Annotated in this window: 62 protein-coding genes and 2 riboswitches (2 of these 64 running past the window's edge); of the genes, 42 read left to right on the forward strand and 20 right to left on the reverse strand. The window is 38.4% G+C overall.

The genetic code is table 11. The features are described from left to right. The 7 genes from AC6CH1_RS05610 to AC6CH1_RS05640 all read left to right on the forward strand — a co-directional run. A protein-coding gene (locus AC6CH1_RS05610; RefSeq protein ID WP_498316551.1) for a sulfite reductase crosses the window boundary here: on the forward strand, positions 1-51 show its end. The gene continues 687 nt to the left of window position 1, outside the view; only the last 51 of its 738 coding nucleotides appear in the window; its start codon lies off the left edge, out of view; its stop codon occupies positions 49-51. Further along, positions 2-1,198 carry a CbiX/SirB N-terminal domain-containing protein gene (locus AC6CH1_RS05615; RefSeq protein WP_498316552.1) on the forward strand — a complete coding sequence of 399 codons (1,197 nt, stop codon included), beginning with the start codon at positions 2-4 and terminating at the stop codon, positions 1,196-1,198. The genes AC6CH1_RS05610 and AC6CH1_RS05615 overlap by 50 nt, the downstream gene beginning before the upstream one ends. An 81-nt stretch (positions 1,199-1,279) precedes the next feature. Beyond that, positions 1,280-2,236 carry an adenosylcobinamide-phosphate synthase CbiB gene (cbiB, locus tag AC6CH1_RS05620; protein ID WP_498316553.1) on the forward strand — a complete coding sequence of 319 codons (957 nt, stop codon included), beginning with the start codon at positions 1,280-1,282 and terminating at the stop codon, positions 2,234-2,236. Continuing rightward, positions 2,211-3,278 (forward strand): pyridoxal phosphate-dependent aminotransferase, encoded by a 1,068-nt coding sequence (locus AC6CH1_RS05625; protein ID WP_498316554.1) that lies wholly within the window; start codon positions 2,211-2,213, stop codon positions 3,276-3,278. Before cbiB ends, AC6CH1_RS05625 begins: the two co-directional genes overlap by 26 nt. Beyond that, complete coding sequence (locus AC6CH1_RS05630) at positions 3,262-3,819, forward strand: histidine phosphatase family protein (RefSeq protein ID WP_498316555.1); 558 nt, start codon at positions 3,262-3,264, stop codon at positions 3,817-3,819. Before AC6CH1_RS05625 ends, AC6CH1_RS05630 begins: the two co-directional genes overlap by 17 nt. Positions 3,820-4,006: 187 nt before the next feature. After that, entirely contained in the window at positions 4,007-4,507 is a 501-nt protein-coding gene (locus AC6CH1_RS05635) for a sigma-70 family RNA polymerase sigma factor (RefSeq protein WP_427710300.1), read from the forward strand. Beyond that, positions 4,497-5,516 (forward strand): hypothetical protein, encoded by a 1,020-nt coding sequence (locus AC6CH1_RS05640; RefSeq protein WP_498316556.1) that lies wholly within the window; start codon positions 4,497-4,499, stop codon positions 5,514-5,516. Before AC6CH1_RS05635 ends, AC6CH1_RS05640 begins: the two co-directional genes overlap by 11 nt. Positions 5,517-5,577: 61 nt before the next feature. On the opposite strand, the gene nrdF is transcribed toward AC6CH1_RS05640, so the two are convergent. From nrdF to AC6CH1_RS05660, 4 genes are read right to left on the reverse strand one after another with little or no spacing between them, the layout of a single operon-like run. Then, positions 5,578-6,540 carry a class 1b ribonucleoside-diphosphate reductase subunit beta gene (gene nrdF / locus AC6CH1_RS05645; protein ID WP_498316557.1) on the reverse strand — a complete coding sequence of 321 codons (963 nt, stop codon included), beginning with the start codon at positions 6,538-6,540 and terminating at the stop codon, positions 5,578-5,580. Continuing rightward, positions 6,528-8,621: a class 1b ribonucleoside-diphosphate reductase subunit alpha gene (gene nrdE / locus AC6CH1_RS05650; protein ID WP_498316558.1), complete on the reverse strand. Its 2,094-nt coding sequence runs from the start codon at positions 8,619-8,621 to the stop codon at positions 6,528-6,530. Before nrdE ends, nrdF begins: the two co-directional genes overlap by 13 nt. Further along, positions 8,618-8,944 (reverse strand): class Ib ribonucleoside-diphosphate reductase assembly flavoprotein NrdI, encoded by a 327-nt coding sequence (nrdI, locus tag AC6CH1_RS05655; protein ID WP_498316559.1) that lies wholly within the window; start codon positions 8,942-8,944, stop codon positions 8,618-8,620. The genes nrdE and nrdI overlap by 4 nt, the downstream gene beginning before the upstream one ends. Positions 8,945-8,982: 38 nt before the next feature. Further along, positions 8,983-9,210, reverse strand: coding sequence for a glutaredoxin family protein (locus AC6CH1_RS05660; RefSeq protein WP_498316560.1), 228 nt, complete (start codon positions 9,208-9,210; stop codon positions 8,983-8,985). A gap of 144 nt (positions 9,211-9,354) precedes the next feature. Continuing rightward, a riboswitch (cobalamin riboswitch) is annotated at positions 9,355-9,539 on the reverse strand. A gap of 166 nt (positions 9,540-9,705) precedes the next feature. Between AC6CH1_RS05660 and dut the strand changes: the two genes are divergently transcribed. Then, a complete protein-coding gene (gene dut / locus AC6CH1_RS05665) occupies positions 9,706-10,149 on the forward strand; it encodes a dUTP diphosphatase (RefSeq protein ID WP_498316561.1) in 444 nt (147 codons plus the stop codon). A gap of 39 nt (positions 10,150-10,188) precedes the next feature. Here dut and AC6CH1_RS05670 read toward each other — a convergent pair whose 3' ends face one another. Then, on the reverse strand, positions 10,189-10,506 hold the full coding sequence (locus tag AC6CH1_RS05670) for an ATPase (protein ID WP_498316562.1): 318 nt from the start codon (positions 10,504-10,506) through the stop codon (positions 10,189-10,191). A 1-nt stretch (position 10,507) separates the two neighbouring features. After that, positions 10,508-10,930 carry a cobalamin biosynthesis protein CobN gene (locus AC6CH1_RS05675; protein WP_498316563.1) on the reverse strand — a complete coding sequence of 141 codons (423 nt, stop codon included), beginning with the start codon at positions 10,928-10,930 and terminating at the stop codon, positions 10,508-10,510. A gap of 249 nt (positions 10,931-11,179) precedes the next feature. Here AC6CH1_RS05675 and AC6CH1_RS05680 point away from each other — a divergent pair, with 249 nt between their 5' ends. The 7 genes from AC6CH1_RS05680 (at position 11,180) to AC6CH1_RS05710 (ending at position 17,329) form a co-directional block, all read left to right on the forward strand. Continuing rightward, complete coding sequence (locus tag AC6CH1_RS05680) at positions 11,180-12,067, forward strand: alpha/beta hydrolase fold domain-containing protein (protein ID WP_498316564.1); 888 nt, start codon at positions 11,180-11,182, stop codon at positions 12,065-12,067. A gap of 27 nt (positions 12,068-12,094) precedes the next feature. Next, positions 12,095-12,631: a histidine phosphatase family protein gene (locus tag AC6CH1_RS05685; RefSeq protein WP_498316565.1), complete on the forward strand. Its 537-nt coding sequence runs from the start codon at positions 12,095-12,097 to the stop codon at positions 12,629-12,631. Between the two features lie 36 nt (positions 12,632-12,667). Then, positions 12,668-13,402 (forward strand): metallophosphoesterase family protein, encoded by a 735-nt coding sequence (locus AC6CH1_RS05690; RefSeq protein WP_498316566.1) that lies wholly within the window; start codon positions 12,668-12,670, stop codon positions 13,400-13,402. A gap of 179 nt (positions 13,403-13,581) precedes the next feature. Further along, positions 13,582-14,487, forward strand: a complete 906-nt coding sequence (locus tag AC6CH1_RS05695; protein ID WP_498316567.1) for a cation diffusion facilitator family transporter — start codon at positions 13,582-13,584, stop codon at positions 14,485-14,487. Between the two features lie 140 nt (positions 14,488-14,627). After that, complete coding sequence (locus AC6CH1_RS05700; RefSeq protein WP_498316568.1) at positions 14,628-14,969, forward strand: hypothetical protein; 342 nt, start codon at positions 14,628-14,630, stop codon at positions 14,967-14,969. Positions 14,970-15,013: 44 nt separating this feature from the next. Beyond that, positions 15,014-16,954: a GTP-binding protein gene (locus tag AC6CH1_RS05705; RefSeq protein WP_498316569.1), complete on the forward strand. Its 1,941-nt coding sequence runs from the start codon at positions 15,014-15,016 to the stop codon at positions 16,952-16,954. A 66-nt stretch (positions 16,955-17,020) separates the two neighbouring features. After that, positions 17,021-17,329 (forward strand): monooxygenase, encoded by a 309-nt coding sequence (locus AC6CH1_RS05710; RefSeq protein ID WP_498316570.1) that lies wholly within the window; start codon positions 17,021-17,023, stop codon positions 17,327-17,329. 109 nt (positions 17,330-17,438) lie between these two features. Here AC6CH1_RS05710 and AC6CH1_RS05715 read toward each other — a convergent pair whose 3' ends face one another. After that, a complete protein-coding gene (locus AC6CH1_RS05715; RefSeq protein WP_498316571.1) occupies positions 17,439-18,197 on the reverse strand; it encodes a hypothetical protein in 759 nt (252 codons plus the stop codon). Positions 18,198-18,491: 294 nt separating this feature from the next. On the opposite strand from AC6CH1_RS05715, the gene AC6CH1_RS05720 reads away from it, so the two are divergent. From AC6CH1_RS05720 to AC6CH1_RS05735, 4 genes are all read left to right on the forward strand, one after another. Next, positions 18,492-19,112, forward strand: a complete 621-nt coding sequence (locus AC6CH1_RS05720) for a hypothetical protein (protein ID WP_498316572.1) — start codon at positions 18,492-18,494, stop codon at positions 19,110-19,112. A 351-nt stretch (positions 19,113-19,463) separates the two neighbouring features. Next, positions 19,464-19,850: a hypothetical protein gene (locus AC6CH1_RS05725; RefSeq protein ID WP_498316573.1), complete on the forward strand. Its 387-nt coding sequence runs from the start codon at positions 19,464-19,466 to the stop codon at positions 19,848-19,850. Between the two features lie 338 nt (positions 19,851-20,188). Beyond that, complete coding sequence (locus AC6CH1_RS05730) at positions 20,189-20,611, forward strand: hypothetical protein (protein WP_498316574.1); 423 nt, start codon at positions 20,189-20,191, stop codon at positions 20,609-20,611. A 320-nt stretch (positions 20,612-20,931) separates the two neighbouring features. Next, complete coding sequence (locus tag AC6CH1_RS05735; protein WP_498316575.1) at positions 20,932-21,561, forward strand: hypothetical protein; 630 nt, start codon at positions 20,932-20,934, stop codon at positions 21,559-21,561. 337 nt (positions 21,562-21,898) lie between these two features. Here AC6CH1_RS05735 and AC6CH1_RS05740 read toward each other — a convergent pair whose 3' ends face one another. Both AC6CH1_RS05740 and AC6CH1_RS05745 read right to left on the reverse strand, forming a co-directional pair. Then, positions 21,899-22,432, reverse strand: a complete 534-nt coding sequence (locus tag AC6CH1_RS05740) for a GNAT family N-acetyltransferase (protein WP_498316576.1) — start codon at positions 22,430-22,432, stop codon at positions 21,899-21,901. A gap of 138 nt (positions 22,433-22,570) precedes the next feature. Continuing rightward, positions 22,571-23,905, reverse strand: coding sequence for a hydroxysqualene dehydroxylase (locus AC6CH1_RS05745; protein ID WP_498316577.1), 1,335 nt, complete (start codon positions 23,903-23,905; stop codon positions 22,571-22,573). A gap of 224 nt (positions 23,906-24,129) precedes the next feature. Between AC6CH1_RS05745 and AC6CH1_RS05750 the strand changes: the two genes are divergently transcribed. Next, positions 24,130-24,354 (forward strand): transcriptional regulator, encoded by a 225-nt coding sequence (locus AC6CH1_RS05750; protein WP_498316578.1) that lies wholly within the window; start codon positions 24,130-24,132, stop codon positions 24,352-24,354. Positions 24,355-24,713: 359 nt separating this feature from the next. On the opposite strand, the gene AC6CH1_RS05755 is transcribed toward AC6CH1_RS05750, so the two are convergent. Then, positions 24,714-24,878: an aspartyl-phosphate phosphatase Spo0E family protein gene (locus AC6CH1_RS05755; protein WP_079526357.1), complete on the reverse strand. Its 165-nt coding sequence runs from the start codon at positions 24,876-24,878 to the stop codon at positions 24,714-24,716. A gap of 316 nt (positions 24,879-25,194) precedes the next feature. Here AC6CH1_RS05755 and AC6CH1_RS05760 point away from each other — a divergent pair, with 316 nt between their 5' ends. The 6 genes from AC6CH1_RS05760 to AC6CH1_RS05785 all read left to right on the forward strand — a co-directional run bounded on the left by AC6CH1_RS05760 (position 25,195) and on the right by AC6CH1_RS05785 (position 30,753). Continuing rightward, positions 25,195-25,629, forward strand: coding sequence for a BrxA/BrxB family bacilliredoxin (locus AC6CH1_RS05760; RefSeq protein ID WP_251688351.1), 435 nt, complete (start codon positions 25,195-25,197; stop codon positions 25,627-25,629). After that, positions 25,617-26,405 carry a class I SAM-dependent methyltransferase gene (locus tag AC6CH1_RS05765; RefSeq protein WP_498316579.1) on the forward strand — a complete coding sequence of 263 codons (789 nt, stop codon included), beginning with the start codon at positions 25,617-25,619 and terminating at the stop codon, positions 26,403-26,405. The genes AC6CH1_RS05760 and AC6CH1_RS05765 overlap by 13 nt, the downstream gene beginning before the upstream one ends. A gap of 100 nt (positions 26,406-26,505) precedes the next feature. Then, positions 26,506-26,832 carry a metal-sensitive transcriptional regulator gene (locus tag AC6CH1_RS05770; RefSeq protein WP_340732091.1) on the forward strand — a complete coding sequence of 109 codons (327 nt, stop codon included), beginning with the start codon at positions 26,506-26,508 and terminating at the stop codon, positions 26,830-26,832. 13 nt (positions 26,833-26,845) lie between these two features. Further along, positions 26,846-27,052 carry a copper chaperone CopZ gene (copZ, locus tag AC6CH1_RS05775; protein ID WP_251688345.1) on the forward strand — a complete coding sequence of 69 codons (207 nt, stop codon included), beginning with the start codon at positions 26,846-26,848 and terminating at the stop codon, positions 27,050-27,052. A gap of 90 nt (positions 27,053-27,142) precedes the next feature. After that, complete coding sequence (locus AC6CH1_RS05780; protein ID WP_498316580.1) at positions 27,143-29,536, forward strand: heavy metal translocating P-type ATPase; 2,394 nt, start codon at positions 27,143-27,145, stop codon at positions 29,534-29,536. Positions 29,537-29,751: 215 nt separating this feature from the next. Next, on the forward strand, positions 29,752-30,753 hold the full coding sequence (locus AC6CH1_RS05785; protein ID WP_498316581.1) for an NAD(P)/FAD-dependent oxidoreductase: 1,002 nt from the start codon (positions 29,752-29,754) through the stop codon (positions 30,751-30,753). Between the two features lie 158 nt (positions 30,754-30,911). Here AC6CH1_RS05785 and AC6CH1_RS05790 read toward each other — a convergent pair whose 3' ends face one another. From AC6CH1_RS05790 to AC6CH1_RS05805, 4 genes are all read right to left on the reverse strand, one after another. Continuing rightward, positions 30,912-32,294: a sensor histidine kinase gene (locus AC6CH1_RS05790; protein ID WP_498316582.1), complete on the reverse strand. Its 1,383-nt coding sequence runs from the start codon at positions 32,292-32,294 to the stop codon at positions 30,912-30,914. Next, positions 32,291-32,971 (reverse strand): response regulator transcription factor, encoded by a 681-nt coding sequence (locus AC6CH1_RS05795; RefSeq protein WP_251688336.1) that lies wholly within the window; start codon positions 32,969-32,971, stop codon positions 32,291-32,293. Before AC6CH1_RS05795 ends, AC6CH1_RS05790 begins: the two co-directional genes overlap by 4 nt. A 99-nt stretch (positions 32,972-33,070) precedes the next feature. After that, positions 33,071-33,784: an ABC transporter ATP-binding protein gene (locus AC6CH1_RS05800; RefSeq protein ID WP_498316583.1), complete on the reverse strand. Its 714-nt coding sequence runs from the start codon at positions 33,782-33,784 to the stop codon at positions 33,071-33,073. A 1-nt stretch (position 33,785) separates the two neighbouring features. Continuing rightward, on the reverse strand, positions 33,786-34,820 hold the full coding sequence (locus tag AC6CH1_RS05805) for an FtsX-like permease family protein (protein WP_498316584.1): 1,035 nt from the start codon (positions 34,818-34,820) through the stop codon (positions 33,786-33,788). 398 nt (positions 34,821-35,218) lie between these two features. Here AC6CH1_RS05805 and AC6CH1_RS05810 point away from each other — a divergent pair, with 398 nt between their 5' ends. Together AC6CH1_RS05810 and AC6CH1_RS05815 are read left to right on the forward strand one after the other, a co-directional pair. Beyond that, positions 35,219-36,025 carry an aldo/keto reductase gene (locus AC6CH1_RS05810; protein WP_498316585.1) on the forward strand — a complete coding sequence of 269 codons (807 nt, stop codon included), beginning with the start codon at positions 35,219-35,221 and terminating at the stop codon, positions 36,023-36,025. A 451-nt stretch (positions 36,026-36,476) separates the two neighbouring features. After that, positions 36,477-36,872 (forward strand): VOC family protein, encoded by a 396-nt coding sequence (locus AC6CH1_RS05815; protein ID WP_498316586.1) that lies wholly within the window; start codon positions 36,477-36,479, stop codon positions 36,870-36,872. Between the two features lie 99 nt (positions 36,873-36,971). On the opposite strand, the gene pgeF is transcribed toward AC6CH1_RS05815, so the two are convergent. Further along, positions 36,972-37,733 (reverse strand): peptidoglycan editing factor PgeF, encoded by a 762-nt coding sequence (gene pgeF / locus AC6CH1_RS05820; RefSeq protein WP_498316587.1) that lies wholly within the window; start codon positions 37,731-37,733, stop codon positions 36,972-36,974. Positions 37,734-37,821: 88 nt separating this feature from the next. Between pgeF and AC6CH1_RS05825 the strand changes: the two genes are divergently transcribed. The 3 genes from AC6CH1_RS05825 to AC6CH1_RS05835 are packed head-to-tail and all read left to right on the forward strand — an operon-like array spanning position 37,822 to position 39,226. Further along, entirely contained in the window at positions 37,822-38,250 is a 429-nt protein-coding gene (locus AC6CH1_RS05825) for an ATPase (protein ID WP_427710241.1), read from the forward strand. Then, entirely contained in the window at positions 38,234-38,905 is a 672-nt protein-coding gene (locus tag AC6CH1_RS05830) for a DUF771 domain-containing protein (protein WP_498316588.1), read from the forward strand. The genes AC6CH1_RS05825 and AC6CH1_RS05830 overlap by 17 nt, the downstream gene beginning before the upstream one ends. 18 nt (positions 38,906-38,923) lie before the next feature. After that, positions 38,924-39,226 (forward strand): DNA primase, encoded by a 303-nt coding sequence (locus AC6CH1_RS05835; protein ID WP_498316589.1) that lies wholly within the window; start codon positions 38,924-38,926, stop codon positions 39,224-39,226. Between the two features lie 49 nt (positions 39,227-39,275). Here AC6CH1_RS05835 and aspA read toward each other — a convergent pair whose 3' ends face one another. Next, positions 39,276-40,694 carry an aspartate ammonia-lyase gene (gene aspA, locus AC6CH1_RS05840; RefSeq protein WP_498316590.1) on the reverse strand — a complete coding sequence of 473 codons (1,419 nt, stop codon included), beginning with the start codon at positions 40,692-40,694 and terminating at the stop codon, positions 39,276-39,278. 221 nt (positions 40,695-40,915) lie between these two features. Between aspA and AC6CH1_RS05845 the strand changes: the two genes are divergently transcribed. Both AC6CH1_RS05845 and AC6CH1_RS05850 read left to right on the forward strand, forming a co-directional pair. Further along, positions 40,916-41,452 (forward strand): dehydrogenase, encoded by a 537-nt coding sequence (locus AC6CH1_RS05845; protein ID WP_498316591.1) that lies wholly within the window; start codon positions 40,916-40,918, stop codon positions 41,450-41,452. 320 nt (positions 41,453-41,772) lie between these two features. Then, a riboswitch (glycine riboswitch) is annotated at positions 41,773-41,852 on the forward strand. 254 nt (positions 41,853-42,106) lie between these two features. Further along, entirely contained in the window at positions 42,107-43,444 is a 1,338-nt protein-coding gene (locus tag AC6CH1_RS05850) for an amino acid permease (RefSeq protein WP_251688314.1), read from the forward strand. A gap of 98 nt (positions 43,445-43,542) precedes the next feature. Here the strand turns inward: AC6CH1_RS05850 and AC6CH1_RS05855 are convergent, their stop codons facing one another. From AC6CH1_RS05855 to AC6CH1_RS05870, 4 genes are all read right to left on the reverse strand, one after another. Further along, on the reverse strand, positions 43,543-44,697 hold the full coding sequence (locus AC6CH1_RS05855; RefSeq protein WP_498316592.1) for a cobalamin-independent methionine synthase II family protein: 1,155 nt from the start codon (positions 44,695-44,697) through the stop codon (positions 43,543-43,545). A gap of 99 nt (positions 44,698-44,796) precedes the next feature. After that, positions 44,797-45,726 carry a LysR family transcriptional regulator gene (locus tag AC6CH1_RS05860; RefSeq protein WP_251688310.1) on the reverse strand — a complete coding sequence of 310 codons (930 nt, stop codon included), beginning with the start codon at positions 45,724-45,726 and terminating at the stop codon, positions 44,797-44,799. 133 nt (positions 45,727-45,859) lie between these two features. Then, entirely contained in the window at positions 45,860-47,068 is a 1,209-nt protein-coding gene (locus AC6CH1_RS05865) for an MFS transporter (RefSeq protein ID WP_498316593.1), read from the reverse strand. A gap of 12 nt (positions 47,069-47,080) precedes the next feature. After that, positions 47,081-48,352, reverse strand: coding sequence for a tetratricopeptide repeat protein (locus AC6CH1_RS05870; RefSeq protein WP_498316594.1), 1,272 nt, complete (start codon positions 48,350-48,352; stop codon positions 47,081-47,083). A 214-nt stretch (positions 48,353-48,566) separates the two neighbouring features. Here AC6CH1_RS05870 and AC6CH1_RS05875 point away from each other — a divergent pair, with 214 nt between their 5' ends. The 9 genes from AC6CH1_RS05875 to AC6CH1_RS05915 all read left to right on the forward strand — a co-directional run. Further along, a complete protein-coding gene (locus AC6CH1_RS05875) occupies positions 48,567-49,115 on the forward strand; it encodes a GNAT family N-acetyltransferase (RefSeq protein WP_251688304.1) in 549 nt (182 codons plus the stop codon). A gap of 157 nt (positions 49,116-49,272) precedes the next feature. Further along, positions 49,273-50,220, forward strand: a complete 948-nt coding sequence (locus AC6CH1_RS05880; RefSeq protein WP_498316595.1) for an ABC transporter ATP-binding protein — start codon at positions 49,273-49,275, stop codon at positions 50,218-50,220. Beyond that, the gene (locus tag AC6CH1_RS05885) at positions 50,207-51,145 is read left to right on the forward strand and encodes a DUF2705 family protein (RefSeq protein WP_251688300.1); all 939 of its coding nucleotides are present in this window, start codon (positions 50,207-50,209) and stop codon (positions 51,143-51,145) included. Before AC6CH1_RS05880 ends, AC6CH1_RS05885 begins: the two co-directional genes overlap by 14 nt. Before the next feature lie 257 nt (positions 51,146-51,402). Then, on the forward strand, positions 51,403-52,143 hold the full coding sequence (locus AC6CH1_RS05890; RefSeq protein ID WP_498317743.1) for a GntR family transcriptional regulator: 741 nt from the start codon (positions 51,403-51,405) through the stop codon (positions 52,141-52,143). Continuing rightward, positions 52,140-53,309, forward strand: coding sequence for an iron-containing alcohol dehydrogenase (locus AC6CH1_RS05895; protein ID WP_498316596.1), 1,170 nt, complete (start codon positions 52,140-52,142; stop codon positions 53,307-53,309). The genes AC6CH1_RS05890 and AC6CH1_RS05895 overlap by 4 nt, the downstream gene beginning before the upstream one ends. Then, positions 53,282-55,030, forward strand: coding sequence for a thiamine pyrophosphate-binding protein (locus AC6CH1_RS05900; protein WP_498316597.1), 1,749 nt, complete (start codon positions 53,282-53,284; stop codon positions 55,028-55,030). Before AC6CH1_RS05895 ends, AC6CH1_RS05900 begins: the two co-directional genes overlap by 28 nt. Positions 55,031-55,033: 3 nt before the next feature. Further along, positions 55,034-55,963, forward strand: coding sequence for a bile acid:sodium symporter family protein (locus tag AC6CH1_RS05905; RefSeq protein ID WP_498316598.1), 930 nt, complete (start codon positions 55,034-55,036; stop codon positions 55,961-55,963). After that, positions 55,960-56,928 (forward strand): SDR family oxidoreductase, encoded by a 969-nt coding sequence (locus AC6CH1_RS05910; protein WP_498316599.1) that lies wholly within the window; start codon positions 55,960-55,962, stop codon positions 56,926-56,928. Before AC6CH1_RS05905 ends, AC6CH1_RS05910 begins: the two co-directional genes overlap by 4 nt. A gap of 280 nt (positions 56,929-57,208) precedes the next feature. Further along, a protein-coding gene (locus AC6CH1_RS05915) for a DNA polymerase IV (RefSeq protein ID WP_498316600.1) crosses the window boundary here: on the forward strand, positions 57,209-57,428 show its 5' portion. The gene runs 1,013 nt beyond the window's last position; 220 of the gene's 1,233 nt are visible here — the first part of the coding sequence; it begins with the start codon at positions 57,209-57,211; the stop codon falls past the right edge of the window.

A 57,428-nucleotide genomic window follows, 5' to 3' on the forward strand; every position in this document is an offset into this window, starting at 1 on the left:
TATGACAACTTGGAATTTAAATCAAATGAAGCGTCATCTGTTAATTTGTAACGGGGCTACCTGTATGGGTGCAGGTGCAGAAGAAGTAACAAAGCAAATCCGGGATGAAATTCGTAAAAATCGTTTAGATGAAACGATTCATACATCACGTACCCGTTGTAATGGTCGATGTAAAGATAAATGTGTTGTCATCGATTATCCGAAAGGGACATGGTATTCCGTTCAAGACGAGGAAACATCTCGTGCAATAGTTCAGGATACTGCTGAAGAATCATCCATTATTTATTCGGTGGAACATGGGGAAAGAATCCGACATGAAAATCGAATTAAAGGGATCGATAAATATAAAAAAGGAAGAGGACCATTGAAAAAAGCAGTATTATTTGTTGGGCATGGTAGTAGATTAGAGGCTGGAAATGAGGAAGTACGTCAGTTTGTCGAGCAGACGAAAACGTATATTGATCCAGCACTACTAGTTGAAACTTGTTTTCTGGAATTTGCTTCACCGAATATAGAAGATGGGATTCAGCTTTGTGTTGAAAGAGGCGCGGATGAAGTCCATGTAATCCCCATCATCTTATTACACGCAGGACACTCAAAAATGCACATCCCGGCCGAAATCGAACATGCAAGAGAGCATTTTCCGGATGTTCGCTTTACATATGGTCAAACAATTGGGATTCATGAAGAAATTTTCGAAATTCTTAAGTCGCGATTAACAGAAGTAGGCTTCAATCCTGATGAAAAACATGACGACACAGCTATTTTACTTATTGCTCGCGGCGGCAGTGATCCATATGCAAATGGCGATTTCTATAAAATTACCCGTTTATTATGGGAAAAACTAGACGTTTCTATAGTAGAAAGTGCATTTATGGGCGTAACGACCCCATCAGTAGAACAAGGGATTGAACGCTGTATAAGACTTGGAGCAAAAAAAATTGTGATGCTTCCATACTTCTTGTTTACAGGGGTGTTGATGGAACGAATGGCTAAAATGGTCCAGCAGTTTACAGAGCAATATGAAGATGTAGATTTTTTACTTGCAAATTATTTCGGCTACCATCCGAATTTAAAGAAAGTATTGCTTGAGCGCATGGACCAGGCTTTAGACGGGACATCAACAGGGATGATCGATTTAGAGAATTTCCGCAAATATGCAGAAGAACATGGATATGAACATCACCACCATCATTAATGTTAAAGTTTATCCAGAGCATCGAATATGCTCTGGAATTTTCATTTCATATCAAACGAAAATAAAGGGGCGAGGGGCACAATGTATTTTATTATTTGTGTAATCGCAGTGCTCATCGATTGCATTGTTGGGGATCCGAAAAAATGGACACATCCTGTTATATATATCGGAAACATGATTTCTTTTTTCGAAAAGAAATGGAATCATGGCAGTGGCAGTAGAAGACGGATCAATGGATTACTAACAGTTTTTCTCACTATAAGTATTACAACGGGCTCGGTTTTCTTAATTGTCTTTCTTGCAATAAAAATACATCTTCTTCTTTGGCTTGTAGTCGAAATCTTTTTGATTAGTTTAGCTCTTGCCCAGAAATCATTAAAAGAAGCGGCGATGCTCGTTTACGATTCCTTGAAAGCGAATGATTTACCCGAAGCAAGAAAATATTTAAGCTGGATTGTAGGCCGTGAAACGAATCATCTGGATGAACCTGAAATTGTACGGGGTGTCGTTGAAACGGTTTCAGAAAATACGAGTGACGGTGTGACGGCTCCGCTTATGTATGCGCTATGTTTTGGTGCAACCGGTGCATGGAGCTATAAAGCGATTAATACGCTGGATTCTATGATCGGGTATAAAAATGAACGGTATGCTGATTTTGGGTTTGCTGCAGCTAAATTGGATGATGTTGCGAACTATCTGCCCAGCAGAATTTCCGGGTGGTTCCTTATTATATTTACAAAATGTGAAACGGCAAAACCTTTCAAACACCGCTATAAAAACTGGCTAAAGGATGCTAAAAAACATCCAAGCCCGAATAGTGGATATTTGGAGGCAGCTACTGCTGTTCAGTTAGGAATTCGTTTAGGCGGGTTTAATCGTTATGGCGGGGTGGAATCCTTCCGTGCTTATATGGGTGAACCGTACGAAACGATGCAAAGAATACATATTAAAAAAGCGATCCGGCACATGTATGTTTGTACATGGTGTGTTGTGATAACAGGGGGAATATTGTATGCAATTGCCTGCACATGGGGCTAATGCGGCAGCATTATATAAAGCGATGAATTTAAAAATGCCGGATCAAGTCATCGATGTGAGCGAAAATGTCAATGATCTCGGGTATCCGAAGCTAGTAGCTCAACAGTGGTCAAACCTGTTAGAAAAAATTACTGGCTACCCGGATGAACAAGCGGAACCGTTTCGTTCGCAAGCGGCAGCTGTTCACCAAGTAGCAGCCGATCAAGTTGTCGTCACAAACGGTGCGGCAGAGGGCTTAATGGCTTTGGCACAGCTTTTCAATGGACAGGAAATTGCTTTGTTACAGCCAACATTTTCGGAGTATGCGAGAACACTAAAACAGCAGAATTGTGTTATTCATTCTATTTTAGCTGACGATATTGAAACATATCGATTTAATGAGGAAATATTGGAGAAACAGCTAAAAGATGTCCATGCCTGCTATATTTGCAATCCGAATAATCCTACAGGCGTCTTATTGAAAAAACATTGGATTGAACAGTTGATTAAAAATTATCCCCACTGCAATTTTGTAGTCGATGAAGCGTTTATGGACTGGACCGATGAATCGGAGAGCATTGTTTCATTGGTAAACAGCTATTCCAATTTATTTGTCGTACGATCCATGACAAAAATGTATGCACTGGCAGGGATTCGTCTCGGTTATGTCATCGGTCAACAGGCAGGAAAACTCCGTCATTACTTGCCGCATTGGAATGTGAGCGCGATTGCAAATGAAGTCGGCAGTCTCTGTTTACAGGACAAGGATTTTGTGAAGGAATCTCGTGAAAAGAGCAGCAGATTACGGAGTCAGATGGTGGTGGACTTAAAATTAATTAGTTGTAAAGTGTCAAACAGTGCAGCGAATTTCTTATTGTTCCAATTACCAAAACAATATAATCCGGATGATTTTTTTACATATTTATTAGAACGGGGTATCGTATTACGCCATACAAAAAACTATGTCGGCCTGGACGGCGCATGGTTTCGAATCGCTGTCAAAAGTGAAGAAATCTGGACTAAATGCAAGGATGAAATAATGGATTATGTCAAAAATTATTAACTACTACCGTCATGGAGAAACTGTATGGAATAAAGAAGGGCGTCTGCAAGGGTGGCTTGACTCGGAATTAACGACAAAAGGAATCGATCAGGCAACGTCCGTTAACTGGAATCCGGAGATCGTACTCTCCAGTGACCTGAAGCGTGCAGTGCAAACAGCCCGTCTCATGTTTTCGGACCACACCATTCATAAAAACGAAAGTTTGCGTGAAATTAACTTGGGGCATTGGCAAGGCAGCTACATTAAGGACCTTCAACAGGATGAACAGTATTGTTGCTATTTAAATACACCGCATTTATTTATGAATACGACACAAGAGTCCTTTGAAGACGTAACGAACCGAATGATTGCAATTCACGAGTATTTGTTACAGTTACCGTATGAGAGAATCGCTGTCGTTTCACACGGTGTTGCCATTGCCTGTTTGATTATCGCGCTTCATAAACAGCCTTACAACGAGCTATGGGGTTATCTGTTGGATGGTGCTGGGTGTTTTTCAATAGAAGGGCACAGTGATCAATTACATAGCATTATTAAATAGAAGAAAAACGCTATACCAATGTTTGGTGTAGCGTTTTTCTTTTATCAAAATTGTAATGGGGTCAAATTAATTAAATCGATAGAACTTTATGGTAATTAATCCCCTGAAGTATTTTTTTAGAAAAATTGATTAAAATTTAAAGCCAAATTACATGTACAATCGTTTTATAGTCAAGTGAGGTGAAGAAATGGAATTTGAACGACTTGTTAATACATATACGAATTATTTATTAAAGTTAAGCTTTCTCTACGTTAAAGACCGACAAGCAGCCGAAGACATTGTGCAGGATGTTTGGATAAAAGTAATGCTTTCAAAGAATGAAATAACAAGTGAAAAGAGTTATTTAGTACAAATAACGGTGAATCAATGTAAAGATTATTTGAAAAGCTGGCGTTATAGAAAAGTGCGCATAATCGATGTACTTGGTATTGAAAAAGACACTTCACAAAGAGACGGAATGGTAATATCGGAAGAAAAAAGTACAATTGGCAAGGCTGTTTGGCAATTACCATTCAAGTACCGGGAAATTATTATCCTTTATTATTATGATTCACAAACTGTTCGAGATATTGCTTTTACATTAAAACTTGCGGAAGGTACGGTGAAAACTAGGTTAATTAAAGCAAGAAAGATTTTAAAGGAACAATTAAATGAAACGGACTGGGAGGTGTTGAACAGTGAAGGATGAATTAGAAAATTTAACAGGACCAATGCTTGATGAAACAAAACGTGTACAGCAGAAAGCACTGGAACAATACTACGCTCATAGGAATGGCAGGAAAAAGTTCAAATGGGGCTATCCGGTTGTAATCGTTCTCTTTTTATGTATGGTAGTATTCATATTTCCACTGCAAAAACCTGAAGAAACAACAAGTAACCTTTATATAGAACCGATAGATGAACAGTTTTTTTTGCTTGCTGTTTATTCCGATCAGTATAACCAAGGTCAATTTATGACAAAATCAGATGCCATAGAGCATAATTTATTTTTTGCTATTGAACGCAGTGCGCTACTAACATATGCAAAGTACGAAAATATTAAAATCGACAAAGAGTCAGTCTTAAAAAATGCGAAACAGTCTTTTTCTTATATAGAAGGTAATCCACTGTCGAAACTTAAACATGAAAAAATGCTTCAGGCATTAGGTTTATCGAACGATGAATATAAAGATATTCTTATAAAGAATGCGACAGTTAATTCGGTGATTGAAAGCTTCATTAAAGAGCGAGGATTAAAAGGTCCAAAAGATAAATATATAGGCCAAATTCATAAGGAGGCAAGGGAATTTTATTATAAGCATGCAGCAAAGGAAATTGAAAAGTTTGAGACAGAACAACGATCGAAAGTTACAGAGAAGCCACCATTAATAGAAGTAAAGACTCCGGATACATTTAGGTTTGCAGAAAAAGAACATTTGGCGCTGGACCTGGGTTTGAATGATCAGCAGCAATATGAGTTTATAAATGTAAATATGACGTTTGATTATATTAGAGAGACATATGGATCATTAATTTATGAGGCTGCACCATTCAAAGAATATCCGTTTCACTTTGAGCCGTTGTTTTATATGGATTATAAACGAAATATTGAACAGATGATCCTACAACCGAAATGGCATGAAGAAGCATTGGAGGTACTTGAACTTTTAGAGATATTTGAACGCAGCTATATTGACGATTATCCATTTTTACAATAAGAAAGAATCGATCTAATTTGAAACAAACGCTACGGCACAAATTGGCCATAGCGTTTTAATTTTAAAATTTAAATGTATCATCAGTTATAGGGGCCACTTTAGCAACCGCATAAGTAGCTCCTTTTTGACTAAAGAAATCGTAGGTTGACCCAGTATTGGAGATCCCGTTCATGACAATCGGGTTCACTTCCTCATCAGGAAACATCGTATCGAGCCCCAAGTTCATAAGCGCTTTATTCGCATTATAGCGTACGTATTTTTTCACTTCAGGGGAAAGACCTGTTTCTGCATATAAATCATCGGTATACTTCATTTCATTTTGATATAAATCGAGTAAATATTCATAGCCCCATAAAGTAAGCTCCTGCTGTTTTTCTGCAGTGAACGTTTTGAAAATGTTCTGCGCGAAAAAGCCGACAGCTACCCCGTGAATGGATTCGTCACGCAAGATTAAACTAATCACTTCCGCACTATTTCTTAAAACACCTTGTCCTCCTAAATAAAGAGGGTAGAAGAAGCCGGAATAGAATAAGAAGCTTTCCAGCATAACTGAAGCAAACATCGCTTTCCATAAGCTTTCCGGGTCCTCTTCTTTTATAGCAGTGTATACTTCGCCAATGCGGTTTGCTTTATATTGAAGAAACTCATTTTTTTGCACCCATTCGAAAACTTCATCGATTTCCGTGTTTGTGCATAATGTTGTAAAAATATACGAATAAGACTTTGCATGGATTGCTTCAAACGATCCGAATACGGTTAACACCGCTTTCTCCTGGAAATCGGGTGTGTACTTGGCGATTTCATTCATGCCGATGTTCGTTTGTACCGTATCAAGCAATGTCAGGCCGCCGAACACTTTTTTGTATGTATCCTGATGCTCGAATTCCTTCCATTGTTTGACGTCTTTACTGACCGCAATTTCTTCGGGGAACCAGATTTGTTTCCATTGCTGGTCCCAAAAAATACGAGCGAGTTCACTCGTAGGGGTATTCCAGTTGACTGCTTTATACGTTAAATTTGACATGCGACACACTCCTCAATTGTTAGTAAACGTTGGCGTACGTAATATACGGTTTTAATGCCTTTCGTCCAAGCATATATATAAGCTTTTGCCAATTGTTCTGTGTTCCACTGATCCGTTACGTATAGTGTCATGGAAATTCCCTGGTCGACATGCTTTTGCGCGGCTGCGTAAAGGTCGATCAGTTCATACGGGTTAACTTCATATGCTTCGGTATAAAGATCCTGGTTATCATTTGTTAAAAATGGCATCGGATAAATTGTTCGACTGTCCGCATAGTCACGTACTTCCACGCGTTCTGTAACAGGGGCGATGGAAGCGGTACAGCTGCGGATGTAGGAGATACTGCCAGTTGGAGCAATCGCAAGTCTGTATGAGTGGAACAAGCCATGCTTCAGTACGTCAGACTTCAACTGTTGCCACATATTTTGAGTAATAATCGGTGTACCCCCAAGTGCTTTAATCACTTCTGGTGCAAGTTCTTTTTCTTCTTTATTTATATAGGTTTCAAAGTAAACACCGCTCGCATAATCGCTTTTTTCAAAACGATAAAACGTTTCGTTCTTTTCTTTCGCGATTTCCATTGATGCTTTTAGAGAGTAATAGTTTAGTGCTTCCATAAACGCATCGATAAATTCAATCGAATCTTTGGAACCATAACTGATTCCACTTTGTACAAGGTGTCCATGCAAGTTCATAACGCCCAATCCTACAGAGTGCATCACTTTGTTGGCTTTGGACACAGAAGGAACGTTGACGATATCGGTCATCGTTGAAACATTCGTCAAAAGACGCATTGCTGTATCGACAAGCTGTCCGAAATCCTGAACTTTCGTTGCTTCGTGAATGTCGATTGAACCTAAATTACAAGAAACATCGAGGCCATATTCATTCGGCTCATTCTGGTCTGTAATGACACTTGTTTGCTGATACTGAAGAATTTCGCTGCACAAATTCGACATCTTCACACGTCCAATTTCCTTTAATGGATGGGCGTTATTGACATTATCATCGAATATTTCAAACGGGTAACCCGATTCGAATTGTGCTTTTTTAATCTCCGTATATAATTTACGGGCATTTAATCGTTTCAGTTTACGGATGTTCGGATTATCCAATAGCTCATAGTACATTTCCGTAATCGAAATTTCCGACATGCGTTTCCCGTATTCTTTATAAATATCATAGGAACTGAACAGAACGATATCTTTATCGCGACGCATCAGTTCAAAGAAAATATCGGGAAGAATAATCCCTGTAGATAGTGTAGCTAAACGGATTTTATCATCGGCATTTGGTTTCTTACTTGAAATAAAGCTTTCGATATCACCATGAAAAATATTTAGATATATCACTCCGCTCCCATTTCGCTGCCCCAATTGATTCGAATAAGAGAACGAATTCTCCAGCAGTTTCGCAACGGGCATAACCCCGCTCGCACGGTTTAATATCCCTTTAATCGGATCGCCTAATGGACGCAGATCGGTCAAGTTTACTCCGACACCGCCGCCTAAACGGGAAAGCTCCAGGCAGTAACCGATGTTCTCGGCAATCGAATTCATCGTATCATCCATCGTCAGTTTAAAGCATGAGACAAGCTCACCACGCGCCTTTTTCCCGCTGTTTAAAGCAGTTGGTGTTGCCGGCTGGTAGGCAGTCATGACCGCTTCAATGGCTTTTTCCGCCAACGTTTCATCACCTTGTGCTAAATAAAGGGCGATGATGACGATCCGGTCCTCGTACTTTTCCAGAATCTCTTTTCCGTCACGGCTTTTCATCGCATAGCTTTCGTAAAACTTAGAAGCACTCATGAATGAAGGGAACCGGAACTTGTTGGAATAGGCTTTTTTATACATCCGTTTAATAAAGTCCATCGCGTACAAGTCCAAAAACTCTTTTTCGTAATAGCCTTCCTCAACTAAATAGCGTACTTTTTCCTCAATATCAATAAAGTAACGCAAACGGACATTGACGTCTTCCAGAAAATAGCGGCGTGTTGCTTCTTTGTCTTTCGCCAGATCCAGTTCACCGGTAGCGCGGTAACGGTTTAATATATCGTTATTTAATTTTAAATACTGTTTCATATCGATGCCTCTTTCCAAATGGAGTAGTAGTATTCAGTAATCGCTTCGTAATTAGCCGGAGTTCCTCTCATTTCCACTTTTTCAATTAACGGAATTCCGTATTGTGCAGCTAAAAGGTCACCAGCACGACCGAAAAAAGCTTGACCGAAATTACGGTTTCCGCTTACGATGATTCCTTTGCATAAATCAAAGTGCGCAGTCATGAACTGGTCGACGATAGGGGGGACAGAGCCTAATCCATCCGTATACGTGAATAAAAGATACGGTTCATTAACTTTAACTACTTCCGCCAGATCCTTTGCGGGCAAGCCGAGTTTTTGCACGATGGATCGTACATTACCAGTTCGTGAAGCATAAATGATCATGCAGTCATTTCAGAAATGCGATCGATAATAGAAGTCGGCTCTGCAATAAATTCTCCGTTTATTTCAAATAACGGCACAGACAGAAAACCTGCATCGATTACTTGTTGTTTTGCTGTTTCATCCTGGTCAATATTAATGACCTCAACTTCCAAGTTGGCTGCATCAAGTTCTGATTTTACCCATAGGCATTTTGGGCAAATTGTTTTCGTGTAAAGTTTCATCATAGAATCCCTCGCTATATAAGTATTACTAATGATTGTGCCGTACATGTCAGCGGGGAAAAACAAAAAAGCTATCCCGGAAAACAGGATAGCTTGAAATGGAAACGGATAGAGTGCGCGCCTCCATTTCCTATTCCCCGAAGAAATGTACGTAGTTTTAACGAGGCAGGTCTCCTGGCTTTGCTTCATCCGTCAGACGCACCTTCCCATGCTAGTAGCACAGTGGTCTATTCGTCTTCAGTCAGCATTTACAGTTGCGGGGACAGCGTTGGTTTTTCACCAAACTTCCCTTTTAAACTACATTTAGTAGTACCTTGTTAAAAAAACACAATATATAGTTGAATTGAGTATAAGCGTTAACAACCTAAAAGTAAAGAGCCTAATGAATGATTCCATAAATACAACAAAAATCCTAGAAAACTCCCTATTGAAAATAGAGAAAAAATATGGTTTTGTTATAACTGCATGAAGTTAGTTTATATAAAAAGAGAAAGTTGGATGAATATGCCGATTCAATTAAAAATTAAGAAAATCCATCCGGAAGCAGTACTGCCGAAACAGGCACGTGAAGGGGATGCTGGGATGGATTTAAGTGCAGTTGAAGAAAAAATTTTACTGCCTGGAGAATATGGATTAATTAAAACTGGTCTTCAAATCGAAATGCCGGAAGGAACAGAAGCACAAGTACGCCCACGTAGCGGATTGGCATTAAAACATGGGATTACGGTGTTAAATAGTCCAGGTACGATCGATGCAGGCTATCGCGGTGAAATCGGTGTGATTCTAATCAATCACGGGAAAGAACCGTTTACGATTGAAAAGGGTATGCGAATCGCACAGCTAGTTATTCAATATGTCCCACAAGTCTTCATTGAAGAAACGGACGAACTGTCGGATACGGAGCGTGGTGATAAAGGCTTTGGTTCGAGCGGCGTAAAATAATGAAAAACGCCTGAGTCGAGATAAATGAACTCAGGCGTTTTACTCTTCTTCTTTTTTCCACTTTATATAATTGTACGAAGTTTGAATGCCAAAAAGTATTATGAAAAAGAGGGTGAAAAATATAAAGAAATTAGTGAATCCTTCAACCGAATAAATAATGGCCAACGCTATGATATAAATGGGAATTGAATAAATACTGCGCAAAAACTTACGGCGGTATGAAAGGGCATGATAGGCAAATTTAAACCCTTTATCCACTTTCGGCTTTTTACGATAGTACATAGATAAGGCAATTGTCATAATTAAAATCAACATTAATATGAATGCGTAATTAATTAAAAAATCCAAATCAATCATATTAGTCCCCCTTCTCTCCGTTTGTCTGAATATTGATTTCAGTAACAATTTTTGAAATCGGTAAATACGTTAATTCACAATGATAACGTCCATCAGGGAAGTCTTTATAAGTACTGGACTTTATATTGTAAACTTTATCTTCAATCATCACTTCAGTCGTATCAATACTTCTTCCATGCCCGTTTACAAAGGTAATTTCACAAATCCCTCCAGCAGTTTTCTGATCGCCTGTTTGCAGATGATAAAAATCATAGCTGTAAATTCCTGAAACAATTAGCATAAACAGCGATAGCAAGCCAAACATGAACGTATTCATGTTGTAGGGGGATGATTTCTTATTTATAAATTGCCGGATAATAAAGTAAGCAGCAATGACAAATAACAAAGTGAAAATGATAAGAGCACTGTAAAATCCAATTAGCATGAGCATTCCCCTCTAAATTCGTTACTTAATTTACGAATAAGATGGAAAAAAGTTTCAGAATTATTGCATTCTTATTTTATTGAAATAGTAATAGATCAAAATTACGTAAGAACTTTTCTAACGGGAACTCGGTGTGCATATGCATAAGTGGAAACGTTTTTCCATTTAGAAGGGGATCAATCGATTTTAGTCGAATTGATAATAATGGGAAATTGTAAAAATTGGATGTGAGATAAAGGGAGGCATTGTATGCGAAGCGTGCAAAGTGTGTTGTTTGAGAAGTTTTTAGTACTGCGCGGAACGAAGAAGAAATTTATGGATTTACGGCTGCTCGATAATTTTATTGCAATGAAACACAACGAGAAACCGTATGAACTGGATGCGAAATTCAAAGAGCAACATCAAATACAAAAAGACGAACTGAATGGCATGCACTATTACACCATCAATGAACAGCAAACACCGGAAAAGGTCATCTACTATTTTCACGGCGGTGCCTATATTAATGATCCATTGATTTTTCATTGGCGTTATTTAGTGAAGCTTGCACAGGAGACAAACTTCACGATCATCGTGCCGATTTATCCGAAACTGCCCAAACATACACATAAAGAATGCTTTAATGCCATTCATGATTTATATGATCATCTCGTTTTAAAATATGATGCACCGTTTATTTTTATGGGGGATTCAGCGGGCGGTGGACTGGCATTGGCGTTGGCGCAAGAAGTAAAGCGATTTTCCAAAAAACAGCCGCAGCATATTGTTCTACATTCCGCATGGCTCGATGTGCGGGGGGAAGATCCGCGCTACAAAGAACTTGAAAAACTTGACCCGATGCTTGGAGTAGTTGGCGCACAGGAGCTTGGCAGGTTATGGGCAGACGGATTGGATTTAACAGATTACAAAATAAGTCCCGTCCATGGAGAATTGAAAGACATCGGTCAAATTACCGCATTTGTCGGGACGGGTGAGCTACTGGTTGTCGATGCAAAAATGCTTCTCGATAAAGCAAAAGAACAAGGTGTAGCAGTCCATTACTTTGAATACCCGAAAATGAATCATGTCTTTCCGGTATTTCCCATTCCGGAAGCGAAGAAAGCAATGAAGCAATTACTCAAGATCATCAAAAATTAGCATGAATGAAATAGGAGCATTTACAGTATGAAATTATATATTATCCGACACGCTGAATCGGAGGGACAAGATCCGAAGGCTAAGTTAACAGTAGCTGGTAAAGAGGAAAGTGAGCAGTTGGCGAATTTTTTAGAACAATACCCGATTGAACTTGTCATATCAAGTCCATTTACAAGAGCATTACATACAATAGAACCATTTGTCCGGAAAAACAAAATTCCTTTCAAAATTGATCATCGGTTGAGGGAACGATTATTAAGTGACGAAAATCTTCCGGATTGGCTGGAAAAATTGAAACAAACGTATGTGGATAAGGATTTAAAATTTACTGGCGGGGAATCAAGTAATGAAGCGATACATCGTATCAATGAATTAGTAGAGGAATTAAAACAAAGTGCTCATATGTCAGTGGTAATCGTTACACACGGCAATATAATGTCTTTACTACTCAACCATTTTCAACGGCATTTTGGATTTGACGATTGGAAGCAATTGTCGAATCCGGATGTCTTTGAAATAGAGTTTAGCAATGAACAAACAGTTGTAAACCGTATATGGCGGTAGGTAGCGTAAAATAGGTTGTAGAAAAGCAGGTGCAATATGAAAAATTACTTTATTATCAGTGATATCCACGGCCAGTATAAAGCATTTGAAAAGTTATTAACGTATTGGAATCAAAAAGATAGCCTTGTTTTACTCGGAGATTTGATCGACCGGGGTCCACGGTCTTATGAGGTCGTGCAAAAAGTAATGGACTTAAAGCGGCAATACGGGGAACAGGTTATATTTTGTAAAGGGAATCATGAAATGATGTTGTTGGATTTTCTCGAAAATCCTGGGCAAAAGCACGCCTTTTATTACAAATACGGTGGCCGGGAAACAATGGCTTCATTTCTAAAGTATTTACCGGTTGAAGTAAGTGAACTTGACCCGATTGAACAAGCGCAAGTCGTTAAAGAGAAGTTTGCGGAGGAATTGGATTTTTTAAATAACGGCAAATTATATGAAATTGCAGGGAATCTGTTATTGACGCATGCAGGATTTGATTCGAGTTTTGCGACAGTTGAGGAAACGCAGGATGAAAATTTCCTATGGATTCGACAGCACTATAAAAATGAAAATAAAACACCGTATATCAATGTTTTTGGTCATACACCATTACAACATATTCATGAGTGTAATGATATTTGGATTAGTAAAGACCAAAAATATATCGGGATAGACGGTGGGTGTTATTTTACAGGTCAATTGAATGGCATCGTTCTGTCGGAAGAGGGCCAAATCATTCATATATATGCCGTTACATCTGACAAAACCGAAAACTATGATAATTGACAGGTGTCGTTTAGACTGAGTAAAAAGTTATAATTATATAATATTTTTTCTTGAATGTATGTTTTCCCCCGTTTATTTGGTATACTACTATTAACGATATGTAAAAGAGGTTATCCCGTTCGATTTTGTGCGGGATAGCCTCTTTCGTGTTTAAAGAAGTTTTTCAGGGAGGAAACATTTTGGAGCAATATACAAATTTACGAGCGGGCGAAAAAGGTGCCTATTTATCGATTTTTGCCTACATATTTTTAAGCGCGCTTAAGTTAGCAGCAGGCTATTTAGGAGATTCAGAAGCGTTAAAGGCAGATGGATTAAACAATACAACAGATATTATTGCTTCAGTAGCCGTTTTGATCGGGCTCAGAATTTCCCAGCGCCCGCCTGATGATGACCATCGATACGGACATTTTCGTGCAGAAACGATCGCATCACTTGTTGCATCATTTATTATGATTTATGTCGGAATCGAAGTACTTATATCAGCAGGTGAAAAAATCGCCAATCCGATCGATCAGGATCCTTCCATTTTAACAATTATTGTAGCCGTGTTTAGTGCAGCAGTCATGTTTGCAGTATATAAATATAATTTAAACCTCTCAAAAAGAATTAACAGTTCTGCCGTTAAAGCAGCAGCCTATGACAACCGCTCTGATGCCTTTGTCAGTATCGGGACAGCAATCGGTATTACCGCAGCGATATTAGGTTTCCCGATTGTCGATACGATTACCGCCTTTATTATCGGTTTGATCATTATTAAAACAGCGATCGAAATCTTTAAAGAAGCGGTGTTCTCGTTAACGGACGGATTTGATACGGAATTGATCAGTTCGATTGAAGAGCGCGTTTCGCAGATTCCGCGTGTCCGTGATGTTACCGATGTACGTGGCAGACAGCATGGAAGCTTAATTCTTGTCGATATTACGGTAAGTGTAAATCCTAATCTTAATGTACGTGATTCACATGCCATTACGGAGCAGATTGAAAATGAAGTGAAGCAGTTGAATCCTTATGCGACAACACTTGTTCATATTGAACCGTATGACCCGAAAGAGCTGGTTATTTGCGAAGATGATTTCCATTTCTAATGGATAAACGATATACAAGCCATTCTCCTTTTACTCGATGTAACAGGAGAATGGCTTTTTTTGTATGAATGAATCAAAATCATCCATCTTCTGTTAAAATGTAAGTACTTACGAGCTTCACACCTACTGGAGGTTATTATATGAAAAAAGTAGTTGCAGTTATTGCCGTATTAATTATTGTATCTATTCCACTATTTGAATGGCTGTTAACAAACCCCTCCAATTCATTGGAACTGATGCAAACTTTAAGGAATTCTAAAAATCCGGAATCGCTATTTATGGAGGGAAAAAATTTCGATGCCGAGATTGTTGAATACATACAGGAAGAATTTAATCCGAATATGGTGCAGCAGTTTACGATACTGGAGTTTGATGAGAAAAGTTTCTTGATTCAAACAACTCCTGGTACTACAAAGCTGGAGATTATTAATATAGAAGAATTACCAGAGGAAATGAGAAATTATTTTCTTTCACAAGAATGACCGTACATTGATCCAAAATTTATGAAAAAGAAAGAGGAATACTATTGCATACTACCATCGGGATTGTCGCTCATGTCGATTCTGGCAAAACGACATTTTGCGAACAATTACTTTATCATACAAATGCGATTAAAAAGCGCGGGCGGGTTGATCACCAAGATGCTTTTTTAGATAATCATGCAATTGAAAGGCAGCGCGGGATTACCATTTTTGCGGAGCAGGGGCGGATCGACTATAACGGGCAAGTGTATACGCTAATCGATACACCGGGTCATATCGATTTCGCACCGGAAATGGAGCGTGCGATTCATGTTATGGATGCGGCTATTGTTATTGTCAGTGCGGTTGATGGAATCGAAGGGCATACGGAAACCGTTTGGCATTTACTGCGGGAGCACCATGTTCCGACATTTATATTCATTAATAAAGTGGACCGTGAAGGAGCAGATGTAGAAGCGGTAATGGCTGCAATTAAAAAAGACTTATCCCCAAATGCCTTACTGTTCAATAATGGCATTGATACTTTTGTAAAAGAGTGGCTTGCGGAATGTGACGAGCAACTGATGGAAAAGTACTTTGCAGACAATTTAACGGAGAGTGATTGTACTGTAAAGCTGAAGCAGATGATACACCAGGAACAAGCATTTGTTTGTATGTCGGGCTCTGCTTTAAAAGATGAAGGGGTACTGGATTTTTTCGAAACGATTGCCCAACTGACGGAAACAACATTCGATGTGAACGGACCATTTGAAGGTAAGGTCTATAAAATTCGCCACGACAATCAGCAGCGCCTCACATTTATAAAAGCATTATCGGGTGTTTTAAAAGTACGCGATGAATTTACATTAGGTGAAACGACAGAAAAAGTTACGGAAATCCGGCTATACAATGGCAGCAGTTTTACGACAGTGCAACAGGTGCAGGCGGGTGATATTTTTGCGGTGAAGGGACTGGCGACGCCGATTATTGGTGTTGTGATAGGAACTACGGAATCAAAACCTGCACAATTTGAAATGATACCGACATTGCAGGCGAAAGTGATGTACGAAGGTGCGTTGCATATTAAAGAACTTCACCGGATGTTTCGTGAAATTGAAGCGGAGGAGCCGAGTTTACGGGTCGTATGGAACGAGAAGTTCCAGGAAATCTCGGTTCATGTAATGGGGACGATTCAGCTGGAAGTATTAACCGAGCTGGTGAAAGACCGCTTCGGAATTGATGTGCACTTCGGCAAGCCGCAAATTCTTTATAAAGAAACGATTGCTGCACCAACAGTCGGCTATGGCCATTTTGAACCGTTAAAGCATTATGCGGAAGTGCATCTGAAAATGGAACCGAACACGCGAGGAGAGGGCATCACATTCTCCAACCAGTGTCATGCCGATGACTTATCTGTCGGGCATCAGCGGTTAATAGAAAAGCATCTATTTGAACGGGAACTTCACGGATTACTTACAGGTTTTCCGGTAACTGATATTCATTTTACGCTATTAACAGGACGTGCGCATAATAAGCACACAGAAGGCGGAGATTTCCGTGAAGCATCGTTTAGAGCATTGCGACAAGGGCTTGAACAAGTAGAAATTGTACTGTTGGAGCCTTATTACCGATTTAAGATGAAAGCGTCAAACGACCATATTGGGCGGATGATGTCGGATATTCAACAGGCAAGCGGGACATTTGAAGCACCGATTTTAACAGAAGATACCGTGACATTAAACGGACGTGCACCTGTAGCAACTTTTATGGATTATTCCACTCAATTTGCCGCTTATACAAACGGAAAAGGGGCGTTAACACTGCAATTTGATGGCTATGATGTATGCCATAACAGCGATGAAGTCATTGAACAAATTGGCTACAATAAAAACGCCGACCCTGAATATACATCGTCCAGCATTTTCTGTACAAAGGGAAAGGGTTACAGTGTGCCTTGGCATGAAGCAAAAGACGCGATGCATTGTGAAGTAATTGAAAACGATTGAAAGAAGGATTTTGCAGGAGAATAAAGAACTAAGGTTAGAGTGTTTAGAAAAAAGGAGGATCTTCTGATGGCATATATTTTACAAGTAGATTTCAAAATGGATGGACCATTCGGTGAAGAAATGGCTGCTGGGTTTAAAGGTTTGGCAGAAAGTATTAACGAAGAAGCGGGCATGCTTTGGAAAATTTGGACAGAGGATGCGGAAGCTGGCGAAGCGGGTGGTATTTACTTATTTGAAACAAAGGAAACTGCTGCAGCTTACTTGGAAATGCATGGAAAGCGTCTAAATGGCTTTGGTATTACAGCAATTAACAGCAAAATTTTTGCAGTGAACGAGTCGTTAACAAAGATTAACAAAGGTCCGGTTAATGTATAAATAGTGGTACAAAATTAACATTAGAAAACTCACTAACACCAGGTTAGAATAACTTTGACTAATACTAAAAAAGACAAAAAACTCTTCATGCAAGAGTTTTTTGTCTTTTTTAACGCTTACGCTCATTTAATTTGTCTTTTTGCTTTACCCAAAAATCAGGAGGCATATAAGAAATTAATGAATAATCAATTTCATCGCCTGATTGAGTTGTTAATTGAACAAGCAAAGGTTCTTCTTTATTAGATGGATTTATTGCCCTTGTTTTAATTGTAATCGCCTGAACACCAGTTCTTTTTGGATGACCGACAACAACGATCTGATTTCCTAGTGTATTAACATCTGTAATTTCGGTCTGAAATGCGACGATATATAGATCCAGATTATTTTCATTTTGAAACATTGGAATAGATAATCCAATGTTGTGTTCGAAATCATACCAACCAGAGAGACCAATATCATAATTAGTAAATAATCGGTGTAGGGCATAATGAATCCTACTAGGAATATAACTCCATCTTCCAGTCGTGCTATGCCAGTGTTCTTCATAAGCAGGTCTTTTATAATCAGGTTTATTTACTATCACTTCAAAAGGAATCTTCGTTCCATTTTTAATCACTTCTGAAATTTGGACCATATTCGATGGGAAAGGTTGCTCTTTCCAAGGAGGGTCAGAAATATTTTCGGTTTTGGAAGGTTCAAGTTTTTGAAGACGATTTTCCGCTTCTTTTAATTGCGCTTTAAGATCTTCAATTTTTTTCTCCAAACTTTTAGCTTCGTTCGGTTCTTCTGCATAATAAAGTGGAGCAATACTTATATTAAAAATCACTACACAAATAATAAATAAAGTAATTCTTTTGGGAGTTACCATAGAGACACCTCAAGATTATTCTGCTCTATTAATGTGGAAATATGTTTTATAATTTTTCTTTCTACAATTACGGGTGCTTTATTGCGGTAAGGATTTTAAAAGTATGCCTATACGTTCCAAAATGATCGACAGCTAAGACTAATACACAGTCTTGGCTGTTTTTAAATTCATTTAGGTTACCAAACGTTGCGGGATAGTTTAGGCAAGAACTTTTAATTCTTTTAAAATAACAGTGGCATACAATTAAAAAAGGGAGGTGTTTTTATAAAAAAAGGGAAAATTAGTGTAATTAGCTTGGTCTCATTATTGCTGGTAGTAGCGTCTTTATTTTTATATATACAAGTTTCTGGTAAGGGAAAAGAAGGTACGAATAGTGGTTCTCATTTATCGGAAGAGGAAAGACAGGAATTAAAGAATTTGATGTGGCAGATAAGAAGTAACTTAAATGGAGAAAATTATGGGTTAGTTCTAGACCATGCTGTTTTGCCGAATGGAAACATTGAAGTAATCGTGAAGTTAGGAAGTAACAAGATTGATAAAAAGACGAAAGAAGATATACAACAAATAGCAACTGACGTGATTAAACAAAATGATTTTGATTCTGATTTATTTCAATTTAACATAACAAGTTTTTATAGTTCACAAAAAGAAGAAAATCATGTTTCACAAAGGCTAAGTTACAATGATTTAATGGGAGACATCATGCTAAGTTTAAATGAATTAGGCTATGATGTTGCCGTACAGGGGGACGTATCTTCAGACAAAAACGTTATAATATCATTAGCATTGCCACACGATAAGTTCGACGAAAACACTAAAAAAGAAGTACAGCAGTTAGCGGCTGATGTTATTAAAAAATATAATTTTGAAGCTGAAATATTCCAATTTAACATAACAAGTTACTATAAATCTTAGGTACAACAAGAACAGACAAAGTAAAGGTAAGTAATATCAGTTAAAATATTCTGCCTGGTTCGTCTTGTGTAAACTCACGCTTTAAAACGGTTCGGGATTCTTATTGAGGAAGGGATGATTGAAAAAATGGAGAATTGTATATTTTGTGGGATTAGAAAATCCAAATTTAAATGAACAATCATGTCGAGCTGTAAATGTTAAGGGACTTGTTAAATTTAAATAACAGTTATTTAATATTTTAGTGCAATAAGCATTTCAAAATGTGACCAAACACCGCTTTGGGAACTATCCTACTCTAGCTACCGTCTTCTAAAATATGGAATGTAGAACTTTGAGAGGATGTAAGTAATTATGAAAAAAATCGTTTATGTAATTCTAATTATTGCTGTTATAGGTTTAGCTGTTACTTTATTAGGAAATCGAGCAAGCCAAGACACAGTTTTAGCTAAGGAAATTAATTCCCTTTTTGAAACTAGTGAAACACAAATTGATTTAACGGGGCTTACCGATTTTAATTGGACTAAAGTTGCTGTATTTGGACCTTACACATCAAATGAAGTTATTGAGGATTCAATGGGAATTAAATTTAAAGGTGATAACGGGGGAATTGATATCCTAGACGACCGTTTTTTATTAGTATTTGCTGATGATAAATATGCCGTAAAAACAGTTGTGCTTTCAAGAAAACACGGTAGCTACAGCATAAAAGGTAATAAATTTCTGAGTGTTGAGCAGTAATTTTCTATTATCTATTAAATATGCAATTCACATTGAAATAACGTTCCCAAATGAAAGCTTGGTAACATTTCAAACAGCTACAACCACAGTTAAATCAGTGGTTGTCGCTGTTTTTATTAGAAAATAACGATCTGAGACGCTGTGAGAAACTATTTTAAAGAGGACTGTTCGATTCACTTGTTCTGAATGGCGATAATATAAAAATAGAATCTCGATGAAATGTTCCCAAAGGACGCTTTGAGTGCTTTATTTTATTCAACTAACGAGATAGATTTATTGAATAAAAAGTAACAAGATACGAAGAATAAGGAGTAAACGTAAACCAGAGGAGAGTGTTGATGGTTAAGCATTACTTAGTCTTATTAGGATTTATATTGATTATTCTTACTTCTATGCAAGTAGCAAAATCAGAAACAATACCAAAAGCAGAAGAAATGTATGTCACAACAGAGGACATTATTTCAGACATTATCTTCCCAACTATTGATAAAAGAGTTATCAAAGAGTATGGAGGAGATAATCGCCTTATTTGGCACTGGAAAAGGATTGTTGATATTACTTACAACGAGAATCATTCCTATGATGTTACTGTAAGAATTGAGATTCCTTCAAAAGACATTAATGAAAATGTTAAAAATGTTAAGGAAGATTTGGTTAAGGTAAGAATATCCCCGTCCTGTGATAGTGAGAAGATTAATAGGCAGAAATGTAATCACGGTTTCGAAATTGAGATATTAGACTACAAACATTTATCTCAATAAGAAATATTACCTTTAACTAAACGCAACAAGGATTTATAAAGTATGCAAAATAAATCTAAATAACGTTCCCAAATGGAAGCTTGGTAACATTTCAAACAGCGACAAGCACTGTTAAATCAGTATTTGTCGCTGTTTTTAATAGAAAATAACACTCTGAGACGCTGCGAGATATCATTTTAAAGAGGGCTGCTCAATTCACTCGATCTGAATGAAGGTTAAATATAAATAGAATCTTAATGAATGTTAGCAAAGGATGCTTTGGGCATGTTTTATGGAATTTTTCAGGTATACAAGACGTACCTTTTTAACGGAGGGATTATATGTTGAAAAGGATATTGGTGGTTGCTGGGGTATTTATAATAGGCATAGTTTCATTTAATTTGTTATATAAGCAGCCTTTAAATGATACGGTAGATACGGTTATTGCTACTAAAGAAGAGCAGCAGCAAACGGCAGCAATATTGGAAAAGGTAACGGAAGAACTTCATCCAGAATATCGATCTTTTATTGTGAGTTCAAATTCAGATAATGAGGTTGTAATACATGTTTGGGATGACGAAGATTACTTTAATTCCGTAAAAACGAAAATGGAGTCAATTACAAAAGATGTGATTAAATCTTCCCCATTAGAAGAACATACTGTTGTTGTAAAAAGAGTAGATTCATCTTTCCTTTTGGAACCCGAAGAGGATAAAATAAGACGGAAAGCACTTATGGTTTTATTACAATCCTTGAGGGAAGGACTTCAGGATTACGAAATACGAGATATAGAAACAGCTCAAGATTCCGTTTCCATTCATACTACAATAAAAGGTTCAGGTAAAGAAGCACAAAAGTTAGCAAAGGAAATTGAAGAGAAAGCAATTTCGATTTTTGAAGAACTAAACTTAGCAGTTATTGACGCATATAAAATAAAAATATTAAATACCAAAGGGAAAATATTAAATTAGTCAACTTCAACTAAAGGGTAATTATGTAAATTTTTGGATTTAAAATCAGCTTAATTATTAAAGATGTATAGGTATAAAGTATACAGTATTAACCGAATAACGTTCCCAAATAAAAGTTTGGGAATACACGAAAAAAGCAGAAACGTTGTTAAATCAACGTTCTTGCTTTTCTATGAGTATGTTCTTTATACATTATTTTATACACTTCTACTAAAAGCCAATATTGACAACGGTTTGAACCTACAAGGGATTTGCAAAGTCATCAGTTTTTTGCATAAAATCGTGCATATACTTTTCATTTTAACACTCTGTTTGCATCCTATAATCAATTCAGCATTTATTTCACAAAAATATGTGCATCGCAATAACAAAGGCCTTTGCAGCTTGGGCAATCGACTTGATAGGGCTCGAAATAGCGCGGCATATAAATAAATGGTTCAAAGCCTTGTGCAGCAAATTGTCGCTCAGCTGCCCAGAGGTTTGTATCGGATTGTACCCATCCAACCGTAACGATTGTTTTTGCAATCGGCTGTGCGGCTTCGAGGTAAGCACGTACTAGTTTTGTTCCAATTCCTTTTTTTCGCTCGTTTGGATGGACGACAAAATGACTTGTATAATAACTGATGCCTGATGCGGCCAGTTCCTTTAAAGACTGCAGCTCTTCGTGAAAGTAGGGGAACTCCTTGTTGAACTCCTTTATTTCATAACCCGCAATATAACCGACAACTTCATCTAGCTCATTAACGGCTACATAACGAATGCCTCCAGCCTGATCGACGGTATCGGCCGTTTCTGGTTCAAATGGTAAAAAATCGTTGAGCAGTGCCGCAATTTGCACTGCATATTTCTTTTCATAGGGGTAAATATTCATCGGTGGACCTGCCTTCTCATGTTCGAATTTTTTTATTTTAACATAATAGAGAGCATTATGTTATTACAATAAGTGTTTCGACAGGTTCAACTACTTTGGAACAAAAAAATCCCTTAAAAGTAAGGGATTTTGGGATATTTATTCTTCTAAAATAAGTCGGGCTGCATTTTCACCTGAAATAACAGCTCCTTCCATCGTTGCGAAAAATGGCTGACGAGTATAATCACCGGCCAGTACGAGTCCTTTAATTGGTGTTTGTTGATCAGGACGTAAATGATCATAATTCGGTTCTAAGCTGTGAAAATCTTCAGGATGGCTGATGACACGGTAATTAGCCAAACCTGTTTCTAGATCCAGCCCTAATTCTTTACCGTCTTTCTGTACTTGTTCCAAAATTAGTTTATGGTCCATGTTGAGAAACTTTTCCGGTGGTGTCAATATAATCGACATTCTGCCCGGGACATGTTTAAACGTAGTTCTGGACTGCTCGGCAAAGCTAGCAAGTGAAGTGAGCGGACCGAATGTTGTACGATCGACAGGAAGCACGGGCTGTTCAAACTCCATTTGAATAGTGACAGCAGGCATTGTCGGTAAACGGAAAATATTTTCGAAGAACGGATGGTTTTGAAAATGGCTCTTCAATATTTTTTTGGCCCCGCCGAGATTTGCAGCAATTATGACATGGTTTGCCGTCAACTCCTGGCCGTCCTCCAATATCACTCCTGTCACCGTATCCTGATGCATAATTAAGTTTTTAACTGGTGAATTTGTCCGGATAACGCCGTTGTTTTTAGTAATATGATGAGCAAGCGGATTAGCCAAAACCTCAGTCATCCCACCAAGATACGAACCGATTCTCAACTTATAAAATCTGCTAACTCCCGGAAGGAAAAGACCGAAAAATACTTTTGCAGAGTATCTTTCAGGGGGGAGGAAAAATACGCCTGTACTTAAAGGTATGAGAAGATTATGCAAAGCTTCTTCACTAATATTGTGCTTTTCTGCGAATTCCCTCACACTGTACTGGTCCAATTCTTCTGGGTTTTGAGTATATTGTAAAAATCCATCTGTGAAAAAGGGGACTAGTGCAAGTTTATCTCCAGGTGGCAGAATATCATTATTGCCGATTATGCCTTTTAACGTTTCTATCGGACCGAAAACCGGAGAAATTCCAAATGATTTGTTTTCTTTGCTACCTTTTATACGGATATCTATTTGTTCTTCCCACTGAACGATATCATCAACATCGACACCAGCTTTTTTCAGCACTTTTGGTAAAGCCTTGTAATAGCCGATATGTCGATGCAAACCGGATTCGACTAACATACCATCTTCGTCCCATGAAGATGTCCTTCCCCCAATTACATGATTCATTTCTAATACAATAACAGATTTTCCTTTTTCGCTTAATTCAAGGGCAGCCGTTAAACCAGCCAAGCCCGAACCTACAACAATGACATCAAACTTTTCCAATATTCCCCCTCCTAGAAGTAAAGTATTGTTCCTATTCCCGAACAAAAACGTGTCAAACAATAATTAATCAGCATGGAAAGAAATTATGAAATTCATACATCCGATTTTTAATTTTTGTAATTTCAATCAAATATGTCGGCCGTGAACTTTAATTAATTGGGTATTTTTGATAATTGTAAAATAAGAACACCTGTTCTATAATATAAGAGGGAGAGGTGTAATAGATGAGGGAACAACTAATAAAAGCGATGCAACACAATCAAATTTTGGATATTGTGTACATCGCCAAAGATCAATCAATAACAAAGCGTCGAATAAAACTAATTAAAATTTATGGTGATCATGTGCAAGCTTATTGTTTTACCCGTCATGCAAAACGAAATTTTATTGTAGATAATATTTTGGCTGTACATCCGGTAAATAGAAAAGCAAGAGGATTACAAGCTTAAAATATATGTAACAGTATCGAATGAAAAAAATTATTATCATTTATTTGATAATTTTGTGGAATATTCTGACTATTTGTGTTATATTACAAGTAGGGGAGGTGAATAATAGATGCGAGCAATAAAAAGAATGGGGGCAACAAACTTTTTTGAAAATATAGTGAAGAGTAAACCTAGATTAAATAAATTAAAACGTATGTATTTAATTAGAAGGGAAATATCGGATAATGTTAAAACAAAATAGATAAAGCCCTCCACTTTTAACGGTGGAGGGTTATTTTTTTCTGAAATGTAATGAAGCCTCGATTGTCTATCATATTTAATGGTATGGAAGCAAAACAATATGTAAGCCTTCATTTTAATTAAGCGGCAATATCTGAATACTTATTAAGTAATTCATCCAGTTCCTGACTGCAATTCACGACTTCCGGATGAGTGAATCCTAAATCATTTGCTTTTTTGTACATAAGTTTTCTTTTTGTCTCAATTCGTAGTTTTAGGAGCTTTTTTAATAGTAAAAATTTCATCGATAAATTTCCCTTCAGTAATAGTTGGTAGGTTTAAACTTTTGTTGAAATAAAATGACAACTGTTTCATCCTATCTTATTTCGGACAAGATATATGTCGAAACATGCTAAAAAAGCATAATTCAATAATTTGTAAAAAATATAAACTTTATACATAAATAGAACGCTTTATATTTGACTTAACTTAAAATGTATGGATATTTGGTGGAATCTTGTGAAGGTCACAAATCGTTGAAATCCAATTTTTGTACAACTGATAATATCATTGATATAATGAGCGCTGTGAATACATATAAACAGAAAGAGGTTATGAAAAATGACAAATGCTTATGATGAATATATGCGTCAAGTAACACAGCCAATGCGTACGGAACTTGAGAGCGCAGGCTTTGCACAATTAACTACGGCAGATAGCGTACACGAATTTATGGCTGAAACAAAAGGGACAGCTTTAGTTGTAATCAATTCAGTTTGTGGTTGTGCGGCAGGTCTAGCACGTCCGGCTGCTCGTGAAGCGGTAGCAGATGTGAAACCCGATCAGCTTGTAACAGTATTTGCTGGTCAAGACCCGGAAGCGACTGCAGCAATGCGCGGATACTTTGATGAAGTGCCACCAAGCTCACCATCAATGGCGATTTTAAAAGATGGTCAATTAGCTTACTTCATTCCACGTGATCAAATTGAAGGTCATCCAATGGAACAAATCCGTGATCATTTATCAGATGTGTTAAAACAAGTATGTGCCGAGTAACGATTGTCACAACTGCAGGCAGACCGGACGAGCAATCACTTCAGTTAGCTGAATTTGCTAGTAAGGAGCTGCAGGCAAAAATTGTTCCACGTCAAAAACGTTCGGTACGCAAGCTTTCCGAAGTGTACGATGCCAATGTCATTGTTGCGGGGAAAAATCGATTTGAATACTATGCGAAAGGTGCCGAGGCGCCTTTCTTTTTTCATCCAAATTCTGCCGCATTTCGTTTGAAACGTGTCGCTCGCGGTGAAGATGAACCATTGCTTACTGCTTGTGCACTGCAAAAAGGGGATACGTTTTTGGATTGCACCCTTGGGATCGGTGCTGACAGCTTATTGGCTGCTTATGTTGTAGGTGAAAAAGGTAAAGTGATCGGTGTAGAAGCTGATAAAAATGTGTCATTTATTGTAAAAATAGGGATGCAAACTTATGATACGACCGAACTTCCATTGACGGCATCTATGCGAAATATCGAAGTGGTTTATTCGACGGCTCTGGAATATTTAAAGAAGCAAGAAAATGACAGCTTTGATGTGGTATACATGGATCCGATGTTCGAGGAAGTCATTGAAGAATCAACTAATTTTGAAGCGCTGCGCTATGCCGGAAAGCACCTGACATTAACCGATGAATGGGTGGCTGAAGCAAAACGTGTGGCGAAAAAGCGCGTCGTGTTAAAGGCACACTATAAATCAGACTGGTTTGAAAAGTACCAGTTTCAGCGTGATGTACGATTAACAGCCAAGTTTCATTATGGTGTGTATGAAAAAAAATAGCGTTGGGGTTCTTTAAGAGAACTTCAACGTTTTTTCTTATTGCTTTACATACCCCTTGTAGGTATGGTAATCTGAAATCAAGTAAGGGGGGACTGATCGAATGATTCATGAAAACGATAGTCAATTGGAAACACATGAAGAAAGCTGTCGTAAAAGTCATCATCCTGAACCGATAAAAAAAGATTTAACGACGAGATTGAATCGGATCGAAGGGCAAATTCGCGGAATTAAGGGTATGATTGATAAAGACGTGTATTGTGATGATATTATTACACAATTATCGGCAACACAATCGGCTTTAAACAGTGTCGCGAAGATTTTGCTTGAAGGTCATTTAAAAGGCTGTGTTGTGGATCGTCTGAATGAAGGCGATACGGAAGTTTTAGACGAGCTTGTCGTAACTATTCAAAAAATGATGAAAAAATAAGGAGTGTTCAAGTATGGTAAATGTAACGTTAAATGTTAATGGTATGTCTTGCGGTCATTGTGTAAAATCTGTGGAAACTAGTGTTGGCGCATTAGCTGGTGTACAGGAAGTTAAAGTGGATCTTGCTGAGAAAAAGGTATCGGTTGCGTATAACGAAGATGCTGTTACTGTTGAGCAGATCAAAGAAACGATTGATGAACAAGGGTATGACGTTGTTTAAGTATTGTGGTATTGATTCAGGTTCTCTACTATAGAGAACCTCTCTTTTTACAAAATTTTATACCCCCTTGAGGTATAAAGAGGTGAGAATATGACGAAAGAACTTACATTGCAAGTTACAGGTATGACGTGTGCGGCATGTTCGGCAAGGATTGAAAAAGGGCTGAATCGTATGGATGGGGTCCAATCGGCGAACGTCAATCTAGCGGTTGAAAAAGCGGCGATTCGATATGATGAAACCGTTGTTAAAGCACAGGATATTGAGCAAAAGATTCAGGCACTTGGCTATGATGTCGTCAAAGAGAAAGCGGATTTCACAATTGATGGAATGACGTGCGCGGCATGTTCGGCAAGAATCGAAAAGGTGCTTGGAAAAATGGACGGGATTGCTTCGGCGAACGTGAACTTGGCGTTGGAAAAAGCGACGATAGAATTTAATCCGTCACAAGTTTCGGTGTCCGATATTATTGCGCGTATCGAAAAAATCGGTTATGGGGCTCAACCAGTAGTTGAAGGTAATCCTGTTGATCATCGGGAAAAGGCAATTCAGCGGCAAACAGTTAAATTTATCTCGGCGGCCATTTTATCATTGCCGCTTTTATGGACGATGGTTGCCCATTTTTCATTTACGAGCTTTTTATATGTGCCTGACATTCTTATGAATCCTTGGGTACAGTTAGCATTAGCAACACCTGTTCAATTTATTATTGGCTGGCAATTCTACGTGGGAGCATATAAATCATTGCGCAGTGGTGCTGCAAATATGGATGTGCTCGTTGTAATGGGAACGAGTGCGGCCTATTTTTACAGTATTTATCAAATGCTCGCACATCCTAGCGGTCATATGCCGCACCTGTATTTTGAAACGAGCGCAGTGCTTATTACACTGATTTTATTAGGGAAACTGTTTGAAGCACGTGCAAAAGGTAAATCATCCCAGGCAATCAAGCAGTTGATGGGGATGCAGGCAAAATCAGCACTAGTAATCCGTGATGGCGTCGAGCAGTCTGTACCGCTTGAAGAAGTCCGTATTAATGATATTGTCCGAGTGAAGCCAGGTGAAAAAATTCCTGTTGATGGGGAAGTCGTTTCCGGAACTTCAGTCGTGGATGAATCAATGCTGACAGGCGAAAGTTTGCCGGTGGAAAAAAGCATTGGCGATTTCGTTTACGGTGCAACACTGAATAAAAATGGTGCACTGGAAATGAAGGCATTAAAGGTTGGCAGTGAAACAGCATTGTCACAAATCATTAAAATCGTCGAGTCGGCTCAAGGTTCTAAAGCACCGATTCAGCGTCTTGCCGATAAAATTTCCAATATTTTTGTGCCAATCGTTGTAGGGATTGCAATTGTGACATTCCTTTTATGGTGGCTGATTGGCGGAGAATTTATCCAGGCATTTGAAGCGACAATTGCCGTTCTTGTTATCGCATGTCCATGTGCGCTCGGCTTGGCGACACCAACCTCGATTATGGCCGGTTCAGGACGTGCGGCACAGTTTGGTATTTTATTTAAAGGCGGGGAACACCTTGAACAGACTGGTTTTGTCGATACTGTCGTTGTCGATAAAACAGGAACGGTTACAAACGGGAAACCGGTTTTGACAGATGTTGTATTGTTCAGTGATTTAGAAGAAAATAATATCCTGCGCATTGTTGCTTCTGCAGAAAAACAGTCTGAGCATCCATTGGCAGAAGCAATTGTTGAAGGTGTATTAGAGCGCGGGATTAAGCTATCGGCTGTTTCAAGCTTCCAGGCACTACCAGGGCTTGGTATTGAAGCACAAGTGGATAATGTAGAAGTAGCTGTAGGTACGAGAAAACTGATGCGGGATCGACAAATTAGTATTGAAGAATCGATCGAACAGCAATTGATTTCATTGGAACAGCAAGGGAAAACGGCGATGCTAGTAGCAATTAACAACCAATTCGCTGCAATTATTGCCGTTGCAGATACGGTAAAAGAAACATCTGCTGAAGCGGTAAGACGTCTGCATGCACTTGGTCTGAAAGTGATTATGCTTACAGGTGATAATGAACGAACGGCAAAAGCGATTGCAGCGGAAGTAGGCATTGACGAAGTAATTGCAGAAGTGCTGCCGGAACAAAAGGCACAGCAAATCGAAAACTTAAAAGAACAAGGTCGTAATGTTGCAATGGTTGGTGACGGGATCAACGATGCACCGGCACTTGCGGTAGCTGATATCGGGATGGCAATCGGTACGGGTACAGATGTAGCGATGGAAGCGGCGGACATTACATTAATTCGCGGGGATCTGAACAGTATTGCAGATGCGATTTTAATGAGCCGTAAAACGATGAAGAACATTAAACAAAACCTGTTTTGGGCATTTGCCTATAATGTCATCGGCATTCCGATTGCCGCACTCGGTTTCCTCGCTCCATGGGTAGCAGGCGCAGCAATGGCTTTCAGTTCCGTTTCGGTTGTATTAAATGCATTAAGACTGCAGCGTGTGAAATTGTAAAACAACCGGTATTCTGGATAAAGAATGCTAATGAGTTTGACGGAAAATGCGCAAGGATGACAATCAATATTGAAGTTTAAATTTTATAAGAATATTCCAACATAGTCATACAGCATTTGTTTTAAAAATTATTGTTGTGGAAACGTACAATGGAAGTGTTAAATCGTTTAAAAAAAATAGCACTCTAATTTCTTATAATGATTGGGGCCAATAATATGAATGAAGATTCAAAGGTATATGATGTCACGATTATCGGTGGAGGTCCTGCAGGGATGTTTACGGCATTCTATGGAGGCATGCGCCAGCTTGAAGTTAAGTTAATTGAAAGTCTGCCACAATTAGGCGGGCAGCTTGCAGCACTTTATCCGGAAAAATATATTTATGATATTGCAGGATTCCCAAAAATCCGTGCACAGGAACTTGTAAATAATCTGAAAGAACAAATGTCAGCCTTTGAGCAGGAAATCGTAACTGGTCAAAGCGTTGAAGCCATTGATAAGTTGGAAGACGGAACATTTAAGCTTACAACTAACAAAGAAATACATTATTCAAAAACAATTATCATTACAGCAGGTCTTGGTGCATTCCAGCCAAGACAATTGGAAGTTGAAGGAGCCGATTATTACGAGGGTAAAAACCTTCATTATTTCATCAACAATATAAGTGAATTCAAAGGTAAAAATGTTGTCATTTTTGGTGGCGGAGATTCAGCTATTGACTGGTCGCTTATGCTTGAACCGATTGCTAAGAAAGTTACTCTTGTGCATAGACGAGATCAGTTCCGGGCGCATGAGCATAGTGTTGAAAAACTGTTTAATTCAAGTGTTGAAATAAAAACGCCTTATATGCCTGATGAGTTGTATGGCGATGAAAGTGGCATTAAACAAATTGTCATCCGTAATGCAGAAGGAGAAAAGGAAACACTTGAAGTTGACGAGATCATTGTAAACTATGGATTTAAATCCTCTTTAGGACCAATTAAAGAATGGGGTTTGGAAATTGAGAGAAACTCCATTATCGTAAACCCTAAAATGGAAACCAACATCGAAGGAATCTATGCGGTTGGGGACGTCACAACATACGATGGAAAAGTGAAATTGATTGCAACGGGATTCGGTGAAGCGCCGGTCGCCATTAGTGCAGCACGGTTGTATATTGACCCAACAGCCAAGAAGCATGTACCGCACAGCACGGACCTTTTTAAAGGGGAATTGTAGCGGGTTTATCGGTATGAATGGAATATTTAACAGGGAAGAGAGACACAATTCACATATGAATTTGTGTCTCTTTTTTTATTGCTATGTTTAAACTGATACAAATTGTTATTTCCTGTTTTAGGGAAAATGGGGAATTATAGATTGTGACATTTATACTTTCACTGCATGACAGGCAATTCTACGACAAAGTTGGTTCCGCGATTTTCAATACTGTCCACATGGATTAATCCACCATGTAAAGTAACAATGGCAGCCACTATTGATAGTCCCAGTCCTGTCCCATCAACTGAACGTGTTCGTGCGGTATCTACTCGATAAAAGCGGTCAAAAATTCTTTCTTTCTCTTTATCATTCATTCCTATACCCGTATCTTCAAAAATTACCAATACCGATTTTCCTTGTTCTTCGATTGATATTTCAATCATGCCGTTCGGTTTATTATATTTGATGGCGTTGGTTAACAGATTGTCCCAAACCGCATTTAGTAAGGACGGATCTCCGTTGATTTCTACATCCGGTAATGTGAACCCGAGCGTAATCCCTTTTTCACCTATTTGCCATTGATTGTTCCGTACTAGTTCCTTAATCTGCTTTCCGATATTAACTGTTTTTCTTTTCAAAATATCCTCATCGTGATCCAAAGAAGCGAGGAGCAATAATTGTTTTGTTAATGTAGAGAGTCTTTCGATTTCCGCATTGATGATTATAATGTAATTACTTTTATCCTCAGGACTCGTTGAATCACTTTTTAATAGGTTTGTATATCCTTTAATATTGGATAGAGGTGACTGAATATCATGAGAAATGTTTGAAATAAACTCTTTTCTCATTGCATCTAATTGTTCCAGTCTACTGGCCATTCGTAAAAAACTAAGTGAAAGTTCTCCTAATTCATCATGACGGGTAGTATCAAGATCAACATTGTAATTTCCGTTTGAGAGCGTTTTAGTTGCGGATGTAAGCTTTGAGATTGGATTAACTAAATATTTTGTAATAAAAATTACCATTATAATGCTCAGCATAATCGTCAAAGCTAGCAGCCACCCGAATAAAATATGCATTTCGTTAAATAGAAGTTTAATATCCGGTCTTAGAAAGAGGGCATACTTTTCCTCGTTATGTGTCAAAGGAACACCAATCGTATTCTTTAATTCGTTGGCAAAAAATCCTGTTACAAATGTTTCCTGGGGGAAATTTGATATACCATGAAAAATATTGCCGTTAAGTACTTGTTCTTTAGTTGAATTGGATAAAGTATTTTCCCTGAAAGGTGCACCAAAATAAAGTTCATTTCCTGAATTGTCAACGAGGAAAATTTGATATCCTATTGAAGAAATATTTTCAAGATAATCTATAAGATTTAAATCAGCTTGATTACCGGTAAATTCAGCAATTTCCAACGCAATTTTAGTGTTTTTTTGGTCATTAAATGGTTTTAATTTTTGCTGATAATACGTATTCGAAATTAAAAAGGCAAATATACCACTAAAAATCATAATTCCAATGGTGAACACAACAAATTTCACATAAAGAGATTTCATTTGCGGTTTGCCTCCAGTGAATAGCCAACCCCACGCACAGTCTTAATATGAAAATCGTCCGTCAATTTAGAAAAACGTTCCCTTAATCTTTTTACATGAACATCTATTGTCCTCTCATCTCCTTCAAAATCTACACCCCAGATGTGTTCTATTAGATGAGCTCGAGAAAATACTTGCATAGAGTTTGTAGCCAGGAAGTACAGCAGTTCAAATTCCTTTAAGGGTAACAGAATCGTCCGTTCCCCAATCTGAACCTCATAACTTTTTTTATTTATAGTTGTACTACCTAAATGAATAACAGTTTCATCGGATTGCTTATCATATCGTCGTAGTAAGGCTTCTATTCTAAATTGTAATTCTTTTGGTTCAAACGGCTTGACTAGATAATCATCTGTGCCAGATTTATATCCTTCTTCCTTATCTTCAATTTGATTCTTAGCCGTTAAAAGGATGACTGGAATATCATATTTCTTTCGAATAACCTTTGTTAATGCATACCCATCCATAAAAGGCATCATCACATCGATTACTGCTAAATCACATACTTCTCTATTAAGAACTGCTAATGCTTGAGTCCCGTCTTTTGCTTGCACAACTTTGAATCCTGCCTCGGCTAAATGGATTTTTACAAGCTGTAATATATTGATGTCGTCATCTACAATTAGAATTGTTGTCATTCTTGTACTCCTGTTTTATAAAAATTTTTTATCTGCTTTAACCCATATCAAATGAACAGCCATGCAACGTCCAGGCTGTTCATTAATATTCTGCTTATATTACTCCTGCTTTAAAATTTGCAGAACTTGCTCTTCACTTTGCAAAACAATTCCATCGCTCATTTTTATCACATGGTCTACATATGAAAGCAATTCTTCATCATGTGTAACCATTAATGTAGCAATATTTAACGTTTTAGTTAACTCTTGAATCAATAACATAACATCTCTAGACTTCCTTGAATCTAGGCTGGCTGTTGGTTCATCTGCGAAGAGAACTTTCGGTTTATGGATAATGGCTCGGGCAATGGCGATCCGTTGTTTTTCCCCACCTGATAATGAAGAGGGGTAGGCCTGTCTTCTATGATCCATTTCAACAAGTTGCAGAATGTAACGAACTTCAGCTATTTTTGATTGTTTGCTTAAGTTAGATTCAGAAACATCCAGCATCAAAATTAATTGCTCTTCAACTGTAAGAAAAGGAACAAGATGAGCAAACTGAAAGACAAACCCAAATTTACTGGACCGTATTTTTCGAACCTGTTCAGAACTCATTGCAGTCATATTGTTTCCGTCGAAAATAACTTGCCCATTTGATGCGGGTTGTAATCCAGCAGCTATAGTAAGGAGCGTACTTTTACCGGAACCTGATGCGCCTACTAATGCTGTTATCTCTCCTTCTTTAAGAGTAAGGGTAATTCCTCTAAGTATTTCTTCTTCTATTTCCCCCGAAGTAAATGTTTTTCTTACATCTTCAATTGAAAATATTGTCATATTAAGCCTCTCCTTGTTGTATCGCATGTAATGGTTCGATTTTTTTGATTTGTATTCCAGAGAGTGTAGCTCCGATAAAACCGATGAATAGGAAAACTAAAGATAATTGTATGGTTGTTTCAAATGTTAAATGGAAAGGCATTCCTTCAGGTGCAATCATATTAAATACTTGGCTGAATGAAATGGACAAAATAAGAGAAATTATCGTAATGAAAAGCATTTGTGTCCACATAATTTTGAATAACCTGCTTGTTTTCATGCCAATTGCCTTTAAAATACCATATAAACCGACTTTTTGAATGTTCATCATGTAGAAAAAGATGGCAAACAACATGCCGCTAATGACAACTAAAAACCAGACAATCATATTTAAAGACATTTGTTCTGCATTATAGCTTGGAATTGTATTAAGGAAATGCTTGTTCGAAAAAGATTGCAGGCCCATGAATTGTTCTGAAGATTCTCCACCTGGTATGAATAACAATTGCATTTCCATAACTCGATAGATTTCCTTATAATTCTTCATATTTATATATGCAACAGGGGCATGACTGAATTTCTTCTGTTCAACAAAACCCTTAACTTTAAATTCACCACTAAATTGATTATTCGTTAAGACATCTCCAACCTTTATCCCTTTATCCTCCATTGACTGGTCTAATATAATCTCCCCGTCTTCAACGTTTTCAAATAGCTCTGAATCAGTGGAAGTAACAAAGGCAACGCTATGCTGTTTGTCAGTTTCGCTATTTAAAAAACCCATTTGAATTGAGAATGCCACTGCATCTTTTTGTTTATTTATTATTTCATCCTGTATATCACTGTCTATTTTTGAAAGATTGTAAGTTTCATCTCCCTCTTTATTCATATAAAATTGACCTTCTGGTAAATCTTTGATCAACGAAGCATTGTCTTGCGATAATCCATTCGCCAAACCCGATATTATAAAGGTCAATAAACTAACAAGAAAAATAATTGAACCTAAAATTAAAAATCTCACTTTGTTTTTCTTTATTTCTTTCCATGCAATATTCATTTGTAATTTCCTCCGATCTCTTCTTTACATCCATAGTTTATCGATTGAATATGAACGGGAGATGAACAGTAAATTACATTTCGAGTTCATTCGAAATATTTATAAATGAACAGTACACAATTATTAGGCACTAGATTATTTAATTTGCAGAAAGTATCAGAATGAAAAAGTAACAGAGAATGCGGAAACAACTGAATATAGTAGAGGGGATAGCAGTATTACAAACTCGGTTAAATCAACAGTCCTATCTATAACATGTCCTTACGAAGGAAAACCCGAGTTATAAAGGTATTAGGGCAAATCTTTAATCTTTTCGTACTTATTAATTTCTGAAAATTCCATACTTTGTTATAATATATTTAGTAAATAAATAGAGATACAATGGGAGTGCCTAAACTATGGAATATATCACGCTTAATAATGGAGTAAAAATGCCGATCGTTGGTACTGGTACAAATACGTATGGTAAACAAAATAATGACTATAACGGTGAATTAACAAATGAAATTCCTGAACTTATATCAGCACTTGAGCTGGGATATCGCTCAATAGATGCAGCTATTAGTTATCGAAACGAAGCAATTGTCGGGGGAATTTTAGCAGAAAGCACAGTGCCTCGAGAAGAGTTGTTCATTACGACAAAAGTTCCTGCAAGAGAAGAATATGTTTCTTCAAAGGAATCGACAAGAGCAGCAATCGATAATAGTCTAAAAAATTTTAAAACAGACTATTTGGACCTGCTTTTGATTCATGCTCCGATCGAAGACAAAGAGCAGCTAAGAAATACTTGGGAAGTTTTTGAAGAATATTATGAGGCGGGCAAACTTAAAGCAATCGGCGTTTCGAACTTTAAGAAAAATCATCTGGATGAATTGAAAGAATTCGCGAAAGTGAAGCCGGCCGTTAATCAAATTCAAATTAATTTAAAAGAAAAGAACAAAGAACTTCTTGATACATTACAAGAAGAGGGAATTACACCTGTAGCGTGGGGGCCGATGAAAACGGAAGAACATCAAAATGAAGTGTTGGATGAGATCGGTAAAGCGTATGGGAAATCTGGTGCTCAAGTTTTATTGAAATACCAAATTGAGCGCGGTGTGGTCGTCATCCCGAAATCACACAACCGTGAAAACCAAGCAGCTAATCTGGATCTTTTTGATTTCGAACTGACTGCGGCGGATGTAGAAAAAATTGAAAACCTATAGTTGGTAACTAACTGGGCGTCTCCTATTTTGGAGACGCTTGTTTGATATCTGCCTTTGTTAACAGGCCACTTATCAAAATAAAAGCACCAGTGAAAAACATTGCAATAAACAATATGACCATCACGCCCATTCCTGCAGAGCCCTTTTCGGCAAAAATAGCAAAACAAATCCCAATAAGCCAGGAACATGATTCCCCATTATTGCTGAAAAGAGCTCAGAAAATTAATATTATATATCCTGGAAAAGATTGAGCGAAAGGTTATAATTTTATGCTTATTAAAGACAAAGTGAGAAATATCAGTTTAATGTTAGTAATAGGTTGGAATAGTGAGCGGACAGAAATGAAAGCGGTGGGCTTTAATGCTTCCACAGGGGGAATATAGGATTCAAGGGTGAAAGCATAATATTTATAGATTACCGATTATTTGGTAGATAGAAAGGAAGTCATCCATTGTCAAAAGGGCTTATACATCATATTGAACTATATGTTTCTGATTTAAAAAGTTCCATCAACTTTTGGGGTTGGTTTTTAGAAGAATTGGGATATGAATCTTTTCAATCGTGGGAAAGCGGACATAGTTGGAAAATCGGAGAGACCTATATCGTTTTTGTGCAAGCAGAAGAACGGTATATGGATGTACCTTATCATAGATGTAGAGTTGGTCTAAACCATTTGGCCTTCCATGCAAGCTCCCGTCAACAAGTAGATGATATGACAATAATGTTAGAAAGGAAGGGTGTTAAGATCCTTTATACTGATAAACATCCCTATGCGGGAGGGGAAGATTATTACGCGGTATTTTTTGAAGATCCAGATAGAATTAAGGTTGAATTGGTAGCACCATGACCTTGCCTGTTTAAATGTTTTTTCTTCTATATGAAATTAAAAACGGAACGCCTACTGAATTGTAGATGTTCCGTTTTCAAATATTCCTCCCAAAAGAACCTATTCCTTCCGCATAATAAAGCTCAAATGTCTGCCTGTTGAGCGGTCTTGGCGGTGGGAGAATCCATCATCGTCCATAAATGTGCACGTACGGTCAATCGTAATATTTTCATCAGGCACACCTGCAAGCATGCACTGCTTTTTCACTGTTAACTGGTTGTCGATATGAAATTTGCCCGTTTCTTCATTCCAGTACATAAATTCGTCTGCATAACCGAGCGCTTTGAATTTTTCCTGTACATCGGCATCTACTTCAAATTTTTCCTGGCTGATTGCAGGCCCAATCATTACTTTCAAATCACGTAAATTGCAATTTTCCTCTTGTTGTAAACGCTGCAGTAATTTCAATGTAATTTCTTTAATCGTCCCTTGCCACCCGGAATGAACAGCCCCGATGACATTTGTTTTTTCATTATAGAATAAGACCGGTACACAATCTGCGGTAAAGCTTGAGATCACGACGTTCGGTTCATACGTATACAGTGCGTCGGTATCGGGAACTGCAGTTGCGTTGTCGGTTGCTCCTTTGCCGATTTCGGACTTTTCCACACGGAAGAAGTTTGCACTATGTGTTTGATTGGCGCATACAAACTTAGATAAATCCGTTTGCAGCAGTGAGGCAAGCTGTTGGCGGTTTTTGATAATCGCAGCTTCGTTTTTGCAAACATGGAGTGCCATATTATTGTCCTCGGCAAAGGCTGAATCCTTCAATGTAATGCCCAGTACATGTTTTTCATTATTTTCATAAAATTTTATCTTCATTTTATCACCCCCTGTACTATACCCGCAAAAGCGAATTTTGTATAGGCAAATGGTGTTTGGTATAATGATGAAAAATAGGGGGTATGTGATGAAGAGTTGGCAAATCATTTTAACGGGTCTTTTACCTTATGTCATGGCGGTCATTGCCTTTATCGCATTTTCATTGCCTTATGTGAATCAAATGATTACATTCGGAACTGCCGCGGCCTTTACTTTTTATGTTTTACCGATTTATTTTTTTGTCGTGATTCCCTGGTATTATGTGCTGTACTTCATGCGTAAAAATTACAGCAAACGGGCACTTTACTTAACAAGCTTTATTTTTTGTATTCTGCAGCCAATCGTATTCGGATACTTTATGAAAGCACCGATCGGCAGCGCGTATTTTTTATTTTTTGTATCACCACCGTTTATAGTTGGCATAATGGTTAGTACATTGTGTATTAACTGGTTTTATAAAGAAGATTTGAAGCAGACGACAAATGGAAGGGGAGAGCCGATTGGAATTGACGATTGAATGGCAATACATTACTAAGTCAAAGCAGGAAATCACATGGCGAAGTGAGGCAATTCCTGCAGCGCATGCCTACACGCTCGTGCTGGATATGGAAAATACGGGTCGCACAAAAAATATTGTGATGACAGATGAACATGACAGTACATGGACATTAAAAGAGCTGAAAAAATATTTGAAATCTCTTGAAACAGAACCTACCGAAGTGGAATTGTATTTCGATGGCGGATTTAATAGAGAAGAAAAGCTGGCCGGTTTAGGGATTGTCGTCTATTATAAACAGAATGGGAAAAACTATCGCTTGCGGACGAATCAGCTGGCGGAGTATTTAACATCAAACAATGAAGCCGAATATGCGGCATTGAATCTTGCGGTCGAACAGCTTGAGGAATTGGGTGTCCATCATCAAAAAATAAAGATTTACGGCGATTCGCAAGTCGTCATTAATGAAATGAACGGCGAATGGGCAGTAACTGATAGCGTTCTGACAACGTGGGCGGATAAAATCGATGCGAAGCTCAAGAAGCTTGGCATTCGACCGGAATATCAATATATTAACCGCAAACTAAACGGAGAAGCGGATCAGCTTGCTAATCAGGCACTTCAGGATGTCGAAATATACGCGGATATTGATATACGAAAAAGTAAGAAAAGATAGATGAAGGGGGGGATCTTTATGATTCGTTCTGTTGGTACAGGGAGTTCAAGTTTAAATAATCAGACACGTCCCCGAAATTTACAGCAACAAACTACAGCCTTCCCGAAAATCGGAGAAGAACAAGGAGTCGCACGAGAGCACGAAAAGCTGCGAACGGATGAGGCCGAAAGAGGACCAATAATGGTTGGGGTCAAACCGAAAGCACAGCTGAAATCCATTTTTGATGAACCAAATGGTGTCGTGAAGCTTAATGCGGACGGCGACAAATTGGAAGTCAGCAAGCGTGCGATTTCACTTGCAAAAGAAGTGCTCTATACTTAAAGAAAAAAGCTCCGCCGGGAATATCTCGGCGGAGCTTTCATGTTAAATTTTATTGTTGTTTTTCAAATGCTCGTTCACCAGCAATACCTGGTTGCGTTAATTCGAATGGATTTAAAATAATATCCAGCTGCTCAAGCGTGAAATAGTTGTACATTAAGCAAAGTTCGCGTACAGATTTGCCGCTATGCAGAGCTTCACGTGCAATTTGACTTGAACGTTCATAGCCTAAATGTGGGGCCAGTGCTGTAATTACACCGATTGAACGTTCAACAAAATCATGCAGGCGCGCTTCATTTGCTTCGATATGATCCAGGCAGTATTTTGTAAATACTGTGAAGCCGTTTGTCATAATTTCAATCGACTGAAGCAGATTAAATACTAAAACTGGTTCCATTACATTCAGCTCAAATTGTCCTGCCTCTGAAGCAAGTGAGATTGTTACATCGTTACCGATAACTTGGAAAGCAATTTGGTTAATGACTTCCGGCATAACCGGATTTACTTTACCTGGCATAATTGAAGAACCTGGTTGGCGTTCAGGTAAGCGAATTTCTGCAAATCCTGCTTTTGGACCTGATGCCATTAAGCGTAAGTCATTACAGATTTTAGACATATTCATCATGGAAATTTTTAACATTGATGAAACTTCCGCATACGTATCGGTATTTTGTGTACCGTCGATTAAATTGTCCACTTTTATGAATGGGAAGCCACTGTAAACCGCGATGTTTTCTACTGCCAATTTCATATATTCAGGGTCTGCATTCAGGCCTGTACCGATCGCAGTTGCACCGATATTGATTTGCAGCATTGTTTGCTGCGCTTTTTTGATTCGGTTAATATCACGAGAAACAACGGCAGCGTAGGCACCGAATTCCTGGCCTAAACGAACAGGTACAGCATCCTGTAAATGTGTACGACCCATTTTAACGATTGAATCGAATTCTACTGATTTTCTGATAAAGCTATCACGCATCATTTCCATCGCCATAATTAAATTATTTAACGTAGAAACTGTTGCAATATGAATAGCCGATGGGAATGCATCATTTGTTGACTGCGCCATATTGACATGGCTGTTAGGACTAATGATTGAATAAGTACCTTTTTCTTCCCCTAAAATTTCCAGTGCGCGGTTTGCAATTACTTCATTGGCATTCATGTTCATTGAAGTGCCTGCTCCGCCCTGAATTGGATCTACAACGAACTGGTCATGTAATAGTCCTGAAATAATGTCATCTGATGCTTGTGCAATTGCATTAGCAATTACTGGATCCAATTTGCCGATAGCGGCATTTGCAAGTGCCGAACTTTTCTTTACGATGGCAAATGCACGAATTAATTCAGGGTGCATTGTCATTTTAGTAATCGGGAAATTTTCTAATGCACGAGTTGTTTGAACGCCGTAATAAACGTCCTTTGGAATTTCTAATGTGCCTAAAAAGTCTTTTTCAATACGTGTACTCATTTGTACAAACCCTCCAAGAGAATGGTGTAATAGTTGGATAAACAACTACATTATACGCCATATAATAATAAAAGCTTACTTGCTGAATTATTAGTTTATTTAACGTTCTCACGTAAGCTTAAATTAACCAATATTAACAAATATAATGAGTGAAATTTCGTAACTTTTTGATTTTCTATACGACTAATTAGGAAAGGGATAAAGGGATGAGGTGATTGTCGATGAAGAAATGGTTAAGTTATATGCTGGTCGTGGGAATGATCTTGCTCCTTGCAGCATGTAATACGAAAGAAAACGAAACATCAACCGATTCAACTGAACCTGTGCAGGAAGAAAATAATGAAAATAAAGTAGAATATGAATTACTGTTTCATTTAGATTCGATACCTCCTGAGGTCGGTACGAGTATTTCAATCGTGCAGGATGAAAAGCTTTATACTACTTGGGCCGATATTTTTGGTTTTGAGTCGGTTCCATCTGTCGATTTTGAAACAGAGGAAGTGCTGTTTGTCACAGGATATTCGGATGGTTGTGGAAGAGAAATTGAGAAAATCGAAAAAGATGAGGATATTTTAGTCATTACCTTAAACTATCCGGAAGATATTCGCAGCGAGAAAGACATCGTCTGCACAGAAATCGCTTTGGACAATACGTATGTTGTCAAAATGAAAAAGACTAACACCTCAAAAGGAAAGCTGATTGATATCAATCGAACAACATATGAAGAAGATTCAACGGTTCAGGAAAAATTGCAGTAAACGAATACAGTAATACGAGGGGCTACCAATTCCTCTATATGAATATTACACTGAAAATATCGAATTTTCGGTGTAATATTTTTTTGGTCATGAATTTTCTGCAAGAAGAAAACATTATGTTGGGAATAAGGTTAAATTGCTATTTACATAATAAACGACTCCGATTGTCCATTGTAAGACGGTCAAAAAATTGGTAGTATGATTATCGTACAATAATAGTATTGAACGCGAACTATAGGAAACTGGAAGATGCCAGGGACCTATAGGCAACTAATTGCATACATATCAAGCGTTGATCGTCGTGGATAAAACTACTGACGGGAGCAGTTTCTGGAGAGAGCGCGATAATCCGCGTCGCCGAAGGGTTCACAATCTCAGGCAAAAGGACAGAAGAGTAATGAGAGACGCTTTTCTTTAACATAGGGTGTATGAACACCCATTGTTTAATGAAAAGCCCTCGATAGATGTCACAGATTTTTTGAAATCTGGGCGCGATTTTGCAGAGGCGAAATCGATTATTCTTAGACACAGGGACTGGCATATTATCAGTCCCTGTTTTTATTCCAGAAAAATTTACTTGATGGACCGCGATGAAGTACTTATTATTTTGCGCTGTGTAAACAGACAAAATACTTATCCTTTGGAGGAATCGTTTTGGAACAACAAGAATTAAAGCGCGATCTGAAAAATCGCCACGTTCAGTTAATTGCGATTGGAGGAACGATCGGAACGGGGTTGTTTTTAGGGTCAGGTAAAGCGATCTCACTTGCAGGACCTTCTATTATCTTTGCATACTTAATCGTTGGAACCGCACTATTTTTCGTCATGCGTGCACTTGGCGAATTGCTTTTATCAAAAGGCGGCTATGCATCTTTTACTGAGTTCGCCACTGAATACTTAGGGGACTGGGCAGGCTATATTACAGGCTGGACATACTGGTTTTGCTGGATTATGACGGCAATGGCAGATATTATCGCTGTCGGCATGTACACGCAGTACTGGTTTGATATCCCGCAATGGGTACCGGCTATCGCATGTTTAGTAGTTTTACTTATTTTGAATTTATTGACGGTCAAACTGTTCGGAGAGCTGGAGTTTTGGTTTGCGTTAATTAAGATCATCACAATTGTTGCGTTGATCGCAATAGGTATTGTATTGCTGATTATTGGCTTTGAAACAGATACAGGCAAGGTTGCTGTATCAAATTTATGGGAGCATGGCGGATTATTCCCGAATGGGGCATTTGGATTTTTAATGGCGTTCCAAATGGTTGTCTTTGCATTCGTTGGTGTTGAATTAGTAGGGGTAGCAGCTGCTGAAACGGCAAACCCGCAAAAGAATATCCCATCTGCAATTAATAAAATTCCCGTTCGTATTCTGCTGTTTTATGTAGGAGCATTATTCGTAATTTTAACAATCAACCCTTGGGATACATTAAGCGCGTCAAGCTCACCATTCGTTCAGGTTTTCGCATTGGTAGGTATTCCGATTGCAGCAGGTTTGATTAACTTTGTTGTACTGACATCAGCTGCTTCTGCAGGAAATAGCGGAATGTTCTCAACGAGTCGTATGCTGTTCAGTTTAAGTAGTAATAAACAAGCACCAAAAGCTTACGGTAAATTAAACAAAAATGCGGTGCCGCAAAATGGTCTGTTATTTTCTGCGGTTGTAGTATCGATTGGTGCATTGCTTAGCTATTTCATGCCGGACGATGCATTTAGTATCGTGACAACAATTAGTGCAATTTGTTTTATTTGGGTTTGGAGCATTATTCTGATTTCGCATATTATTTACAAAAAGCGTCATCCGGAATTACATAGATCTTCAATTTTCAAAGCACCTTTAACACCATTTATCAACTATTTAATATTGGCCTTCTTCTTGTTTTTACTAATCATTATGGCCATTTCCGAGTCTACGAGAACTTCACTGCTGTTAACACCGTTATGGTTTATACTGCTATTTGTTCTTTATAAGGTTCGTAAAAGATAATTAGGCAAATCCAACATGTTATAAAAAACGGAAAACACGCAAATTCAAAGATACCGAGAATTTGCGTGTTTTTCATATTGAAAATTATATGTTTATATTTAACTCCAGTACTGCAGAGCAAGTTGCTGTCCTTGCTGAATTTTTGCCCATTGTTCAGCTTCTGTAAGTTCATTGCCGCCATCGCAGGAAGCGAAACCGCATTGGTGTGAAATGAACAAACGGTCTTTGTCGATAATTTTAGACGCTTCATCAAGCATTTTAATAATACGATCTTCATTATCTAAAGTATTCGTTTTAGAAGATAATAATCCTAATACAATTTCTACATTTGGTTTATCTTTGAAGACAGCCAGTGCTTCAATTGAACCAGCACGGTCATCATCCCACTCTAAGAAGAAGCGGTCATAATTTAGTTGCTTTAAGAAGAGGTTAGCAATTTTAATGTAAGAACCACCACCCATATTACGTGAGTCGTAGTTACCTCGGCAATTATGTGTCCACACTTTCAAGCCTAAACGATGGCCCACTTCAATAATTTGATTATTTATCCCAATAAATTCAGTTGCTAACGCTTGAACTTCTTCTTGATTAATTTGTTCGCCAGTAAATGGTGAATTCGGATTGTCGTCAGCAAAAAGTTGCCATAAGCAATCATCAAATTGTAAAATCTCACCACCAGCTGCTGCAAACTCTTCCACAAACTCTGTATAAGCTATTGCTAACGCTTGTTTTAATTCATCTTTTGTTTTATAAAATGCAGCTGGTCCGAAATTATCCGAAAAAGATAACTCACCTAAAATATGGGAAGGTGACGGGATACATAGTTTTGTTTGGTGATCGCCAGCACTTTTTTTCAGTTTTTTGTAGATTTCGATAAAATGATGGTTTTTCCCGCTTAGTTCCCCCGTAATGCGTAAACCGATGTCTTTGCGTGTTTCATAGTGAGAGTTTCCATCGAAATCTTTGAAGAAATAACCATGATCTGCAATATAGCGATCGAATCCTTCAATACCCCAGGCAAAATCTAAATGCCATAATGATTTCGAATGCTCGCCATCTGTCACAACCGTAATGTTATTTTCGATTTCTTTTTTTACAACTTCTTGAATAGAAGCGAGTTCAACTTGTTCGTAGCCTTCAAAATCTTTATAAAAAGGGTATGTAATATCATCACGTTGTTCAATTTGTTTTTTATACGTTAATAATTCATTTTTTCTTAATAGACTGCCTACAATTTGAAATTTTTCACACATGTTCATTTCCTCCTTGGTAATTCAACTTTTTAAGTTGGATTTATCATACCATCGTGGAGTGGGATATTTGAAACACGTAAAAAATATCAATCGGTATAGTTAAAAACTATAGCGAGAAGATATTTTTAGTTCATCTTTGATCGTTTCTTTTAAATAATTAATATAGATTGCAGCGAGTTTACTAGTAGTCACATGTTTATGGACGATATACCCGACTGTCATCGTCTCATCGACTTCCAGAGGGAGAGAGCAAATATTTTTATTCAATTCCTGACTAATGACTCCTGTTGAAATGGTATAGCCATTAAGCCCAATCAATAAATTGAAAAGTGTTGCACGGTCACTAACCTTAATATTTTTAGGGCGTGAAATGGTGCTCAATATTTCCTCTGAAAAATAAAAGGAATTAAATTCGCCCTGTTCAAAAGATAAGCATGGATAGGCATGTAAATCCTCCAACGTAACGGATTTTTGATGTGCAAGCGGGTGTCCTATATGGATAAATACATGTGGCTTCGCTTCAAATAATGGATAGAACTCTAAATTGGCTTCCCTTAAAAATTTCCGAATGACCTTTTCGTTAAAATTGTTTAAGTATAAAATTCCTACTTCGCTTTGTAAATTCTTTACATTTTCTATAATCTCATACGTTCTTGTTTCACGAAGCGTAAATTCATATTCATCGCGATCATAATTTTCAAAGAGACGTACAAATGCACTCACAACGAAGGCATAGTGTTGTGAAGAAACGGAAAAATGCTGTTGTGATGGCTGAACGTTTGCATACCGGTTTTCCAAAAGTTCAGCTTGCTCGACAACTTGCCGCGCATAGCCCAAAAATTCTGTTCCTTCAGCGGTAATAGTTATCCCTTTACTTGTCCGTAAAAAAATAGTAATGCCTAACTCTTGTTCAAGCTCTTTTAATGCGTTCGAAAGGCTAGGCTGGCTAATGAATAAGTTTTGGGCTGCTTTACTAATTGACTGGTTTTTTGCTACTTCAATTACATATTTAAGTTGTTGTAATGTCATAATAAATCCCTTTCTTTCTTCTAGAAGTAGTGTAGCAAATAGTCCACTGGATCTGCAAAAAGAATTCCATAAACATAAAAGCTATCGTAATCGGAAATCACGATAGCCTTTGAAGAGGAAATCTCAACTATTATTATGTTAGCTCCTCTTTTGAAAACAATGGTTTGTTGTTTAACAGATGGAAATAGACGATACATGCGATGACAACACCGATTAGGGCGAAGATACTTGTTGTCAGTTGAATCGTGTAGATTTCCGCCAAAAATCCGATAATCAAGGTTAGAGTGATCTGCATCACACTTTCAATCAGTCCAAGTGAACTGCCGAAACGTCCCATCAATTCAGTCGGGATTGTCTGCTGGTAAAATGTCGCGTAGCCCGCATTGCTGAACGCCATAAACAATCCGAGCAAAATAAAGGCAGCGACCGCAATCATTAAATTAGGTGAGAAGTAAAATATAAAGTAAGAAAGTAACGTACATGTAAACCCGAGGCCGATGTACGAAACGAGTGACAGCTTCTTCACGAATCGGGCTGCCAAATAGCCACCGACAATGGCACCGATTCCTGTGATTCCTACAATGATGCCATAAACCGAATCCGTCACTTCATGGAAATCTTTCAAAAAGGACATTTCCTGGGAATCAAGTGAAAAGCAAATCATCAATGCTGTTGAATATAAGACGAAAAATTGCAGGAGCGTTTTCCGTTGCGAGATAAATTTCCATACAGTAATAAAATCATCTCGGATAACAGCAAGTGTTAGTACAGTTGATTGAGTGGACGACTTGATTTCTTGATTCGGCAGCAAATACATCATGAATGCGCTAAACAAAAGCATAAACCCATTCACCCACATCGCAGTCGCGGTACTGCTCATGGCGATAATGGCACCACCTAAAGCAGGGCCGATCATAAAGCTCCCTGAACCGAGCATGCTGTTGATGGCATTAAAACGCAAGCGATCATTTGGTGAAACAAGTTTTGTAATCATAAATGTACTGCTCGGATTGGCAAAACAGACCGCGATATTCGCCAAAAAGATTAAACCGTAAATGAGCCAAATTTCCGAAAGCAGCGGCATCAAACAAACGATACTTGCGCGGAAAATATCACAAACAATCAAGATGATTCTTTTATTGGTTCTGTCTACGATGGAGCCGGCAAAAAAACTGCACAAAATGCGGGCAATCGGACCAATAATATAGATGCCCGCGACAGCTGCCGGTGACTCGGTCAAATGCCAGACCGATAGATTGAGCGCGATCAAGTAAATCCAACTGCCTAGTTTGGATGCGCCAAATCCGAACCACAAATAAAAATACTCTTTTCTTAACTCCAAATCATCACCTCCTTAGCTGCTCATTCGCTGCCGTATTTTTTCACTTGCATACAGTGCCAGCCTAAAGCAATTGCTCGCTTGTTTATAAGCATGGAGCTGCTCGTAAAACTGTGCCCATAATGGCGCATAGAACAGAATCAGTGAATAATACTGCTGTTCGTTGAAATGCGGAAAAGCTTCATCTTCCAGTAATTTTAATCCGCGAATCGTAAATTCAGTTTCAACCGCATACGCTAGTAGTCTGCGCTGATAAATATGATGGGGTACAGTAAATTGATGTTCTTCATAGCGTATTAACAGTGTATTCAATTGTTTGAAATCCTTTTGCGCAAAGCATGTGCGCATCCAATTAATTGCTGAATGCAGGTCTTCATCATAGTTATTTGCCAATTGATAATGTTTGGACGCTTCCGTAAAGTTTTCCTGGCATTCGTAACAATACGCAATATTGTTATGCAGTGAGCTCCACTGCATCGGTGTTTGAATTGAAGAGACATTCGCAAGTAGGTTGAGCCCTGCTTCAAACTCCTTGAGAGCTTCCTGGAATCGATGTGAATCATTGAAAATCACACCTTTCATGGAATAAAGCTTCAACTGAAACAACGGTTTATACTGATGGGTAAAAAACTGCTGTGCAAGTTCAATATGTTCCAGTGCCTTTTGTAACTTATAGCTTCTGTGATTCGCAAAAGCAATATGATAATGGTAGTTGGCCAGTTCAAATGGGTGGGTATTGGATAAAAATTGCGCCAATTGATTGTCTGCTTCTTTAATGGACAACTGTTCAAATTCCTGAAAAGACAGATGACCGAAAGCGGTAATCGCAACGAACAGCTGAGTGATCCGGTCTTTTTTCCAGTTGATAAACGGCTCGATTTCATTAAGTATTGTTCTCGCCCTATCATCTTCTTTTTTCGAGTAAAGGAAACGAGCATACACAAGCTTTGCCAACAGCTGCTTTTCAAATGGCTGCTCTTCGGTTTGCATTGCGGTTAATTGTTCGATTTCACCTGCAGTAAGCTCGGCATTCGACAATAATTTTTCGTATAACAGCTCCAAAAAAGTGGTTTGGCTTTTCAGTTGTTGTTCGAGCTTATTGAAATCGATGCCTAAGTTTTCAAACAGCTGCTCATACATCGAATGTTCTGCGACAACGATTCCATTTTCAATCCGGCTTAAATACGAAGGGGTACAAATGCCGAAAGCAACGTCATCCTGTTTCTGCTTCTTTTTTTGACGATAATATTTTAATAGTTTTCCCCAAGCCTGTTCATTGTTTTCCATAAAAACACCTCATAGTTAGTTTACCAAAATACTAAACAGGAATATTGCGAATTTTCTTGAAAAAGTGCACAATTAACGTTGTGAAATTGGTAAACTTACACAAATTATTGTTGGTTTACATATTTTAATTGCATATTCGGAAATAGCTATATATGATAAGAAAATAAAAAAGGGTTTATCGTTTTAAATGGGAGCTTAGATTGGAGAGATAGTAATGTTCTTTTATGAAGTAGATAATGAAATTCAATTAAAATTAATTACACAAAATGATGCAGAAGAAATCTTTGCTTTCATTGACCGTTCACGCGATTATTTACGAGAATGGCTTGGGTGGGTAGATAATACAAAAACTGTTGAAGATACACGCGATTTTGCCGCAATGAATTTAGAAAAATTCGCAAAGCGTGAAGGTCTGGATACAGCGATTTTTTATAAAGGGCAATTTGTGGGGAAAGTCTCGATCAATACCATTAATTGGTCTCTGAAAAAATGCGAGATCGGCTACTTTTTAGATGAAGAATATCAAGGGGAAGGCATTATGACACGCGCTGTGAAAGGCATCATTGATATCGCCTTCAACGAATATAAGCTTGGAAAAGTTGAAATTCATGCTGCTGTTAATAATACGAAAAGTCGTCATATTGCGGAGCGTCTTGGTTTTATGCATGAAGGGACAATCCGTCAGGCGGAATGGCTGTACAATCACTATGTTGATCATGCAGTATATGGTCTGTTGAAAGACGAATGGGTTGGAGAATACTAATAACTGGTTTCGCCTCATCAGAAATACCTGATGAGGTTTTTTATCGCTAAATTATAAATTTAATGAAACTTTTTCCAAACTCAACCAGTATAGTAATTAGAATCTATTACATGTGAGGTCATTCATGTCACTACATAGCATCCAGGTACGCAAATAAATGCTTGTAATAGAAGAAATAGCAGAAAGCAGGTGTGGGCAATTGTCACAGCCAATTGTGGAAATTAAAAATTTGAACAAAACGATTAAAGGCAAACACATTATTAAAGACTTGAACCTGGACTTTTATCCGGGGCAAATCACCGGATTTTTGGGGCCAAATGGAGCGGGTAAAACCACGACAATCCGTATGATGACGGGGTTAATGTATCCTTCTAAAGGAGAAGTAATCATCGATGGGAAACAGCTTTCGACAAATTATGAAGAAGCGATCAGTAACATCGGTGTAATCGTTGAAAACCCGGAAATGTATAAATATATGTCAGGGTATAAAAACTTACAGCACTTTGCTCGAATGCATAAAGGTGTAACGAAACAGCGTATTGATGAAGTTGTAGCGCAAGTCGGTCTGCAAAATCGTATTCATGAAAAAGTGAAAACGTATTCGTTAGGGATGCGTCAACGCCTTGGACTGGCACAGGCGATGCTGCACCGTCCAAAGTTTTTAATTTTGGATGAGCCGACAAATGGTCTGGACCCTGCTGGGATCCGTGAATTCCGTATGTATTTGCGTAAAATTGCCGTAGAGGATAATGTCGCCATCGTTGTATCGAGTCACCTTTTATCCGAAATCGAGTTAATGGTAGACCGGATCGCGATTATTCAAAATGGTGAGCTGATTGATATTCGTGAACTGCAACATGTCGAGGCAGTACAATATTACATTGAAGTCGGCCAGCCGGATCAGCTTCAGGCGGTGTTCGAAGAGCCGTTAACAAAAGAGAATGGCGGCTACGTAGTCAATCTGACAAAAGAAGAAGTGCCTGCACTTATTCGTAAACTAGTTGAATCGGGTATTGATCTATATACGATCCAGCCGATTCAAAAACGTCTTGAAGATCAATTTATCGAGATGACAGGTGGAGGTGCAATCGATGCAATACGTTAAAAATGAATGGATCAAAATGTGGTCGCAAAAAAATGCTTGGATCATGTGCGGGCTTTTAATTGTACTAATCGTATTCGTTGCAGGGATGAACAAATATTATGATGTGGATTCAAGTACAAAAGAAGCGCGCTTAGCAGCAAATGAAGAAATGATGGCCCATCCAAAAGAAATGCTTGCTTCAGAAGATTTAATGCCGGAAGATGAGCAATATTTCAAGGAAGAAATTGCAATGGCCGAATATCGTATCGCCAATGATTTACCATCATCAAATGCAATGACCTTTACTGAACATATGGATTTATCACTAACATTGACAATTATGGTAACAAGCATCTTTACAGTTGTTATTGCGGCAGGTATTGTATCATCAGAGTTTGGTACAGGTACGATTAAAATGCTTCTTACACGACCTGTTGCAAGATGGAAAATTTTACTTTCGAAACTTGTTGCGTCTATTCTTTATGGAATTGTACTTTTTGCCGCTGGAATCGTTGTCGCATTAATTGTCGGTATGGCATTGTTCGGTACGGACAGTGCAATTGCTTTATCAGTCGTTGATGGGCAAGTTGTGCAGGAAACGGTGGAAAATACATTTGTCGAAACGACACTTTATTCGCTCGGTTCAACAATTATGACGATTATATTTGCGTTTATGATCGGTACGATTTTTGGTTCAAGTACGTTAGCGGTAAGTTTATCGCTGTTCATCTTGTTGATGGGTTCAACGGCAACAATGTTTATCGCTCAATATGATTTTGCGAAATACGTCTGGTTTGCCAATGATTTATCGTTTTATGCACCGGGAAGTATGCCGATGATTGAAGGATTAACATTTACGTTCTCGTTAGTTGTCAATATCGTGTATGCAATCGTCTTTTTAGCAATTACGTTCATTTACTTTATGAAACGTGATGTAACGGCTTAATACGGAAAGTTTTTTAATAACAATTAAATATAGCAAAAAAATATAATACATGAAATTCCCCATTCCTTCATCGGTAAAGATTTAGGAAATGGGGAATTTTTATTTTTATCATTTTTTGGAAATAATAGTGTGAAATATTATAGAAGAATCATATATTAGAAAATTCTGAAAATTTATTGTAATTATTGGAAAGTACCCCTATAATCAATTTTACAAAGTTAACTGGTACGGACGTTATGATGTGCGGACCAATGGGGGTGGGTACATTGAACTTTGAAAATCATATTCCGTTACATATTCAACTGAAGGATTTATTGAAAACTGAAATTGTTGAAGGGAAGTATGTGGAGAAAATTCCGAGCGAACGTGAATTAATGGAGCGCTTTTCCGTGAGCAGATCAACAGTGAGAGAGGCGGTAAAGCATTTAGTGCATGATGGGGTACTGAAAAAAATCCATGGAAAAGGAACGTTTATTACAAAAAATAAGACGGTACATGACTGGCTTAATTCTTTGAATAGTTTTACAGATACGGTCAGGCAAATGGGAATGGAGCCAGGAGCGAAACTGCTTTATGCGAAAAATATTGATAACTTCCCGGAAGCGAATGAAATATTAGGGCAATCCATATTATTTGGCATTTCCAGGGTACGAACAGCTGATGACCAGCCAATCTCCATCGAACGGCATTTTTATCCAACTCATTTAGGGAAACAAATAGCCGCACACAATCTGAATGAAGCGACAATCTATGACATTATCGAAAAAGAGTTGAATATTACAATGGTCGAAGCTGAACAGACGATTCGCTGTAGCCCAATTAGTGAAGAGGATGCGAAACTCCTCGATTTGAAGCCTTATACGAATGTTTTAAATATTGAACGGGTCATTTTGGGTGTACAAGGTGAAGTGATTGAATATTACAGTAGCCTGTTCCATCCAGAACTTTATATGTTAAAACTGAAAACTAAAAGGACAGCAGGAGGTGTAACTTCATGATCTATGAACTTTTTCTACCTAAAAAAATTGTTGCAGGTATCGATTCATTTCAACGATTATCAGCGGAAACGGCACAAAGAAAGATAAAGCGGCCATTCATCATTTACAGCAGAAGCGCAATAGCCAGTCAATTAAATATTTTAAAGCAGGAACTCCCTAATGCGCATTTTTATGAAATATCTAAAGGGGAGCCAACAACATTTGAACTGGAAAAGGCATTAGCCGAGCTCATAGTAAACAACTGTGATGGTGTCATTGCCATCGGTGGCGGGAGTGTTATTGACTTAGCGAAAGCGGTGGCTGTTTTTGCGGTGAATCCGAACTTGAGTTTAAATGATATTCCAAACCTGGCTGAATTGCACCGCTTGCCGTTTATCGCAGTTCCTACTACTGCGGGGACTGGTTCTGAAGCGACAAAAGTAACGGTAATTACAGACGAAAAGCTTCAAAAAAAGGTTAATCCTGCACACCCGAGTTTTATTCCGGATGTCGTTATTTTAGACGCAACGCTTACGGTAAATGTGCCACCACCCGTTACAAGTTTTACGGCGCTGGATGCATTAACACATGCTATCGAAGCTTTTGTTTCAACGAAGGCAAATACTATGAGTGACTTTTTTGCAAAAGAAGCGATCTCCTGTATTTCAAGAAATATTGAGACGGTTTTTTTACAACCGGACAACATGGAAGCGAGGCAGCAATTATTAATGGGTAGCTTTTATGCGGGAATTGCGTTTTCCAACTCTTCGACAAATTTGGCACATGCAACAGGTCGAGCACTCGGCGTAAAATTCCATATGCCACATGGAAAGTGTGTTGCACTAATGCACCCGTTTGTCATCCAATACTCACTGGAAAGCGCGTATGAACGTTACGAGGAAATAGCAAAAATCATCGGGTTGAACAGTACTCAATTTTTAAGCGGTTATTTGGATGAGCTGAACAGAAAACAGTACATTTGGAAGAGCGCACAACAGATTGCACCTTTATTGACAGATGAAGTGATCGAGCAACTTGCGGAGCAGACGTTATCCGGCAATGGGATTCTTACAAACAGGAAAGTACCGAATATTGAGGCTATTGAAGTAATTTTTAAGCAATTAAGAAAGCGTTTACAAATTGAAGGAGGAATTGTGGAATGGCAACAATGTCAGGTGGAGAAGTAGTAGCAAAAATGTTGGCAAAAGAAGGTGTGGATAACATCTTTGGAATTATTGACGGGACGTATTTCGGCTTTTATTCGAACTTGCAAAAAAATGGAATTGAGCTCATATCACCACGCCATGAAACAAGTGCGGCACATATGGCAGGTGCTTATGCGAGGGTGACAAATCGTTTAGGTGTATGTATGGCGAGTAATGGACCGGGTGTAGCTAATATTCTGCCGGGCTTAGTAGTAGAAGAAGCAGAAGGAAATCGCGTGTTGTGCATTACGAGTGCAAGACGGACAGGTATCATGTATCCAGACCGTGGCGGAACGTACCAGTGTTTTGACCAGACTTCAACAATTAAACAGTTTGCTAAATGGAGTGAAGCAGTACCTTCATTTGACCGTATCCCTGAAATGCTGCGGATGGCATTGCGCAAATGCTATGAAGGGCGTCCGGGCGTCGTTCATTTGGATATCCCGGAAAACATTATGAATACGAAAGTCAGTTGTGAACTGAATTTTTGGGAACCTTCGCAATACCGCATGCTCGAGCTGCCAAAAGCATCGAACTATCAGATTGAACGAACAGCCCAATTACTGAAGTCAGCTACATTCCCGATCATTCATGCAGGCAGCGGTGTCATTCATGCAGGCGCAAAAAAAGAACTGACTGAAGTTGCGGAAAAACTGCAGGCGATGGTTACGACGAGCTGGGCAGGGCGCGGTGCGATGAGCGAGGATAATCCGCTTATGATGCCAATGGTGCATATTGAAACAAATAATAATGTACGAAACGATGCGGATGTTGTATTAGTATTAGGGTCTCGTCTCGGTGAAACGGACTGGTGGGGGAAAGCACCTTACTGGAATGCACATCAAACGGTAATACAAGTAGATTTGGAACCTTCCATTCTTGGAGCAAATAAACCTGCTGAACTATTGATTCAGGCAGATATTAAAGCATTTTTACAAGAGCTGCTAGTTGTACTAAATCGAGATACTGAAACCGTAATTGATACAAATCGAAAACAGATGATTGAAAAACATATTGAATCGAAAAGGGCGCACCGGAAAAAATTGAATGAGCATACAACGGATAAAAATTCACCTTTAAATCCAGCACAAATCCCGCATATGGCCAACCAAATATTCCCTAAAAATACACCACTTGTCATTGACGGTGGCAATACAGCCATTTGGTCGAACTTCTATTATGAAGTGAATGATGAAATGCCGCTTTTATCGACATTTAAATTCGGTATGCTCGGTGCAGGTGTCGGTCAGGCACTCGGGGCGGCAGTTGCCAAGCCAGAACAGCCGGTTTTATGTATTATCGGTGACGGGGCAATGGGCTTCCATCCGCAGGAAATCGAAACAGCTGTGCGCAACAATCTGCATGTCGTCTATATCGTGCTTTGTGATAAACAATGGGGCATGGTGAAAATGAATCAGCATTTTGCGCTAAGACCGATTAAAACTATGTTGAAAAAAACTTTGGATCCACACGAAAGCATCAATGCCGATTTAGGTGAGATTCGATTTGACCTAGTAGCGAAAGCAATGGGAGCACATGGTGAATATGTAGAAACGTTTGACCAGCTGGAACAGGCCCTTCTAACTTCTATTTCAGTAGGAAAGTGTACAGTCATTCATACAGAGGTCGACCCGGTCAAGCATATGTGGGCGCCAGGGTTACGCTATTTCAAAGATATGCACGCCGAACCGAAAGGAAAATAATATATGGGAATCGATACTATTCAAATCAACTTTAATGAGACGGCCTTGTTAATAATGAACATCGTCATTGGATTTATCATGTTTGGCGTAGCGCTCGATCTGCAAGTTTCAGATTTTAAGAGATCGTTAAAAACTCCCAAACCGGCGTTAATCGGCCTTGCTTGTCAATTCTTCCTGTTGCCGGCGATTACATTTGTACTTGTCAGCATTATTCAGCCGATTCCTAGTATTGCGTTAGGCCTGTTTTTAGTCGCCGCTTGTCCAGGAGGAAATTTATCGAATTTTTTAACGCATTATGCAAAAGGCAATACACCACTGTCGATCAGCATGTCAGCTATTTCCACTGTTTTGGCAATTGTCATGACACCGCTGAACACGATGTTTTGGGCGTCTTTATATGGTCCAACAAAAGAGATGATGACATCGTTCAGTATTAGTGTTGTCGATATGTTCACGACAATTTTCTTTATGCTCGGTCTGCCGCTTATTATCGGGATGTATATTCGAAAAAAATTCCCGGAATTTGCAGCCCGCTTCAACCAGATAATGATGAAACTATCGATCGTCATTTTCGTGATGTTTGTTGTCATTATGGTAGCGAATAATTTTGATGCGTTTATTAATAATGTTGGAGCTGTTGTTTGGGTCGTGATCCTGCAAAATTTACTGGCGATTTGCATCGGCTATTTCTCTTCCCGTGCATTAAAAGTGAATGAGCGCGACAGAAGAGCAATCGCAATTGAGGTTGGTATTCAAAATTCGGGTCTCGGCCTCGTACTCATCTTTACCTTCTTTGGAGGTCTGGGAGGCATGGCGCTGGTTGCGGCAATGTGGGGAATCTGGCATATTATTTCCGGTTTAGCAATCGCAACTTTCTGGTCAAGGCGCGCTCCCGAAGCAATTGTCACAGTTCAACAGGAGGTCCAGGCATGAACGTTTTAATCACAGGGGCGGGCGGTTATTTAGGACAGCAGCTCGTCCTCTATTTACTGGAAACTACAAATCATTCAATAATAGCAGCTGATATTCGGAAAACGTCACCTTTTGAAGTACATCCTAATCTACAATATATCGAATTGGATGTCCGCTCAGATGAAGCACAGAAATATTTCGAACAATATAATGTTGACGTCGTTGTACATTTGGCTTCAATTGTTACACCTGGAAAGAAAAGCAACCGGGAATTTGAATATTCCGTCGATGTATTAGGAACAAAAAATATTCTGGAAGCATGTGTAAAGACGAATGTTAAACGGATTGTCGTTTCATCCAGTGGTGCGGCTTACGGCTATTATGAAAATAATGCAGAATGGATAGAAGAAACAGATCCAATCCGGGGCAATGAAGCATTTGCCTATTCCTATCATAAGCGGTTAGTAGAAGAAATGCTCGAGCAATACCGATCGCAATACCCGCAGCTCGAACAGACAATATTTAGGATCGGTACGATTTTAGGGAAGAATGTACGCAACCAAATTACAAATTTATTCGAACAGAACATGGTGCTCGGTGTTGCCAAATCAAAAAGCCCATTTGTATTTATTTGGGATCAGGATGTCATTTCCTGTTTTGCTAAGGCGATTGACAGTGAAGTGACAGGCATTTTTAATTTGGCAGGAGATGGTGCGGTCACAATAGATGATCTGGGTGTTTTGCTGAATAAAAAAGTAGTGAAAATACCGGCGCCGGTCATAAAGGGAAGTTTGTTTGTGTTAAAAAGGCTGAAGTTAAGTCAATATGGAGAGGAACAGGTTGATTTCCTGCGTTACCGTCCTGTTCTGAACAATAAGAGATTGAAGGAAGTTTTCCAGTTCATTCCACGAAAATCCTCGCTCGAAGTGTTTGAATACTACTGGCAGCATCGAATGAAAGAGTTGAAAAAGATTGGGTTTTATTAATAATTGTGGTTGTTCCGGAGAGTCAGATTTTTATTTGATTTTCCGGCTTTTTTATGTAGATGGCTATTTAAAGACGAAATTTCCCCCGCATTTTATATAGAAGCGGCACGTTTTGGCGAAGATAACGATAGAAGTTTCAATTATTTTAGAACTTATAAATTAAATTGATGAATAACATGGAATTTCTCCTTATTTAATGGAATCAGCGTTTGCCCCGGAACATTATTAATGTAGTAAAATAGTATCTATAAACAATCTGCTCAGTAAAGGAGGTGGGGAAATGGCGGCGAGAGTTATTTTCCATTTAGATATGAACAGTTTTTATGCATCTGTCGAACAGGCTCATGATCCGAGTTTAAAGGGGAAACCGATTGCTGTTGCGGGAAATGCTAAAGAACGGCGCGGCATTATCGTAACAAGCTCTTATGAGGCCCGTGCCAAAGGGATTTATACAACGATGACTGTTGGGGAAGCAAAGCGTAAATGTCCCGAACTGCTGT

The sequence above is a fragment of the Solibacillus sp. GQ1 genome (genome assembly GCF_059758555.1).

Excerpts from the sequence above, each read along its gene's own strand:
- AC6CH1_RS05615 (WP_498316552.1), top strand. The coding sequence starts at position 2 with ATGACAACTTGGAATTTAAATCAAATGAAGCGTCATCTGTTAATTTGT.
- cbiB (WP_498316553.1), top strand. The coding sequence starts at position 1,280 with ATGTATTTTATTATTTGTGTAATCGCAGTGCTCATCGATTGCATTGTT.
- AC6CH1_RS05625 (WP_498316554.1), top strand. The coding sequence starts at position 2,211 with ATGCAATTGCCTGCACATGGGGCTAATGCGGCAGCATTATATAAAGCG.
- AC6CH1_RS05630 (WP_498316555.1), top strand. The coding sequence starts at position 3,262 with ATGTCAAAAATTATTAACTACTACCGTCATGGAGAAACTGTATGGAAT.
- AC6CH1_RS05635 (WP_427710300.1), top strand. The coding sequence starts at position 4,007 with ATGGAATTTGAACGACTTGTTAATACATATACGAATTATTTATTAAAG.
- nrdF (WP_498316557.1), bottom strand. The coding sequence starts at position 6,540 with ATGTCAAATTTAACGTATAAAGCAGTCAACTGGAATACCCCTACGAGT.
- nrdE (WP_498316558.1), bottom strand. The coding sequence starts at position 8,621 with ATGAAACAGTATTTAAAATTAAATAACGATATATTAAACCGTTACCGC.
- AC6CH1_RS05660 (WP_498316560.1), bottom strand. The coding sequence starts at position 9,210 with ATGATGAAACTTTACACGAAAACAATTTGCCCAAAATGCCTATGGGTA.
- dut (WP_498316561.1), top strand. The coding sequence starts at position 9,706 with ATGAATATGCCGATTCAATTAAAAATTAAGAAAATCCATCCGGAAGCA.
- AC6CH1_RS05670 (WP_498316562.1), bottom strand. The coding sequence starts at position 10,506 with ATGATTGATTTGGATTTTTTAATTAATTACGCATTCATATTAATGTTG.
- AC6CH1_RS05675 (WP_498316563.1), bottom strand. The coding sequence starts at position 10,930 with ATGCTAATTGGATTTTACAGTGCTCTTATCATTTTCACTTTGTTATTT.
- AC6CH1_RS05680 (WP_498316564.1), top strand. The coding sequence starts at position 11,180 with ATGCGAAGCGTGCAAAGTGTGTTGTTTGAGAAGTTTTTAGTACTGCGC.
- AC6CH1_RS05685 (WP_498316565.1), top strand. The coding sequence starts at position 12,095 with ATGAAATTATATATTATCCGACACGCTGAATCGGAGGGACAAGATCCG.
- AC6CH1_RS05690 (WP_498316566.1), top strand. The coding sequence starts at position 12,668 with ATGAAAAATTACTTTATTATCAGTGATATCCACGGCCAGTATAAAGCA.
- AC6CH1_RS05700 (WP_498316568.1), top strand. The coding sequence starts at position 14,628 with ATGAAAAAAGTAGTTGCAGTTATTGCCGTATTAATTATTGTATCTATT.
- AC6CH1_RS05710 (WP_498316570.1), top strand. The coding sequence starts at position 17,021 with ATGGCATATATTTTACAAGTAGATTTCAAAATGGATGGACCATTCGGT.
- AC6CH1_RS05715 (WP_498316571.1), bottom strand. The coding sequence starts at position 18,197 with ATGGTAACTCCCAAAAGAATTACTTTATTTATTATTTGTGTAGTGATT.
- AC6CH1_RS05725 (WP_498316573.1), top strand. The coding sequence starts at position 19,464 with ATGAAAAAAATCGTTTATGTAATTCTAATTATTGCTGTTATAGGTTTA.
- AC6CH1_RS05730 (WP_498316574.1), top strand. The coding sequence starts at position 20,189 with ATGGTTAAGCATTACTTAGTCTTATTAGGATTTATATTGATTATTCTT.
- AC6CH1_RS05735 (WP_498316575.1), top strand. The coding sequence starts at position 20,932 with ATGTTGAAAAGGATATTGGTGGTTGCTGGGGTATTTATAATAGGCATA.
- AC6CH1_RS05740 (WP_498316576.1), bottom strand. The coding sequence starts at position 22,432 with ATGAATATTTACCCCTATGAAAAGAAATATGCAGTGCAAATTGCGGCA.
- AC6CH1_RS05750 (WP_498316578.1), top strand. The coding sequence starts at position 24,130 with ATGAGGGAACAACTAATAAAAGCGATGCAACACAATCAAATTTTGGAT.
- AC6CH1_RS05755 (WP_079526357.1), bottom strand. The coding sequence starts at position 24,878 with ATGAAATTTTTACTATTAAAAAAGCTCCTAAAACTACGAATTGAGACA.
- AC6CH1_RS05760 (WP_251688351.1), top strand. The coding sequence starts at position 25,195 with ATGACAAATGCTTATGATGAATATATGCGTCAAGTAACACAGCCAATG.
- AC6CH1_RS05765 (WP_498316579.1), top strand. The coding sequence starts at position 25,617 with ATGTGCCGAGTAACGATTGTCACAACTGCAGGCAGACCGGACGAGCAA.
- AC6CH1_RS05770 (WP_340732091.1), top strand. The coding sequence starts at position 26,506 with ATGATTCATGAAAACGATAGTCAATTGGAAACACATGAAGAAAGCTGT.
- copZ (WP_251688345.1), top strand. The coding sequence starts at position 26,846 with ATGGTAAATGTAACGTTAAATGTTAATGGTATGTCTTGCGGTCATTGT.
- AC6CH1_RS05780 (WP_498316580.1), top strand. The coding sequence starts at position 27,143 with ATGACGAAAGAACTTACATTGCAAGTTACAGGTATGACGTGTGCGGCA.
- AC6CH1_RS05785 (WP_498316581.1), top strand. The coding sequence starts at position 29,752 with ATGAATGAAGATTCAAAGGTATATGATGTCACGATTATCGGTGGAGGT.
- AC6CH1_RS05790 (WP_498316582.1), bottom strand. The coding sequence starts at position 32,294 with ATGAAATCTCTTTATGTGAAATTTGTTGTGTTCACCATTGGAATTATG.
- AC6CH1_RS05795 (WP_251688336.1), bottom strand. The coding sequence starts at position 32,971 with ATGACAACAATTCTAATTGTAGATGACGACATCAATATATTACAGCTT.
- AC6CH1_RS05800 (WP_498316583.1), bottom strand. The coding sequence starts at position 33,784 with ATGACAATATTTTCAATTGAAGATGTAAGAAAAACATTTACTTCGGGG.
- AC6CH1_RS05805 (WP_498316584.1), bottom strand. The coding sequence starts at position 34,820 with ATGAATATTGCATGGAAAGAAATAAAGAAAAACAAAGTGAGATTTTTA.
- AC6CH1_RS05810 (WP_498316585.1), top strand. The coding sequence starts at position 35,219 with ATGGAATATATCACGCTTAATAATGGAGTAAAAATGCCGATCGTTGGT.
- pgeF (WP_498316587.1), bottom strand. The coding sequence starts at position 37,733 with ATGAAGATAAAATTTTATGAAAATAATGAAAAACATGTACTGGGCATT.
- AC6CH1_RS05825 (WP_427710241.1), top strand. The coding sequence starts at position 37,822 with ATGAAGAGTTGGCAAATCATTTTAACGGGTCTTTTACCTTATGTCATG.
- AC6CH1_RS05835 (WP_498316589.1), top strand. The coding sequence starts at position 38,924 with ATGATTCGTTCTGTTGGTACAGGGAGTTCAAGTTTAAATAATCAGACA.
- aspA (WP_498316590.1), bottom strand. The coding sequence starts at position 40,694 with ATGAGTACACGTATTGAAAAAGACTTTTTAGGCACATTAGAAATTCCA.
- AC6CH1_RS05845 (WP_498316591.1), top strand. The coding sequence starts at position 40,916 with ATGAAGAAATGGTTAAGTTATATGCTGGTCGTGGGAATGATCTTGCTC.
- AC6CH1_RS05855 (WP_498316592.1), bottom strand. The coding sequence starts at position 44,697 with ATGTGTGAAAAATTTCAAATTGTAGGCAGTCTATTAAGAAAAAATGAA.
- AC6CH1_RS05860 (WP_251688310.1), bottom strand. The coding sequence starts at position 45,726 with ATGACATTACAACAACTTAAATATGTAATTGAAGTAGCAAAAAACCAG.
- AC6CH1_RS05870 (WP_498316594.1), bottom strand. The coding sequence starts at position 48,352 with ATGGAAAACAATGAACAGGCTTGGGGAAAACTATTAAAATATTATCGT.
- AC6CH1_RS05875 (WP_251688304.1), top strand. The coding sequence starts at position 48,567 with ATGTTCTTTTATGAAGTAGATAATGAAATTCAATTAAAATTAATTACA.
- AC6CH1_RS05880 (WP_498316595.1), top strand. The coding sequence starts at position 49,273 with ATGCTTGTAATAGAAGAAATAGCAGAAAGCAGGTGTGGGCAATTGTCA.
- AC6CH1_RS05885 (WP_251688300.1), top strand. The coding sequence starts at position 50,207 with ATGCAATACGTTAAAAATGAATGGATCAAAATGTGGTCGCAAAAAAAT.
- AC6CH1_RS05895 (WP_498316596.1), top strand. The coding sequence starts at position 52,140 with ATGATCTATGAACTTTTTCTACCTAAAAAAATTGTTGCAGGTATCGAT.
- AC6CH1_RS05900 (WP_498316597.1), top strand. The coding sequence starts at position 53,282 with ATGGCAACAATGTCAGGTGGAGAAGTAGTAGCAAAAATGTTGGCAAAA.
- AC6CH1_RS05905 (WP_498316598.1), top strand. The coding sequence starts at position 55,034 with ATGGGAATCGATACTATTCAAATCAACTTTAATGAGACGGCCTTGTTA.
- AC6CH1_RS05910 (WP_498316599.1), top strand. The coding sequence starts at position 55,960 with ATGAACGTTTTAATCACAGGGGCGGGCGGTTATTTAGGACAGCAGCTC.